The sequence below is a fragment of the Streptomyces sp. NPDC048196 genome, assembly GCF_040652715.1.
GTDB classification, from domain to species: Bacteria; Actinomycetota; Actinomycetes; order Streptomycetales; family Streptomycetaceae; genus Streptomyces; species Streptomyces siderophoricus.
On sequence record NZ_JBEZMM010000042.1, the window covers coordinates 532 to 58,202 of the forward strand.

Below are 57,671 nucleotides of genomic sequence, written 5' to 3' on the forward strand. Positions count from 1 at the left end.
GCACCGCGCCCCCGCGGCGGGACAGCCAGCCACGTACGCGGCGCCGCAAAGCGCACCGCGCCCCCGCGGCGGGACAGCCAGCCACGTACGCGGCGCCGCAAAGCGCAACGGCGAACCACACCCGCGGCGGGAGAGACAGCTACGTGGGAGGCGCCGCAAAGCGCACACCGGCAAGCCCCGCGGCGGGAAAGCCAGGTACGTGGGGGTAGCCTCAACCGCACTGCACCCGACCCCTCAAGGAGCCGTACCGTGAGCCAGCGCACCCTCGTCCTTCTCAAGCCCGATGCCGTCAAGCGCGGCCTGGTCGGCGAGATCATCGGCCGGATCGAGCGGAAGGCCGGCTGGACGATCAGCGCGCTGGAGCTGCGTACCCTCGACCGGGCGATCCTGGAGCAGCACTACGCCGAGCACGTCGGGCGGGACTTCTACGAGCCGCTGGTCGCGTTCATGTCCTCCGGCCCGGTCGTCGCGATGGTCGTCGAGGGGGAGCGGGTGATCGAGGGCGTGCGTGCGCTGGCCGGTCCGACTGACCCGATTGCCGCGCCGAGTGGGTCCATTCGTGGGGACTTCGGAACGATCACCCGGGAGAATCTGATCCATGCCTCGGATTCCGAAGAGTCCGCCGAGCGTGAGATCAAGATTTTCTTCCCCGGTATTTCCTGACGTTTCATCAGCTGTACACCCCTCGTGACCAGGGGCGACCGACAAATTCAGCGGTCGCCCTTTGGTGTATGCGACACGATCGGGGGAACGCATCACCGCGACACGACGTCACCATTGAGGGGGGCGGGTACGTGTACGGCTGACAATGGCGAAACAGCCTCCCGACGTGTTCGAGTGGGTGCACTACGAACTACGATGGAGGCTTCCGCGCCGCAGCGCGCACCACCTCCTGCCGACCTCCAGTAAGCATTCGCTCCAGTTGGGAAGGCCAGACGTATCCTCATGGGGAACAACATGTCGTTCATCGGCCGTGACATGGCTGTCGACCTCGGGACCGCCAACACGCTGGTGTACGTCAGGGGCCGCGGAATCGTCCTCAACGAACCGTCGGTCGTGGCCATCAACACCAACACCGGGGGCATCCTCGCGGTGGGCGCCGAGGCCAAGAAGATGATCGGGCGCACGCCCGGCAACATCGTTGCCGTACGGCCCCTGAAGGACGGCGTGATCGCCGACTTCGAGATCACCGAGCGGATGCTCCGCTACTTCATCCTGAAGATCCACAAGCGTCGCTACCTCGCCCGTCCGCGGGTCGTGGTGTGCGTTCCCTCCGGTATCACGGGAGTTGAGCGCCGCGCGGTCATCGAGGCGTCGACCCAGGCCGGCGCGCGCCAGGTGCACATCATCGAGGAGCCGATGGCCGCCGCCATCGGGTCCGGCCTGCCGGTCCACGAGGCCACCGGCAACATGGTCGTGGACATCGGCGGCGGTACGACCGAGGTCGCCGTCATCTCGCTCGGCGGGATCGTCACCGCCCAGTCGATCCGGGTGGCCGGCGACGAGCTCGACAACGCGATCATCCAGCACATCAAGAAGGAGTACAGCCTCCTGCTGGGCGAGCGCACCGCCGAGAGCATCAAGATCACCATCGGCTCGGCGTACGACCTGGAACAGGACGAGCACACCGAGATCCGCGGCCGCGACCTGGTCTCCGGTCTGCCCAAGACCGTGGTCATCTCGGCCGCCGAGGTCCGCAAGGCCATCGAGGAACCGGTCAACTCCATCGTCGACGCGGTCAAGACGACCCTCGACAAGTGCCCGCCGGAGCTCTCCGGTGACGTCATGGACCGCGGCATCGTGCTCACCGGCGGCGGCGCCCTGCTCCGCGGCCTCGACGAGCGGCTGCGCCGCGAGACCGGTATGCCCATCCACATCGCCGAGGACCCGCTGGACTCGGTGGCCCTCGGTTCCGGCAAGTGCGTGGAGGAGTTCGAGGCGCTGCAGCAGGTCCTCGACTCCCAGCCGCGCAGGTAACACCCCGGTTCCCGGTCCCGCCGCGGCCGTCCTGCGGCGTCCGCGGCGGTCGGGCACCATGGCGAGTGCGGTCCGTCCGTCCGGCGGGCCGCTACGTACCGGCGGTCCCGGTCGTTGATACGGATCGTTGCTGCGAATCGCTGATATACAGGCACAACATCCCGACAGACACGGTGCCCTGACGGTTCACCACCGGGCCCGTCACAGCAAGGCACAACGCTCAACTCCCGAACGAGACCGGCGGGGCCCGCAGCCGGCCGGTCCTACGAGGAAGGACACGGCCGCCGCACGTGAGGGACACACGAGAGAGCCGGCTGTTGCTGGTGCTGCTGGTCGCGATCGCGTTCGCGCTGATCACGGTCGACATCCGCGGCGGCGAACAGTCCCCGCTCGATGGCGCCCGGCAGGCCGCGGCCGCCGCCTTCGGCCCGGTCGAGGCCGGTGTCGCCCGCGTCGTCGACCCGGTCGGCAACGCCGTCAGCGCCGTACGGGACTCCGGCCGGCGGCACAGCAGGATCGCCCAGCTGCAGCACGAGAACGAGGCGCTGAAGGCCAAGCTCGGCTCCTCCGACCGCAACCGCAACCGGGCCCGGGAACTCGACAAGATCCTCAAGACCGCCGGCACCGGCCAGTACGCCATCAAGGGCGCCCAGGTGATCGCCATCGGCTCGGCCCAGGGCTTCTCCTGGACCATCACCATCGACGCCGGCAGCCGGGACGGCATCGCCCGCGACATGACCGTCCTCAACGGCGACGGTCTGGTCGGCCGGGTCACCACCGTCGGCCCCGACACCTCCACCGTCCTGCTGGCCGCCGACCCCGACTTCACGGTCGGCACCCGCATGGAGAAGACCAACGAGATCGGCTTCGCCAACGGGCAGGGCGTCCGCTCGCTGCGCGTCCAGCTGCTCAACGGCCGGGCCACCGTCAAGAAGGGTGACCGCCTGGTCACCTTCGGGTCCAGCAAGGACAAGCCCTTCGTCCCCGGCGTGCCGGTCGGCCGGGTCGTCAAGGTCGAGCCCTCCAACGGCGATCTGACCCGCACCCTCCAGGTCCGTCCGTTCGTCTCGTTCTCCCAGCTCGACATCGTCGGCGTCGTCGTGCAGCCGCCCCGCCAGGACCCGCGGGACACCGTCCTGCCGCCCGCGCCGGCCAAGCCCAAGCCGACGCCGACGGTCACCGTCACGGCCACGCCCTCCGCGAGCGCCTCCCCCAGGAGCTGACCGATGCGCATCAACCGGATCCTGCTCTCGGCCCCGCTGGTGGTCGTCGCCCTCATCATCCAGGTCAGCATCCTCGGCAGACTCCAACTGCCCGGCGCCGTACCGGACCTGCTGCTGCTCGTCGTGCTCGGCCTGGCGCTGGTCCACGGCCACGTCGCCGGCGCGCTCGTCGGCTTCTTCGCCGGGCTGCTGGCCGACCTGGCCCCGCCGTCCGACCACGCCATCGGCCGCTACGCGCTGGTCCTGTGCGTCATCGGCTACATCGCCGGGCTGACCAAGCCCGACTCCGGCCAGCACCGCTCGGCGACCCTGCCGCTGATGGTCGTCATCGGCGCCGCCATCGGCTCGACCCTGATGTACGCCGGCGTCGGCTCGCTCGTCGGCGACACCGCCGCCCGCCACGTCGGCCTGGTCGGGCTGCTGCTCAGCGCCACCCTCTACGACCTGCTGCTGGCGCCGTTCACGGTCCCGCTGGTGATGGCGCTGGCCCGCCGTACCGAGCACGACTCGGTGGTCGGCGACGGTTCCCCCAGCCCGAGCGGCACCGCCACCCGTGACTCCGCGTACGGCTGGCTCACCACCGGCACCGGACTCAAGGCCAGCCGCGGCGCCATGAAATCGGCCCGCGCCAAGGCCCACATCGGCAGCCAGCGCGGCGGACTGCTCGGCAAGTCGGCCCGCGACAAGGCCGGCCGGATCAAGGGGGTCAAGCGGCTGTGACCCATCTCCCCGAAACCCGGACCTCGCGGGTGAGCGTCCGGCTCATCGCGATCCAGATCCTGGTCTTCTCCCTGCTGCTCACCCTCGGCGGCCGGCTCTGGTACCTGCAGATCCGCAACGGCCAGGAGTACGCCACCGAGGCGCGCAACAACCACGTCCAGCAGGTCGTCGACCCCGCCACCCGCGGCTCCATCCTCGACGCGCGCGGCGTGCCGCTGGCCGACAACCAGACCCGGCTGGTCGTCTCCGCCAGCCGCACCGACCTGCTGAAGATGAAGGACGACGGCAAGGCCGTGCTCGGCCGGCTCGCCAAGGTGCTCGGCATGTCCGAGAAGGAGATCCGCAACAAGGTCCGGCTCTGCGACTCCAAGACCCCGCAGCCGTGCTGGAACGGCTCGCCGTACCAGCCGATCCCGATCACCGACGAGGCCACCACCCAGCAGGCCCTGCAGATCCGCGAGCGGTCCGAGGACTTCCCCGGCATCACCGCCGAGCCCACCGCCGTCCGCCGCTACCCGGCCCCCGTCGGCGCCAACACCGCGCAGGTGCTCGGCTACCTCTCCCCGGTCACCGACGAGGAGATCAACAAGGCCAAGAACACCCACTCGCCGCTGCTCCGCTCGGACCAGATCGGCCGCTCCGGCCTGGAGCGCACCTACGACACGTACCTGCGCGGCAAGGCCGCCGTCACCCGCTACGAGGTCGACAACCTCGGCCGGGTCATCGGCCAGGCCAAGAGCGAGAAGGGCCAGTCCGGTTCGTCGATAGTCACCAGCATCGACGCCCGGGTGCAGGCGCTGGCGGAGAAGCAGCTGGACCAGGCCATGAAGGACGCCCGTAAGGTGCACGACAAGAACACCGGCACCAACTACAAGGCGGACTCCGGTGCCGTGGTCGTCATGGAGGCGAAGACCGGCCGGGTGGTGGCGATGGCCTCCAACCCCAGCTACGACCCGAACGCCTGGGTCGGCGGCATCTCGGGCAAGGACTACGCCCGCCTCACCGGCAAGGACTCCAACTACCCGCTGCTGAACCGCGCCATCCAGGGCCAGGCCGCCCCCGGCTCGATCTTCAAGGTCATCTCGACCACCGCGGCGGTCAACGCGGGCTACGACTTCAACGGCCACTACCCCTGCACCAGCTCGTACAGCATCGGCGGCCAGGTCTTCCGGAACTTCGAGGGCGAGGGCCACGGCGACATCAGCCTGGGCCGGGCGCTGGAGGTCTCCTGCGACACCGTCTTCTACCGGCTCTCGCACGAGGAGTGGAAGAAGGACGGCGGCGACAAGCCGAAGAAGGACCCCAACGACTGGTTCTACCGGACCGCCCACCAGTTCGGGCTCGGCAAGGAGACCGGCATCGACCTCCCCAACGAGGTCAACGGCCGGGTCCCCGACCGCCGGTGGAAGCACAGCTTCTGGAAGGCCAACAAGGACGGCTGGTGCCGGCAGGCCAAGGCCTGGCCCAAGAAGAAGGACTACACCACCAAGCTCGCCCGTGAGGGCTGCCTCGAAGGCATGAAGCTGCACGCCTACGACTCGATCAACTACGCCATCGGCCAGGGCGACACCCTCGTCACCCCCATCCAGATGGCCACCATCTACGCCGCGATCAGCAACGGCGGCACGCTCTACAACCCCACCGTCGGCAAGGCCATCGTCAGCCCCGACGGCAAGCACATCCAGCAGATCGCGCCGCGCTCGCACGGCAAGCTGCCGGACAGCCCCCACACCCTCAAGCAGATCGACTCCGCACTGGCCGGCGTCGCCACCCGCGGCACCGCCGCCTGGCGCTTCCAGGGCTGGCCGCAGGACAAGATCCCGATGCACGCCAAGACCGGTACCGCCGAGGTCTACGGCAAGCAGACCACCTCGTGGTTCGCGACGTACACCAAGGACTACACGATCGTCATGACGATCTCCCAGGGTGGTACGGGATCCGGCGCCTCCGGCCCGGCCGTGCGCAACATCTACAACGCCCTGTACGGCGTCGACGAGAAGGGCGGCATCGACCCGAAGGCGGCCCTGCTGCCCAGGCCGCAGGGCAAACTGCCCAAGATCGAGAGCGACGGCACCATCGAGGCCCAGCCCATCAAGCCCTACGCCCCGCCGTCCCCGTCGCCCTCACCTTCGGGGAGCCCCCAGTGACCTCAAGCCACACCTCCCGGGCGTTCTCCGTCCGCCGCTACACCCCGGAACTCGGTACCTGGGGAAAGCTGACGGCACGTGACTCCGTGCTGCGCAAGCTGGACTGGATACTGCTGGTGTCCTGCCTGCTGCTGTCGCTCCTCGGCTCGCTGCTCGTCTTCTCCGCCACCCGCAACCGCACCGAGCTCAACAAGGGCGACGAGTACTACTTCTTCCTGCACCACCTGCTCAACCTCGGCATCGGCCTGACGCTGGCCGGCGGCACGATCTGGCTCGGCCACCGCACCCTGCGCGGCGCGATCCCGGTGCTGTACGCCCTGTCGGTGGTGCTCGCCCTGCTGGTGCTGACGCCGCTCGGCGCCACCATCAACGGCTCGCGCTCCTGGCTGGCGATCCCCGGCGGGTTCTCCCTCCAGCCCGCCGAGTTCGCGAAGATCACCATCTCGCTCGGCATGGCGATGATCCTGGCCTCCCGGGTCGACGCCGGCGACCGCCCGTACCCCGGCCACCGCACCGTCGTCCAGGCCCTCGGGCTGGCCGCCGTGCCCGTCGCCATCATCCTGCTGATGCCCGACCTCGGCTCGGTCATGGTGCTCGGCGCCGTCATCCTCGGCGTCCTGCTCGCCTCCGGCGCGTCCAACCGCTGGATCCTCGGACTGGTCAGCGCCGGTGTCGTCGGCTGCGTCGCCATCTGGCAGCTCGGGCTGCTCGACGCGTACCAGATCGCCCGCTTCGCCGCGTTCGCCAACCCGAGCCTGGACCCGGCCGGTGTCGGCTACAACACCAACCAGGCCCGGATCGCCATCGGCGGCGGCGGACTGACCGGCTCCGGGCTCTTCCACGGCAGCCAGACCACCGGCCAGTTCGTCCCCGAGCAGCAGACGGACTTCATCTTCACCGTCGCCGGCGAGGAGCTGGGCTTCCTCGGCGCGGGCCTGATCATCGTCCTGCTCGGCATCGTCCTGTGGCGCGCCTGCCGGATCGCCCGCGAGTCGACCGAGCTCTACGGCACGATCGTGGCCGCCGGCATCATCGCGTGGTTCGCCTTCCAGGCCTTCGAGAACATCGGCATGACGCTCGGCATCATGCCGGTGACCGGCCTGCCGCTGCCCTTCGTCTCCTACGGCGGCACGTCGATGTTCGCGGTCTGGATCGCCATAGGGCTGCTCCAGTCGATCCGGGTCGGCCGCCCGCTGTCCGCGTCCCGCTGACGGCGGGGCCCGGCCCGCGCCGGGTCACCGCACGGTGTACAGCTCGAACCACAGCGACGCGGACCGCGGCCCGCCGGCGTACGGCGTGGTGCCCCAGTCGTCGGCGAGCTCGCCGGTCAGCCACAGCCCGTGATCAACGTCCTTGGCCACCGGGTCGTACGGCGGCCGGGCCGGCGAGGGGACGGCCGGCGGGGGGCGGCGGACCGCGGCCCCGTCGTGCACGCTGATCCGCAGGCCGTGCCCGGCCGTCAGCAGCCGCAGCAGGATGTCCGCCGACCGCGGGGTGCGCAGATGGGAGTTGGTGACCGCCTCCGAGGTGAGCAGCACCGCGGTGTCCAGCAGCGGGGTGAGCGGGGTGCTGCGCAGTACGGCCCGGACGAAATCGCGGGCGAGCTTCGGGCTGGTGGGTTCGCTCGGCGCCGTCAGCAGAAACGGGCGGGCCCCCGCCGAGAAGCGGATGGGTGACCGGGCGACGGCTGCGCTGTGGGGATGCACGGGTGTCTCCCTCCCCGAGGGGTCGAGTGAGCGCCGATCGCCACCCTGAGTGGGCGGCTAGTGACACACCGTAAGCCACCTTCCCTGGCATGTGCCACCCGCTCTTCCGATGCCGGCACACACCACGGAGAGCGATCCTGTCCGGGTGGGTGGTCCCCGTTATGGCTGCTGGCTACATTCGAGGCATGGCGGACACCGTGCGGGAGATCGAGCGGAAATACGAGGCCGACGACGACACCCACCTGCCCGACCTGGCCGGCGTCGACCGGGTCGCCACGGTGGAGGAGCGCGGCACCGAAAGCCTGGACGCCCTCTACTACGACACCGCCGACCAGCGCCTCGCCGCGGACGGCGTCACCCTCCGGCGGCGCACCGGCGGACCGGACGCCGGCTGGCACCTGAAACTCCCGGTCGAGCCCGGTGTGCGCGAGGAGATCCGGGCACCGCTCTCGGACGCCCCGCCCCCCGAACTGGCCGCCCTGGTCCGCTCCCGGACCCGCGGCCAGGACCTGATCCCCCTGGTGCGGCTGCGGACCCGCCGGACCGTCCGGGTGCTGCGCGACGCCGCGGGCGCACCGCTGGCCGAGGTGGCGATGGACGCGGTGACTGCGCGGCGGGTGACGTTCGCGGCTGCGCACACGGCGGCGTCCGGCGGCACCGGCCCGATGGAGGCGCGCTGGCACGAGATCGAGGTCGAGCTGGCCGGCGCCGGCGACGGCGACCGTACGGGCCAGGACGGCACCGGCACGGGCGGCAACGGGGGTACCGGGCTGCTGGACGCGATCGGCCGGGCGCTGGCCGACGCCGGGGTGCGACCCGCCTCGGCGCCCTCCAAGCTGGCCCGGGCACTGACCGAGACGGGCCTGCGCACCGAAGGTCCCGACGGCGCCGACGGGCGCCCCGCGGGCACGTCGACCGCCCGCTCCGGCGGGAAGCCGCGCACCGCCGCGGACCTCGTCCTGGACTACGCCGCCACACAGGTGCGGGCGATCACCGCCCTCGATCCCGCGGTCCGCCGCGACCTGCCCGATTCCGTGCACCAGATGCGGGTCGCCACCCGCCGCCTGCGCAGCACCTTCCGCTCCTACGCCAAGGTCCTCGACCGCGCCGTCACCGACCCGATAGGCGCCGAACTCAAGTGGCTGGCAGGGGAGTTGGGGGCCGGCCGGGACCAGGAGGTGCTGGCCGAGCGGCTGCGCGCGGGGCTGGCGGAGGTGCCCCGGACGCTCCGGCTCGGCCCGGTGGCCGCCCGGCTGCGGCTGTGGTCCGAGCGCAACCGGGCCGGCGCCCGCGACCGCCTGCTCGCCGCCCTGGACGACCCCCGCTACCTGGCCCTCCTCGACCGGCTGCACGCCCTCCTGGAGGACCCGCCGCTGCGCACCGCCGCCAAGCGGCCCGCCTCCGAGGCGGCGGCCCGGGCCGTCCTCAAGGACTACCGGCGGCTGGCCGGCCGCGTGGCGGCCGCGCTGGACGCCCCCGCCGGCCGGGCCCGGGACGAGGCGCTGCACAGCGCCCGCAAGGCCGCCAAGCGGGCCCGGTACGCGGCCGAGGCGGCCCGCCCGGCGCTCGGCAAGCCGGCGAAGAAGTTCGCCAAGCGGATCAAGAAGGTGCAGCAGCTGCTCGGCGACCACCAGGACAGCGTGGTGGCCCGCGGCGCCCTCCGTGACCTGGCCACCCAGGCCCACCGCGCCGGCGAGGGCGGCTTCACCTTCGGCCTCCTCCACGGCCGCGAGGAGGCCCTGGCCGCCCAACGGGAGCGCGACCTGCCGGCCACCTGGGCGAAGGCGTCCCGTAAGGGGCTGCTGGCGCGGCTGGGGGCGTGAGACGGGGGCACCGCGCCCGCCGTGCGATTTCGGGTGCCGCCGAGCGGGTTACGCTTGAGAGTCGCCCCTTGTCAGCCCACGAAGGTTCGAGATGTCCGAGTCGGTTTTCCCGCAACTCGAAGCTCTGCTCCCACACGTGCAGAAGCCGATCCAGTACGTCGGCGGTGAGCTCAACTCCACGGTCAAGCCGTGGGAGAGCTGCGACGTCCGCTGGGCCCTCATGTACCCCGACGCGTACGAGGTCGGGCTGCCCAACCAGGGCGTCATGATCCTCTACGAGGTCCTCAACGAGCAGGAGGGCGTGCTCGCCGAGCGCACCTACAGCGTCTGGCCGGACCTCGAAGCGCTGATGCGTGAGCACGAGGTGCCGCAGTTCACGGTCGACGCGCACCGCCCCGTCGGCGCCTTCGACGTGCTCGGCGTCTCCTTCTCCACCGAGCTGGGCTACACCAACCTGCTCACCGCCCTGGACCTGGCCGGTATCCCGTTCGAGTCCAAGGACCGCACCGACGAGCACCCGCTGATCCTCGCGGGCGGCCACGCCGCCTTCAACCCCGAGCCGATCGCGGACTTCCTCGACTGCGCGGTGGTCGGCGACGGTGAGCAGGCCGTGCTGGAGATCACCGAGATCATCCGCGCCTGGAAGAACGAGGGACGCCCGGGCGGCCGCGACGAGCTGCTGTTCCGCCTCGCGAAGACCGGCAGCGTCTACGTCCCCAAGTTCTACGACGTCGAGTACCTGGCCGACGGCCGGATCTCCCGCGTCGTGCCCAACCGCTCCGGCGTCCCGTGGCGGGTCTCCAAGCACACCGTCATGGACCTCGACGAGTGGCCGTACCCCAAGCAGCCGCTGGTCCCGCTCGCCGAGACCGTCCACGAGCGGATGTCGGTGGAGATCTTCCGCGGCTGCACCCGCGGCTGCCGTTTCTGCCAGGCCGGCATGATCACGCGCCCCGTGCGGGAGCGAAGCATCACCGGCATCGGCGAGATGGTGGACAAGGGCCTGAAGGCCACCGGATTCGAGGAGGTCGGCCTCCTCTCCCTCTCCTCCGCGGACCACACCGAGATCGGTGACATCGCCAAGGGCCTCGCCGACCGGTACGAGGAAGACAAGATCGGCCTGTCGCTGCCCTCCACCCGGGTCGACGCCTTCAACATCGACCTCGCCAACGAGCTGACCCGCAACGGCCGCCGCTCGGGTCTGACCTTCGCGCCCGAGGGCGGCTCGGAGCGGATCCGCAAGGTCATCAACAAGATGGTCTCCGAAGAGGACCTGATCAGGACCGTCTCCACGGCCTACGGCAACGGCTGGCGGCAGGTGAAGCTGTACTTCATGTGCGGTCTGCCGACCGAGACCGACGAGGATGTCCTCCAGATCGGCGACATGGCGGTCAAGGTCATCGCCGAGGGCCGCAAGGTCTCCGGGCAGAACGACATCCGCTGCACGGTCTCCATCGGCGGCTTCGTCCCCAAGCCGCACACCCCCTTCCAGTGGGCCCCGCAGCTGTCCGCCGAGGAGACCGACGCCCGCCTCGAAAAGCTCCGCGACAAGATCCGCGGCGACAAGAAGTACGGCCGTTCCATCGGCTTCCGCTACCACGACGGCAAGCCCGGCATCGTCGAGGGCCTGCTCTCGCGCGGTGACCGCCGCGTGGGCTCCGTCATCCGCGCCGTCTACGAGGACGGCGGCCGCTTCGACGGCTGGCGCGAGCACTTCTCCTACGACCGCTGGATGCGCGCCGCGGAGAAGACGCTGCCGGAGTTCGGCGTGGACGTCGCCTGGTACACCACCCGCGAGCGGGAGTACGAGGAGGTCCTGCCCTGGGACCACCTGGACTCCGGCCTCGACAAGGACTGGCTCTGGGAGGACTGGCAGGACGCCCTCGACGAGACCGAGGTCGAGGACTGCCGCTGGACCCCGTGCTTCGACTGTGGGGTCTGTCCGCAGATGGACACCCAGATCCAGATCGGCCCCACGGGCAAGAAGCTGCTGCCGCTGACGGTCGTCAAGTAGCGCCTCCCGTAAAGCAGTTCGGCCCGGCCTCCGCCCTCGCGGTGGCCGGGCCGCGGTGTGCTCGGCACAATGATCCGATGCCCGCACCGCACACGCCGACGTCAGGGCGGCTGGTCGTCCCCTCCGTCGCGTTCCACGACTCGTTCCTCGCCGCGATGGACGAGTTCCGCGCCGACGGCGCCGAGCACGCTCCGCGGTCCAACCTGGCGCGCGAACTGCGCACCTGGCGCACCCGCTGGCCGACCCCCGAGGGGTTCGCCGCGTACGTCGCCGCGGTGGGCGGCACCGCGTACGACGAGCGCGCCGACGGCCGGGTGCCGGTGTCCACCCGATGGTGGGTGGTGGACGGCAGCTATCTGGGCCGCGTCACCTTCCGCCACCGGCTCACCCCCTCCCTCCGCACGTGGGGCGGTCACCTCGGGTACGCGGTACGCCCCGGGGCCCGCCGGCAGGGGCACGCCACGGCGATGCTGCGCGCCGCCCTGCCGATCGCCCGCGACGAGCTCGGCATCGATCCGGTGCTGGTCACCTGCGACGCGGACAACCTCGGATCACGCAAGGTCATCGAGGCCTGCGGCGGGATCTTCGAGGACCGGCGGGACGAGAAGCTGCGGTACTGGGTCACCGCGGCGGTGCCCGCCGGCGGCGTCGGCGGCGGGTCCGGCGGGCAGCGCCGAGGGCAGCCGGACCGCCCTTGGGGAACCGGGTGGCCGTGAGACACGTACTCTAGGTAGCAGTACGACCGCACTCACGAAGGACTGAACGACACTGGGCAAGCGACAGCCCGAAGGCCCGCCGCCCGCACCGGCGGTGCAGCGCATCCGACTGCGCTACACCAAGCGCGGCCGCCTCCGGTTCACCAGCCACCGCGACTTCCAGCGCGCTTTCGAGCGGGCGCTGCGCCGCGCCGAGGTCCCCATGGCCTATTCGGCGGGTTTCACCCCGCACCCCAAGGTGTCGTACGCGAACGCCGCCCCGACCGGCACGGGCAGTGAGGCCGAGTATCTGGAGATCCAGCTCGCCGCGCGCCGCGACCCGGACAAGCTTCGCGAACTCCTCGACGAGTCGCTGCCGGCCGGGCTCGATGTGATCGAATCGGTCGAGGCCCGCACCAGCGGCCTGGCCGACCGGTTGCAGGCGTCGGTGTGGGAGCTCCGGCTCGACGGGGTCGCCCCCGAGGTCGCCGCCCACGCCGTCGAGGCGTTCCTCGCGGCCGAAGAGGTGCTGGTCGAACGCCGTACGAAGAACGGCATGCGGACCTTCGACGCCCGGGCCGCGGTGGCGCATCTGGAAGCGGCCGGTTGCCAGGGCGATAGGCCCGACGGCAATGCCTGTGCGATACTGCGGCTGGTTGTTCGGCATGTGACACCCGCCGTTCGACCCGACGACGTCCTGTCCGGCCTCCGAGCTACGGCCGACCTGGCGCCGCCGGTCCCCGCTGCGGTGACCAGGCTGGCGCAGGGGCTGCTCGATGAGGAGACCGGCGCGGTGACCGACCCGCTTGCGCCCGACCGCGACGCTGCCACGGCCGCCCCACCCACGGCCGCCGGGCAGAGTGCCGCGAAGGCGCCGGGCGGGGCCTCCCCGGCAGCCGGGGACGGTACTGCGTAGGACCGCCGTCGTCGCGTCGCCGATCAACCAGGGCGCCACCCCGGTCCGGCAGACGCACTGACCAGGAGACTTTCGCCGGTCCCCACCCCAAAAAAGGGGGCCGGCGAGCGAGACGACAGCTCCCGTGCGGCGCCCACGCCCCGGACAGCGGGCCCGCGCTCATCACGCGGACCGCTACCGGAACCAGGCGCGGCGCCCGGGAGCGTGACGGGAGAACCGCCCGCATGCTCGAGCCCATTGAGCCCACTGAAGCCACGTCGTCCCCGGACCGCGGTCCGGACGACAACCACTCACCCAGTGACACGCTGCCGCCGCGCCGTCGGCGCCGGGCGGCGTCCCGGCCGGCCGGTCCGCCGGTCGCCGGTGACGCCTCCGCGGCCACCGTGGTGAGCACCGAGCCCGCCGCGCCGACGGCCGACCGGGCCGCCGCCGAGGAGGCCACCGCGTCCGCGGTGAGCAGCGGCGACGAGGCCAAGCCGGCCCGTACCCGCCGCCGGGCGACCCGTAAGGCCACCGCCCCCGCCGGGGCCCCGCAGCCGGCCGCCGAGGCGCCCGCGGAGGCGCCCGTGGAGGCTCCTGCCGAGGCCGAGATCGAGGCCGGTGCCGCAGCCGCCGCCGAGGCACCGCAGACCGAGGAGGCCGCCCCGCGCCGTACCCGCCGCCGGGCGACCCGCAAGGCGACCGCCCCCGCCGGTGCCCCGCAGCCCGAGGCCGCCCCGGAGCCGGTCGTCGCGGAGGCGACCCTCGACGAGCCGGCCGAGCCGGCCGAGGATGCCGAGGAGGCAGAAGAGATCACCCCCGTCGCCGAGGAGCCCGCGAAGCCGGCCCGTACGCGTCGCCGCGCGACCCGTAAGGCGACCGCTCCGGCCGGTGCCCCGCAGGCGAGCGCCGAGGAGCCCGTCGAGGCCCCGGCCGCACCGGCCGCCGCCGAGGAGGCGCCCGCCGCCGCGGAGGCCGTCGAGGAGGCCAAGCCGGCCCGTACGCGTCGCCGCGCGACCCGTAAGGCCACCGCTCCCGCGGGTGCGCCGCAGGCCGCCGAGGAGCCCGTCGAGGCGCCCCTCCCGGCCGCGGAAGCCGCGGCGGAGGCCGAGGCGCCCGCCGCCGAGGAGACCGAGGGCCCGCGCCGCCGGTCCCGCCGCCGTACCGAGCGCGCCGCGGAGCCGGTCGCCGAGGCGCCGCGGGCCGAGGAGGAGCCCGCGAAGGAGGCGCCGGTGCGCGGCCGCCGTCGTGCCCAGCGGCCGCCGACCGCGGTCTTCCAGGCGCCGGTCTTCACCGAGCCGATGTTCCAGACCCCCGAGACCGCCGCTGCCGCCCATGCCGCGGCGCGCCAGGAGGCCGTCGAGGCCGAGCCGGTCACCGAGGAGCAGCCGCCGGCCGCTGCGCGGCGCCGTCGCCGCCGGGGCGCCCCGGTCGAGGCCGAGCAGGTCGTCACCGCTCCCGCGGAGGAGCCGGAGGCCGCCGAGGAGGCCGAGGCCGAGGAGGCCGGCCACGCCGAGGACGAGTTCGCCGAGCGTCCGTCGCGCCGCCGTCGCCGTGGTGGCCGTCGCCGCCGCCGCGGGGAGAGCGCCGAGGGCACCGAGGAGCAGCAGGCCGAGGCCGCTGCCGAGGAGGGTGCCCAGGAGGCCGAGGCCGAGGAGGCCGGCCACCGGGAGGCGGAGTCCGCCGAGGAGGCGGAGGAGCACGAGGACGAGCAGTCGGGCGCCGGCTCCAGCAGCAGCCGCCGGCGCCGTCGCCGCCGCCGTCGCAGCGGGGACGCCGCCGAGGTCGAGGCCGCGCACGCCGACGATCCCGAGCGCACGGTCGTCAAGGTCCGTGAGCCCCGCAAGAAGGACGAGGGCACCGGCGCCGACGAGGTGCAGTCGATCAAGGGGTCGACGCGCCTGGAGGCCAAGAAGCAGCGCCGCCGCGAGGGGCGTGAGCAGGGCCGCCGCCGGGTGCCGATCATCACCGAGGCGGAGTTCCTCGCCCGCCGTGAGGCCGTCGAGCGGGTGATGGTCGTCCGCCAGAGCGGCGAGCGCACCCAGATCGCCGTCCTTGAGGACAACGTGCTCGTGGAGCACTTCGTCAACAAGGAGCAGGCCACCTCGTACGTCGGCAATGTGTACCTCGGCAAGGTGCAGAACGTCCTGCCGTCGATGGAGGCCGCCTTCGTCGACATCGGCAAGGGCCGCAACGCCGTGCTGTACGCCGGTGAGGTCAACTTCGAGGCGCTGGGCATGGCGAACGGCCCGCGCCGGATCGAGAGCGCGCTGAAGTCCGGCCAGTCGGTGCTGGTGCAGGTCACCAAGGACCCGATCGGCCACAAGGGCGCCCGCCTGACCAGCCAGGTCTCGCTGCCCGGCCGCTACCTGGTCTACGTGCCCGAGGGCTCGATGACCGGTATCAGCCGCAAGCTTCCGGACACCGAGCGGGCCCGGCTGAAGCAGATCCTCAAGAAGATCGTCCCCGAGGACGCGGGCGTGATCGTCCGTACCGCCGCGGAGGGCGCGAGCGAGGAGGAGCTGGCGCGCGACGTCCAGCGCCTGCAGGCCCAGTGGGAAGAGATCCAGAAGAAGGCCAAGAGCAGCAGCTCCAGTGCGCCGACGCTGCTGTACGGCGAGCCGGACATGACCGTCCGGGTCGTGCGGGACATCTTCAACGAGGACTTCTCCAAGGTCATCGTCAGCGGTGACGACGCCTGGGAGACGATCCACGGCTATGTCGCCCACGTGGCGCCGGACCTCACCGACCGGCTGCAGAAGTGGACCTCGGACGTCGACGTCTTCGCGACGTACCGGATCGACGAGCAGCTGATGAAGGCGCTGGACCGCAAGGTCTGGCTGCCCAGCGGCGGTTCGCTGGTGATCGACCGGACCGAGGCGATGGTCGTGGTCGACGTCAACACCGGCAAGTTCACCGGCCAGGGCGGCAACCTGGAGGAGACGGTCACCAGGAACAACCTGGAGGCGGCCGAGGAGATCGTGCGCCAGCTGCGGCTGCGCGACCTCGGCGGCATCATCGTGATCGACTTCATCGACATGGTGCTGGAGTCCAACCGTGACCTGGTGCTGCGGCGCCTGCTGGAGTGCCTGGGCCGGGACCGTACGAAGCACCAGGTGGCCGAGGTCACCTCGCTCGGCCTGGTCCAGATGACCCGCAAGCGGGTCGGCCAGGGCCTGCTGGAGTCGTTCTCCGAGTCGTGCGTGCACTGCAACGGCCGGGGCGTCATCGTCCACATGGATCAGCCGACGACGGTCGGCGGTGGCGGCAAGCGCAAGAAGAAGGGCAAGGCGGCGCCGGTCGAGGCCGCCGAGCCGCACGTCCACGAGGTCGAGGCCGCCGAGCCCACCCCGGACGGTGGCGCGCCCGAGTTGGAGCCGGTGGCCGTGACGGAGGCCGAGCTGCAGCCCGCGGTGGCCGGTGCCGACGAGTGGTTCAGCAGTCCGGCGGAGGCCGAGGCCGCGGCCGGACGTGGCCGGGGCCGTCGCCGGGTGAGCCGGAAGGTGTCCGCTCCGGCGGGCGCCCCCAAGGCCGCCGCCGAGGAGGCCGCCGCGATCGTGCTGCCGGCCGAGCCGGCGCCCGCGCAGGCCGCCGAGCCGGAGCCCGCCGCGGCGCCGGAGCCGGCCGCCGAGGCCGCTGCCCCGGAGCCCGCGCCGGCCCGTCCGCGTCGTCGGGCGACCCGTAAGGTGACCGCTCCGGCGGGCTCGCCCGAGGTGTCCGACGATTCCGCGGCGACCGTGGTGATCGCCACGCCGGCCGCCGAGCAGGCCGAGGCACCGGCCGCGGAGCCCGTCGAGGGTGCCGAGGCGGCCGAGCCGGAGGCGGCGCCCGCGGCGAAGAAGACCGCGAAGAAGGCGACGGCCAAGAAGGCCACCGCCAAGAAGGCGGCGGCGAAGAAGACCACGGCCAAGAAGGCGGCGGCGAAGAAGACCACCACCGCCAAGAAGGCCACGGCGAAGAAGACCACCACGAAGAAGGCGACGACGAAGAAGGCCGCGGCCAAGAAGACCGCAGCCGCCGAGCAGTCCTCGGTCGCGCAGGCAGAGGGCGCGGCGTAAGCCGCTCCGGTGGAGCCGGTGCTTGCACCGGGGCCTCTACGGAGGACTGAGCGTCACGAATCCGCCCCGGGCCGTCATGGCGGCCCGGGGCCGGTTTGACCCCCTGGTCAAGGCCCCGTAACCTTGACCGTCGGTGTCTGAGACTTCAGAACACCACCAACTTCTGAGCAACTACCTCTCGGTCCGCCGAGGGAGGCCGCTCGTCCGATCGGATTCCACGGGACGTCCCGAGCCCGTGAGAGCGGCTGGCATCAGAGGATCCGTTTCTAGCGAAAGAGAGTTCCGCGTGTACGCGATCGTGCGCACCGGCGGACGCCAGCAGAAGGTTTCTGTCGGCGACGTCATCGAGATTGACCGCATTTCCACCAGCAAGGTCGGCGACACCGTCGAGCTCTCCACGCTGCTGGTCGTCGACGGTGACGCGGTCACCAGCGACCCGTGGGTCCTGGCCGGCGTGAAGGTCCAGGGTGAGGTCGTGGACCACCACAAGGGCAACAAGATCCGGATCCAGAAGTACAAGAACAAGACCGGTTACAAGAAGCGGATCGGCCACCGCCAGCTCCACACGGCGCTGAAGATCACCGGCATCGACGCCCCGGCGAAGTAAGGGACTGAGGAGACATGGCACACAAGAAGGGCGCATCGTCCACCCGGAACGGTCGCGACTCCAATGCTCAGCGGCTCGGCGTGAAGCGCTTCGGCGGTCAGGCCGTCCTCGCCGGTGAGATCCTGGTCCGCCAGCGTGGCACCCACTTCCACCCCGGCACGGGCGTCGGCCGCGGCGGCGACGACACCCTGTTCGCCCTGCAGGCCGGTGCGGTGCAGTTCGGCACCCACCGTGGCCGCAAGGTCGTGAACATCGTCCCGGTCGCCCAGTAATACGGGCCCGGACGTCACACAGCACCACCAGGGGCGGACCGCCTTTTCCCGCGTGAGCGGGAAGGCCGGTCCGCCCTTCGCGTGTTACGACAGAGACACCCCTGACGTACGCGCCCCCGCTGCCGTACGCGCCGTGCTGCTCCGCGCAGTTCCGCGGCGCCCCGGCGGCAACCCGTAGTACGCAGTACCAGACCACCCCGCTCATCTGGAGGCACCCCACCATGACCACCTTCGTGGACCGCGTCGAGCTGCACGTCGCCGCGGGTAACGGAGGCCACGGCTGTGCCTCCGTACACCGGGAGAAGTTCAAGCCGCTCGGCGGCCCCGACGGCGGCAACGGCGGCCGCGGCGGCGATGTGGTCCTGGTCGTCGACCAGGACGTCACCACCCTCCTCGACTACCACCACCACCCGCACCGCAAGGCCACCAACGGCCAGCCGGGTGCGGGCGACAACCGCGAGGGCAAGAACGGCAAGGACCTGGTCCTGCCGGTCCCGGACGGCACGGTCGTGCTCGACAAGAACGGTGAGGTGCTCGCCGACCTGGTGGGCCAGGGCACCACCTTCGTCGCCGGCCAGGGCGGCCGCGGCGGCCTCGGCAACGCGGCGCTGGCCTCCGCCCGCCGCAAGGCGCCCGGTTTCGCGCTGCTCGGCGAGCCGGGGGAGGCCCGGGACATCGTCCTGGAGCTCAAGACCGTCGCGGACGTCGCGCTGGTCGGCTACCCGAGCGCGGGCAAGTCGTCGCTGATCTCGGTGCTCTCCGCGGCCCGGCCGAAGATCGCGGACTACCCGTTCACGACGCTGGTGCCCAACCTCGGCGTGGTCACCGCCGGCGCCACGGTCTACACCATCGCGGACGTCCCCGGGCTGATCCCGGGCGCAAGCCAGGGCAAGGGCCTGGGCCTGGAGTTCCTGCGGCACGTCGAGCGCTGCGAGGTGCTGGTGCACGTCCTGGACACCGCGACCCTGGAGTCCGACCGGGACCCGGTCTCCGACCTCGACGTCATCGAGGAGGAGCTGGCCCAGTACGGCGGCCTGGAGAACCGGCCGCGGGTGGTCGTGCTCAACAAGGTCGACATCCCGGACGGCAAGGACCTGGCCGACATGATCCGGCCGGACCTGGAGGAGCGCGGCTACCGCGTCTTCGAGGTCTCCGCCGTCGCCCACCAGGGCCTGAAGGAGCTGTCGTACGCGCTGGCCGACATCGTCGCCAAGGCGCGCGCCGCGAAGCCCGTCCAGGAGGCCACGCGGATCGTCATCCGTCCCAAGGCGGTGGACGACGCGGGCTTCACGGTCACGCAGGAGGGCGAGGGCTTCTTCCGCGTACGGGGCGAGAAGCCCGAGCGCTGGGTGCGGCAGACCGACTTCAACAACGACGAGGCGGTCGGCTATCTGGCGGACCGGCTCAACCGCCTCGGCGTCGAGGACGCGCTCCTCAAGGCGGGCGCCCGTGCCATGGACGGCGTGGCGATCGGCTCCGAGGACAACGCGGTGGTCTTCGACTGGGAGCCGACGGTGACGGCCGGCGCGGAGATGCTGGGCCGGCGCGGCGAGGACCACCGCTTCGAGGCGCCCCGCCCGGCCGCCCAGCGCCGCCGCGACCGCGACGCGGAACGCGACGAGGCCGCCCAGGAGTACGACGGCTTCCGGCCGTTCTAGGGGTTCCCCAAGCGCCGTTCCAGGGGGTTCCCCAAGAGCCTTTCCAGGGGTTCCCGAAGCGGGAAACCCGCGCACATGTACCCGCCCACCCCCCGAAGGGGGGTGGGCGGCGGGGAAAAAACCAAGCGGCAGCCGCCGACCAGGGCAGCCCGCGGCAGCCCCCGACCAGGGCAGCCGCCCGACCAGGGCAGCCCCCCACCAGGGCAGCCCCTCACCACGGCAGCCCCCACCCCCACAAACCCAAAGCGCAGGCCCCGGGAAGATCTCTTCCCGGGGCCTGCGCTGGTGCTCAGGGCCGTCCGCGGAGGCCGCAGACGGCGTTCTGCGGGCTAGACGCCGGCCGTTGCGTCCGAGGTGCCGGTGGCCTCGTGTTCGGCCGTCTCCGGGCCGTCCACGCCCTCCTGCGAGCGCTGGCCTGGGATGCCGGAGAGCCGGTTCTCCATCCGGATGCGGCGCTCGTCGGCCTTGGTGCACAGATCCATCGCCGCCCGGTTGAAGCGGACCGACGACGGCGGGTCGGACGGGCCCAGCAGGTGCTCCTTGAGCTCGGCCCGCGCCGCGACGAGGGTGTCCTTCTCCGGGTCGCGGACCGCGTCGAGCAGACCGGCCACCCCGGCCGCGTCCGGCGTGAGGATCGTCGCGGCCCGGACGGTCGGGAAGTTCGCCCGGAAGTCCTCCTCGGTCATGCCCGACGTGTTGGCGACCGCGTACGGCTTCTCGCTGGTCAGGTAGTCGGAAACCACGCTGGAGACGTCGCTGATCAGTACGTCGGCCTGGTTGAAGCAGCTGAAGATGCCGGGGCGGGCGGTGGTGATGATCTGGTGCTCCCAGTCGGGGAAGGAGTTCCAGTACGCCTCCTCCCAGGCGGTGACCGCGTCCGCGACGGCGGCCGCGCGGCCCTCGTCGGGGGTTCCCTGCAGCCGCATCCGCTCCAGCTCGTCCGCGCTCTTGCGGAACGCGGAGGTGGTCAGGGCGTCCAGCTCCTGGGCGCGGCGGACCAGCTCGGCGGCGGCCTCCGGGCCGGGGCGGGTACCGCTGCGCCGGCCGTTGGCCTCCGCGATCATCGCCTGGATACGGGTGTTGGCGGCGCCCGCCCGCGGGTCGACGGAACCGGTCATCGGGTGCGGCTTGTACAGCAGCCGCACGTTCTCGTCGGCGAGCAGCTCGCGGACGATGTTCTCGCCGGCCAGGATCACCGAGGTGTTGCCCGGGTTGCCGTCCCAGCCCTCCCAGGTCGGGGCGTACAGCACGGTGGTCGGCCGGCCGGCCGGGGCGCTGCCGAGGGGCTGGATCGGGCGGATCGGGGACAGCTGCGGACGGCCGACCTCGACGACGTCCTTGTCCTCCACGCCGATGTCGGCGAGCTGGTAGCGGTCGCGGGCCGCCGGACCCGCCACCCAGACCTCGTCGTACGCCTTGGCGTACGGGTTGCAGGAGGAGAGCTTGTCGCTCTCGCCGTGGTTGATGAACGCGTGCTTGATCGACGGGATCCGCAGGATCTGCGAGGTCTTGCCGGAGTTCGCCGGGTGCAGCAGGACCTTCAGCGTGGAGTGCTCCAGGCGCATCAGGTTGGCGACCTTGGGGATGCAGACGATCGGGATGTCCGTGGCCTCGATCTTCTGCACCATGAAGCGCTCACGGAGCACGATGATCGGGTTGCCGTCCAGGGAGGCGAGCGTGCTGAGCCACATGTTGGCCTGGTAGGCCGAGGAGGCGCCGCCGGAGAAGTACATGCCGACCGTCGGCCGGTACGCGGCCAGCCAGTTGTCCAGCCACTCCAGCGCCTGCTGTTCGGCGACCACACGCTTCTTGGGCAGCAGCCAGGTGCCCAGGTAGAGGGTGCCGCCGGCCGACAGGGCCAGGGAGACGGTCAGTCCGATGCCGCCCCAGTAGGCGTCGGTCGTGATCGCGGTCACCATCATGCCGATCGTGGTCGGCACCGAGAAGCGCAGCAGCCGCCGGCCGGTCTGGCGGGACAGGATCCGCGGCGGCGCGTCGCACAGCCGCAGCTCGCCGGCGTCGATGTTGCGCGTCACGAACGGCAGGCTGCGGGTCCGGCGGACCAGCACCGCGACCGCCTGGCACACGAAGTGGGTGCCGTAGAAGAGGAGCAGCGTGATGGTGAGCGGCGCCTGCTCCTCCAGCGGGTTGATGCCGTCGATGTGCAGCAGGCCGACCAGTATCAGCATGTCGCGCAGCAGCTGGCGCACCGTGACGTCGAACCGGATCCGGCCCAGCACGGCGAGCAGGCCGGGCTGCTTGTGCTGCAGGACCAGGTCGAGACCCAGGTTGACCACGGAGGCGGCGATGAACAGCGGGATGACGGGCAGCAGCGCACCGACGAGCTGGGCGGTGAACGCGAGCATCATCGCGACGAGTGCCGTGAGCTGTACGGCTCGGCGGGGAACGATTCCGGCGGAAGGCACGGGGGAGGGCTCCTGGCAGCAAAGAAGGTCAGGGGGGAGGCCGAAGTGGGGCGGCCGGGTCCCGCGCTGCGACGCCGCCGGAGCGGCGAAACGGGACCGATGGACACCCGACCGTATGACCTTGTTGGCCTTGGTGACAATCTGCTGTGGCTCTCATCACCGCGAAAGCGGACCAATCGAACGCAACCTCTTGGCCGTTCCGCCCGTCTTAAGGAATTCCGGGTGGGTGGCGGTAAATGCAGTACATACGGCCGCGGGAAGAAGCCTTCGGCCGTATACGGCGGGCGGACCGGAGGGCGTTCCTCCGTATTGTTCCAGCCATTTGACGGGGGTTTCACCAGCCGGGTCGTCCCCGCCACTTCCCGGTGGCGTTCGCCACTCCGGCCGGCCGGTCGCCGTCCCACCGGGCGTCCGCCAGGCGATATCGGCACGCGCCGGCGGGCCGCACTGCCGTAGATTGCGCCCGTAGGGACGTGTACGGGACGGTCGGGGGACCACCCGTACGGCGGCCGGGAAACAGGCGAGCAGTACAGGGGTACAGCAGGTGGCAGGCGCAAGGCAGGACGTCGCTCACGCCCGGCGGATCGTGGTGAAGGTGGGCTCGTCCTCACTGACCACGGCCGCCGGCGGACTGGACGCGGACCGGGTCGACGCGCTGGTGGACGTGCTGGCCAAGCACCAGGACAAGGAGATCGTGCTGGTCTCCTCCGGTGCCATCGCGGCCGGTCTGGCCCCCCTCGGCCTGGACCGGCGGCCGCGCGACCTGGCCCGCCAGCAGGCCGCCGCCAGCGTCGGCCAGGGCCTGCTGGTCGCCCGCTACACCGCCTCCTTCGCCCGCTACGGCCGGCGCGTCGGCCAGGTCCTGCTGACCTCCGACGACACCAGCCGCCGGGCCCACTACCGCAACGCCTACCGGACCCTGGACCAGCTGCTGGCCATGGGCGCCGTGCCGATCGTCAACGAGAACGACACGGTCGCCACCGACGAGATCCGCTTCGGCGACAACGACCGGCTGGCCGCGCTGGTCGCCCACCTCGTCCGCGCCGACCTGCTGATTCTGCTGTCCGACGTGGACGGCCTCTACGACGGCGACCCGGCCACCCCGGGGACCTCGCGGATAGCCGAGGTCCGTGGTCCCAAGGACCTCGAAGGCGTCTCCATCGGGAGCGCGGGCAAGGCCGGCGTGGGCACCGGCGGCATGGTCACCAAGGTCGAGGCGGCCCGGATCGCCGCCGCGGCGGGCATCCCGGTCATCCTGACCTCCGCCGTGCACGCCGCGGACGCGCTGGCCGGCGGGCCCACGGGCACGCACTTCCTGCGGACCGGGCGCCGCTCCGCCGACCGGCTGCTGTGGCTTGCGCACGCCTCCACCCCGCGCGGCGCGCTCGTCCTGGACGACGGGGCGGTCCAGGCCGTCGTGGAGCGGCACTCCTCGCTGCTGCCCGCCGGTATCGCGGCGGTGGAGGGCGAGTTCTCGGCCGGCGACCCGGTCGAGCTGCGGGACGGCGGGGGCCGGGCGGTCGCCCGCGGGCTGGTCAATTTCGACGCCCGGGAAATCCCCCGATTGATTGGCCGTTCGACCCGCGATCTCGCCCGTGAGCTGGGCCCCGCCTACGAGCGGGAGGTCGTGCACCGCGACGATCTGGTGCTGCTGCACCACTGACGCCGCCGGACCCCCCCGGGCGCCCGTCACGGCACCGGCACCCCGCCCCGCCCGCGGTGCACCGGCCGGTCTTTTCCCGCGAGAGCTTCGCAAAAACGCCCCCGCGACGGCCCGCGGGCTGGTCAACTTTGTTGCGGGGCGCCACAGGGGAGGGGCGCCCACCGCGCGCAAGCGCACCCGTCGACGTACCACCCAGTCGGCCCCGCAACCGCCCGGGGCCAGCAATTCGCACCACAGGAGGCCGCCGGTGAGACGAGGGCGCCCAGGGGCACCGCCCCGAGGGACGGCGGAGCGCACACTGACCAGCGTCGGACCCGGGCCGGCCGCCGGCCGGCCCGAGGACGAGGACCTGGGGGAGCGCAGCGGGACCACGCGGCCCACCACGGAGAGCGACCGCGGAGAAGCGTCCCGGCTCTGGCACATCACCCTCAGCGTCTCCGGGGCCGAGGCCCCGCTGCGGGAGGTCCGGCGGGCGCTGGAGCAGCTCGCGCACGACCACCCCTTCCTGCTGACCAGCCGCTACGCCAACGACCACGCCGAGATCCGCTACTGGGAGGAGGCCCGCGACCTGCACGACGCCGCGGCGGTCGCCCTGCGGCTCTGGGGCGAGCACCGCTCGACGGCCAAGCTGCCCCCGTGGGAGATCGTCGGCCTGGAGGTCATCGACCGTGAGACGTACCACCAGCGCATCGCCGAGGGTTACGGGCCGCCACCGGCCGCACCCGTAGGCGTGCACCCCTTCTGACTGGCGGCCCGATCCGTTCCGCGCTGTGAGATGCCCCCTGGCCGCGGCCTGCCCGCCCGATAGGCTGCGGCCATGACCAGCAGCGCATCGCAGACCTCGCCCGTCCTCGACACCGCCCGCCGTGCGCGGGAGGCGGCCGCCGTCCTGGCGCCACTGCCGCGGACGGCCCGCGACGCCGCGCTGCTCGCCATCGCCGACGCCCTGGTCGAGCGGACCGAGGAGATCGTCGCCGCCAACGCCCAGGACGTCGCCAAGGCCCGGGAGGCCGGCACCGCCGAGTCGATCGTGGACCGGCTCACCCTCACCCCCGAGCGGATCGCGGCGATCGCCGCGGACGTCCGCCAGGTCGTGGCGCTGCCCGACCCGGTCGGCGAGGTGGTCCGCGGCTCGACCCTGCCCAACGGCCTCGACCTGCGCCAGGTCCGGGTCCCGCTCGGCGTGATCGGCATCATCTACGAAGCCCGGCCCAATGTGACGGTGGACGCCGCCGCCCTCTGCCTGAAGTCCGGCAACGCCGTGCTGCTGCGCGGCTCGTCCTCCGCCTACGCCTCCAACAGCGCCCTGGTGGACGTGCTGCGCGACGCCGTCCGGAGCGCCGGGCTGCCCGCCGACGCCGTCCAGCTGGTGCCCGGCGAGAGCCGCGACTCGGTGCGCGAGCTGATGCGCGCCCGCGGCCTGGTCGACGTGCTGATCCCGCGCGGCGGCGCCTCGCTGATCCGTACGGTCGTCGAGGAGTCCACCGTCCCGGTGATCGAGACCGGCACCGGCAACTGCCACGTCTACGTCGACGAGGCCGCCGACCTCGACATGGCGATCGACATCCTGATCAACTCCAAGGCCCAGCGGCCCAGCGTCTGCAACGCCGCCGAGACCGTGCTGGTGCACGCCGGGATCGCCGAGAAGTTCCTGCCGCGCGCCCTGGAGGCGCTCACCCAGGCCGGGGTGGTCGTGCACGGCGACGCCGCCTGGCAGCAGGCCGGACCCGGGCTGGTCGCCCCCGCCACCGACGAGGACTGGGCCACGGAGTACCTCTCGTACGACATCGCGGCCGCCGTGGTGCCCGACCTGGAGGCGGCGGTCGCGCACATCCGGCGCTGGACCTCCGGGCACACCGAGGCGATCGTCACCACCTCGCAGGCCGCGGCCCGCCGGTTCACCCAGTTGGTGGATTCCACCACCGTCGCGGTCAACGCCTCGACCCGCTTCACGGACGGCGGCCAGTTCGGTTTCGGCGCCGAGATCGGCATCTCCACCCAGAAGCTGCACGCCCGCGGCCCCATGGGCCTGCCGGAACTGACCTCCACCAAATACATCGTCACCGGCGACGGCCACACCCGCTGACGCCGACCCCGGATTTCCCGTCCCCGCCGCCCCGTTCCCTGTGCTTTCTCCCTGCCCAAAATGGCCCCCCGGGGCTAACCTGGACGGGTGCCGGACGACGTGGGGGGCACGCCGTTCCCGGACGGCGAAGAGCCCGACGAGCACCACCACGGGAGCCACGGAAAAGCGGATGAGGAATTCGCTTCCGTGGTCTTCGACGAGGAATTCGTCCGGTCCGCGCGGATCCACGAGCCCTCGGCGGTCGAGCGGATGCTGGCCGCCGCCGAGGCGCGCGCCGAGGCCGAAGCGGCCCGCTCGACCGCCGGTTTCGGTCCCGACGGCGACGGCCCGGACGACCCCGACGCGTACGGCGACCCGCGGCACCACGGTGCGTACGGCGGGTACGCGGACGACGAGTACGACGACCGGCCGCACGGCCCGTACGGCCCCTACGGCGGCTCGCTGCGGCCCTACCGCGGCAGCATCCGCTGGCACCGGCCGGTGGCCTGGGTGCTGGCCGTGGTCATGGGTATCGGGCTGGTCGCGCTGGCCTTCAGCGCCGTCTTCCGCGGTGCGTCCGGGCGCAACCAGAGCCCGGCGCCGGCCCCGACGTCCAGCGGTGTCGACGCCCCGGCCACCGGCGGCGCGGACAGCGTCCGTACGGCCCGCCCCGGCCTGCCGTCGCTGCCGTCCGCCGAGACCGCGCGCCCGTCGTTTTCCGCCGGCACCCGGGCACAATGACGCCGTCGCGCGCTGCCCGCATCCGGGGCGCCCGAAACGGAACGGTGCGCTGAAGTTGCCCGCCGCCCCGGCGTTTACGTTCGCCCCGGCCGACCTACTCTTGTTGTATGACCGGGCCTGGTGACCCTCCCGAAGGGACGCCCAACGGCGCCCCGGGAGGCGGTGAGGACGAGTACCGATCCGTCGTCTTCGACGAATCGTTCGTGCGCGCTGCGCGGCTGCAGGAATTCTCCGCCGACGAACGGCTCGGCGAGCACCATGCACCCGCGGTGAAGACCCGCCGCGCCTGGATGCGGCTGGGGGGCTCCCGGCAGGCGATCCTCCTGGTGCTGCTGATCGTGCTGGCCTTCGGCACCGCCGTCTACATGGGCATCCGGCACCCCTACAAGACCCCGGAACCGCCCCGGGTGCAGCCGTTGCGGTCGGCCGTCGTGCCGCTCGCGCCGAGCGGGGAGGTGCCCGGGGGGACGCCCGAGGACCTCTTCGCGCACAGCCCCGCGGCGGATTACCGGATCGGCGCCGCGGGCGTGAACCTGCCCACGGTCTCCCGCACCGACCACTTCTCCGACGGCCAGATCGTCTCCGCGCTGACCATCGCCAAGGACTACCTCGTCCGCTCCTCGCTGGACCCGAACGCCCTCACCGGCGGTTCCGTACGGCCGCTGCGGCTGCTGCTCGACACCGGCCAACTCGACCAGTTCGACCGCAGCTTGGCGCACCCGGACGACAACGGCCGGAACGCCGCCACCGGCTGGCTGGTCCGCTTCGACCCGAAGCAGACCCGGCTCGCCGACCGGAACGTACGGGTCAACGGCACGCTGTCCGCCGCGGAGTTGAGCCCGGACGCGCTGGAGGTCACCGCGGACTACACCTTCGTCTACGCCGTCCGGCCCGCCCCCGGCGCGCAGCGGGCCGCGGCCGGCCAGGACGTCGGCAAGGCCACCCCGGGCGCCGCCTCGCTGGTCACCGTGCGGCGCGAGATGCACTTCCGGCTGGGCCGCGACGACCTGACCGACCACCGCCTGGAGGTGCTGCAGAGCAGCCTGCAGGCCGGGCCGCTGGCCTGCTCCTCGCAGTCGGCCGACGCGCTGCACCCGCTCTTCGCGGGACAGCACGCCGGCAGCGACCGCCCGGCCGGCACCGACCCGTACGCCAGGGACCGGGCCAACCCCTCGCTGTGCGGTCAGCTGGCGCCGTCCGCCGAGCCGAAGCCGGTCCACCCGATCCGCTAGGCGTCGAAGGGCCCGCCGGGCGTGCGAGCCGCTCCGCCGGGCGTCGTGCGCGTCGTTCCGTCAGGCTTCCGAGCCGTTGGTCCGGTCCGTGCCGTTGGCGCCGCCCTGGCCGCCGCGCGAGCCGCCGCCGAAGACCGTGTCCCGCAGCTTGCCGCCCAAGTCGCCCGCACCGCCCGCGATATCGCGGACCAGGCCCATCAGCGGGTCCTTGCTGTTGCGGACCGACTCGGCGTAATGCGCCGCCGAGTCCCGGAACGAGTCGGACACCGAGGCGTCCTTGTCCTCGTCGCGGCGGGGGTAGTGGCCGTCCATGATCCGCTGGTAGTCGCGGCTGGCCGCCCACTTCTTCAGCTCGGCCGCCCGGACGGTGGTGAACGGGTGGCTGCGCGGCAGGAGGTTGAGGATCTTCAGCACGGAGTCGCGCAGATCGCCGCCCGACTCGTACTCGTCGGCCTGCTTGAGGAAGGCGTCGACGTTCATCTCGTGCAGATGATTGCCGCCGGCCAGCTTCATCAGGCCGCGCATCGAGGCCTTGAGGTCCTGGCCGACCAGCAGCCCGGCGCGGTCCGCCGACAGCTCGGACTTGCGGAACCACTCGCGCAGCGCCGTCACGATCGCCATGATCGCGACGTTCCCCAGCGGGATCCAGGCGACCTTCATGGCGAGGTTCGTCAGGAACAGCAGGATCGTGCGGTAGACAGCGTGCCCGGAGAGGGCGTGGCCGACCTCGTGGCCGACGACCGCCCGCATCTCCTCCTCGTCGAGCAGCTCGACGAGACCGGTCGTCACCACGATGATCGGCTCGTCCAGGCCGATGCACATGGCGTTGGGCTGCGGGTCCTGATTGACGTACATCGGCGGGACCTTCTCCAGGTCCAGGATGTAGCAGGCGTCGCGCAGCATGTCGTTCAGGTGCGAGAACTGCTGGTCGCTGACGCGCACCGAGTCCGACAGGAACAGCAGCCGGAGGCTGCGCTCCGGCAACAGGCCGCTGAGCGTTTTGAAGACGGTGTCGAACCCGCTGAGCTTGCGCAGGGCGACCAGCGCCGAGCGGTCCGCGGGGTGTTCGTACGACCGCGAGGAGATTCCGGGGAATCGCCGCCGGTCCCGGCTCGGTACACGCGCGCTGCCGTCTGGGCTCTCCGTCATTGGGGCCTCCCCCTCTTCGACTGCGTGAGTTTCAGACTAGAGGACGCCACTGACAGGCGAATGGATGCTCGGGCGTACGCTGGCGATCGCACCAATGACCGCACAGGCCCGTACAAAAGACCCGCCGGGCCGGTACCCGAGGAGCGCCGCCATGCCGCATCCGAGCCTGCTGCTCGCCGCAGCCGAGGAGACCGCCAGGGACGGCGGCCCCGGATGGATCCTGCGCACCGTGATCATCGTGGGCGTGCTCGGCGCCGCCCTTCTGGCGTGGTTCCTGCTGCGCGGCTACGGCCAGGACTGACCGGCCGGGAGCGCGCCCCGTCAGGCGTGCGGACGCCGCCGGGCGCATCCGGGTGGAGTCGCCGTGAGCCCGTAGTGGGCCGACGCATACGATGTGGTGGAAGTCTCTGCCCGCACCGAGCCCGGATTGGTCCTGCTGACGATGAGCCTGCACACCACCGCACAGTCCCTGGTTTCCCTCGCCGCCGAACCCGGCCACGAGGGCGGTCACGCCAGCCTCAGCCCCTTCCTGACCGGCGGCGGTGCCCTGTTTGTCCTGCTCCTCCTGCTGTGGGTCACGACCCGCTTCAACCGGGACCGCTGAGCCCCGGCACCCGGCCCCCGGCATCGCGCGTCGCCCAGTAGGGTCTGCACGCATGGGAGAGCACACAGGGCCCGTGAAGCGGCGACTCGGAGTGATGGGCGGGACGTTCGACCCGATCCACCACGGACACCTGGTCGCCGCCAGCGAGGTGGCCAGCCAGTTCCACCTCGACGAGGTCATTTTCGTGCCGACCGGACAGCCGTGGCAGAAGAGCCACAAGAAGGTGTCCCCGGCCGAGGACCGGTATCTGATGACGGTCATCGCGACCGCGTCGAACCCGCAGTTCTCCGTCAGCCGCATCGACATCGACCGCGGCGGCAAGACGTACACGATAGACACGCTGCGTGATCTGCGCGCGGAGCACCGTGACGCGGATCTGTTCTTCATCACCGGCGCCGACGCGCTCAGTCAGATCCTGACCTGGCACGATGCCGCGGAGCTGGTGTCGCTCGCCCACTTCATCGGGGTGACCAGGCCCGGCCACGTCCTCGCGGACCCCGGGCTGCCCGAGGGGGCGGTGTCCCTGGTCGAGGTGCCCGCGCTGGCCATCTCCTCGACCGACTGCCGGGCGCGCGTCGCCCAGGGGGATCCGGTCTGGTACCTGGTGCCGGACGGTGTGGTGCGCTACATCGACAAAAAGCAGCTGTACCGCAACGACCGCTGACGGGGCTGACGGAAAGGGGCACCGGTGAGCGACCGACACGATCCGTACGGGCCGCAGGACCCGTATGCCCGCGACCCTTACGCCCAGGAGCAACAAGGGCAGCAGGGACAGCCGGGCTACACCTACGACGCCTACGGGCAGCCGGTCTACCACGACGCCGCCCGGCCGCCGTACGAACAGCAACACGACCCGTACGGCGGCCACTCCGCCCCGCCCGCCTACGAGGGCTACGACCCGTACGGCACGGCGCAGGGCCACCAGGCGCAGCAGGCCTACCAAGGTCACCAGGGGCACCAGACCGGCGGCGACTACGGCTACGACCCGTACGGCCGCGGCCAGGTCCAGGCCGAACCCGGCCACCCGCAGCAGTACGACCCGTACGGCCGGCCGCAGCAGGCAGCCCCCCAGCAGGCACCCCCGCAGCAGGTCCCCCCGCAGGAGTGGATCCCTCAGCAGTCCCAGCAGTCGCCGTACGAGCAGCTCTCCTACGAGGAGCAGCGCCACGGCGGACCGGCACCCGGTGGCCGCGACGACACCCGGCAGCCGGGCGGCGGCGGGCGCCGCGCCCCCTCGGACGGTCCGGCGGCGGAGACGGCGAACGGCCCGGCCGACCGGGCCGGCGGTGCCCCTTCCGGCGACCCGGAGTACCGCACCGAACAGTTCTCCTTCATCGAGGAGCCCGACGAGGACTCCGAAGACGTCATCGACTGGCTGAAGTTCACCGAGAGCCGCACCGAGCGGCGCGAGGAGGCCAAGCGGCGCGGCCGCAGCCGGATGATCGCGCTGTCGGTCGTCCTGGTCCTCCTGGTGGCCGGTGGTGCCGGCTACCTGTGGTGGGCGGGCAAGCTGCCCGGACTGGCCGGGCCGGGCAGCGGCCAGGCCGCCGCGGCCGGCGGCCAGAAGCGCGACGTCCTCGTCGTGCACCTGCGGGACACCAAGACGGGCAACAGCTCGACCGCGCTCCTGGTGGACAACGAGACCACCCACAAGGGCACCACCGTCCTGCTGCCCAACAGCCTCGTGGTCCCCAAGGACGACGGCAGCGCCACCACGCTCGGCAGGTCCGTGAAGGCCGACGGCGCCGAGCCCACCCGGGACGCCCTCAACAGCCTCCTGGGTGCCGACCTGAAGGCCACCTGGCGGCTGGACACCCCCTACCTGGAGAACCTCGTCGAGACGGTCGGCGGGATCACCCTCGACACCGACGCCACCGTGCCCGGCGCCAAGAAGGGCGCCTCCCCGGTGGTCAAGCAGGGCCGCGCCCAGGACCTGGGCGGCCAGGCGGCCGTCGCCTACGCCACCTACCAGGCGCCCGGCGAGCCGCAGACCCGGCAGCTCCAACGCTTCGGCCAGGTCATGCAGGCGACGCTGAAGAAGGTCTCCAGCGATTCGGACGGCGCCACCGCCACCGTCAAGGCCCTCCTCCAGGTCCTCGACCCGCCGCTCACCGAGGCCCAGCTGGGCAGCTCGCTGGCGCAGCGCGCAGAACTGGCGAAGACCGGGGCCTACCGCACGACCCTGCTGCCCGTACAGGCCGACGGCACGCTCAGCCAGACCACCGCGGCCGGCGTCGTCAAGGACGTGCTCGGCGGCACGGTCAAGAAGACCGCCCCGGACAGCACCGCCCGGGTGGCCGTCCGCAACGCCACCGGCAACAAGGCGGCGACCGGAAAGGCGCAGGTCACCCTGCTCAACGGCGGCTACACCTTCGTCGACGACGGCACGGCGGGCGCGGCCCGGGCCGCCTCCCAGGTCACGTACGCGGATGCCGCCGACAAGGCGAAGGCGGCCGAGGTCGCCAAGACGCTGGGCCTGCCGGCGGGCGCGGTCCGGCAGGGCAAGGGCGCCGGGAACGCCGACATCACGGTGGTCCTCGGCCAGGACTACAAGGGCTGACGGGAGGGGCGGGCGGTCCGCCGCAGGACCGGCCCGCCCCGACCCGTCACCGGTGGGCCGGAGCCGCCGCCACCGCTCTGACCAGCCCGGATGCGTGATCTGACCCGCTGGTTCGAAAACCCTGCCGGGAGTGTCGGTGGTCCGTGAGACCCTTGAGGGGTACCTGACCGCCGATCCGGTTGCCCACGGGGACCGCGGCGCGCGCCGCGGCGGGGCCGAGCCCCCCGCCCCGTGACCGGCCGGAGAAGCAGCCCTCGACCCGGAAAGCCGCTTGTGACCGCCACGGACCGCTCCATCGAGCTCATCAACGCCGCAGCCCAGGCCGCGGCCGACAAGCTCGCGCACGACATCATCGCGTACGACGTCAGTGACGTCCTCTCGATCACCGATGCCTTCCTGCTGGCCTCGGCCCCCAGCGACCGCCAGGTGAAGGCGATCGTCGACGAGATCGAGGAACGCCTCTCCAAGGACCTCGGCGCCAAGCCGGTCCGCCGCGAGGGCGACCGCGAGGCCCGCTGGGTGCTGCTCGACTACGTCGACATCGTCGTGCACATCCAGCACAGCGAGGAGCGCGTGTTCTACGCGCTCGAGCGGCTGTGGAAGGACTGCCCGGAGATCGGTCTCCCCGAGGACGCCAAGGCCACCCGTGGCAAGGCCGCCGCGCACGCCGAGGCCGCCGCGGGCCGGCAGGACGGAGAGCTGCTCTGAACGGCACGAAGCGGGTGCCGGGCCGCCGCATCGTCCTGTGGCGGCACGGCCAGACGGCCTGGAATCTGGAGCGCCGCTTCCAGGGCTCCACGGACATCGAGCTGACGGACGCGGGGCTGGCCCAGGCCCGGCGCTCGGCCCGGCTGCTCGCCGCCCTGCGGCCGGACGCGATCATCGCATCCGACCTCAGCCGCGCGGCCGCCACGGCGAACGAGCTCGCCGCGCTCACCCGCCTCGACGTGACCCAGGACGCGGCCCTGCGCGAGACGTACGCGGGTTCCTGGCAGGGGCTCACCCACGAGGAGATCCTCGCGCGCTACGGCGAGGAGTACACCGCCTGGAAGCGCGGTGAGCCGGTGCGGCGCGGCGGCGGCGAGCTGGAGACCGAGGTGGCCGACCGGGCCGCCCCCGTGGTGCTCAACCACGCCGACAAGCTGCCCGAGAACGGCACCCTGGTCGTCGTCAGCCACGGCGGCACGATCCGCACCACCATCGGGCGGCTGCTCGGCCTGGAGGCCCACCACTGGGAGGGCCTGGGCGGTCTGTCGAACTGCTGCTGGTCCGTGCTCGGCGAGGGCGCGCGCGGCTGGCGCCTGTTGGAGCACAACGCCGGCACCCTGCCGGAGCCGGTGCTCGGCGACGACGTCTGACCCCCGCCGGTGGCCCCGGCGGACCCGGATTTCACATCTGGGCAGGTCGCAGGCTAAAGTTCATCTTGTTCGCGGCGCCGCCGGGGAAAACCCGGAGGAGCGGAACAAGACCCGGGGCTATAGCTCAGTTGGTAGAGCGCCTGCATGGCATGCAGGAGGTCAGGAGTTCAATTCTCCTTAGCTCCACAACCCGGATGATCCCGCCTCCAGATGGAGGCGGGATCATTGCGTATGTGCGGACCCGCGCAGGGCCCGGCCCGCTGTGAAGACGGACCTGACCTGGTGGGCCGTCCGTGGCAGAATCGGACGGCGCCGCCAGGGGAGGAGAAACAGCGATGCCCACGAGCATCCTCGGGGAGGTCGACGGCCTGCCCGGCGTCGCTGCGGCGGGCGCCTGCCACGGCTCTGCCCTGCAGTGCCCCTCGTGCGGGTCGTCGCACGTCGCACAGGTGCTGGGTGACAACGGCGGCATCTCCTTCGTTTGTACGGCCTGCGGCCACAGTTGGAGCTGATGGATGGGCGCCCACAGCAGGAAATGTGACTGGTGCGGCAGCGGAACGCCGATCGTGCGCGACATGGAACCGGTCAACACCGACTACCAGTACTGGTGCGAGGAATGCGCCCGCGCCCTGGTCATAAAGGGCGACCCGATCGAGACCTACCGGGAGCTCGACGGGGAGCCGATCTACGGGCGGCTGCTCGACGAGCACTGCACGCTCAAGCGCTTCTACTCGTTCGCCACGGCCTGACCGGCGTCGGCCGCCAACTGGCGCGCGTTCCGAACACCTTGGGACGGATCAGCGCGCCGTTCCGACCCCCTCCCGGGCATCTCCGGAGCCTTCCGGGCACTTCCGTACGGTTCCGGTCGGTTCCGGTCGGGCGGAACTGCCGTGGGTCCGCCCGCCGTTGGACCGGTCGACGGCGTACCGACCGGCGCCCCGGCAGCTCCCCGACGGGCCGCCCGCCACGTCAATCGCGGGTGGCGGGGGAGTGGTTGGCCCGCCACAGCCGGGACCCGGCCAGCGCCAGCACGGCCAGTCCGGCGAGCGGATAGACGTCGGAGAGCAGCATCTGGAGGCCGTTCTGGTGCAGTTCCTGGTGCTGGTGCCAGCGGTGCGGCACCCACCACAGCGCGAAGGAGCAGAAGAGGAGGCCGAGCGTGACGGTGGTCACCCGCCAGCGGCGTGCGCCGGTGCCGGTCCGGTCGAGCGCCTCGGATCCGAGCAGGACCAGCATCGGCACGCACCACACCCAGTGGTGGGACCAGGAGACCGGGCTGATGAGGAGGGCGGTCGCGGCGCAGGCGACGGCCGCCCAGGCGCGCCCGCCGTCGGCCGGGGAGGCCGGTGACCCGCGCAGCAGTGCCCCGGCGGCCAGGGCCAGGCCCGCGAGCGCGGTCAGCCCGGCCAGTACGGCCCAGGAGGCGCCGGGGTCATGGGTGTGCAGCAGCCGGGCGAGTGCGCCGCGCAGCGACTGGTTCGCGGTGATCTCCACCTCACCGACCCGGTCGGCGGCGAACACGATCCGGGTCCAGAAGCGGTGCGAGTCGCGGGGCAGCGCGAGGGCGGAGAGGAGGGCGGTGGCGAGGAAGGTCACGACCGCGACGGCGGCCTGCCGCAGCCAGGGGTTCCAGGCGGCGCGCGGACCGGCGCCGGAGCGCAGGCGCTGCCCGGCCCGTACGGCGCCGGCCACGGCCAGGAAGACGGCGAACAGTGCCGGTGTGAGCTTGATGCCGGCCGCGATACCGATGCCGATACCCGCGAACCGGTGGGTGTCCTTGCGGGTCAGGTCCCACAGCACGAGCGCGGCGAGCAGCAGGTTGATCTGGCCGTAGCGCAGCGTCGTCCACACCGGCTCGCACCACACGAGCAGCGCCGAGACCGCCAGGGTGGCGGCCGGCCGGGGCAGCCGGCGGGGCCGGTCCGCCAGGCGCAGCGAGAGGCCGACGACCGCGACGAGCAGCAGCAGGTTCCCGGCGGTGGCCAGGGTGCGCATCGCCGGGACGCCGAGCAGGGTGAGCGGGGTGAAGAGCAGTGCCGCGAAGGGCGGGTAGGTGTTGGGCAGGTGGGCCGAGGTGGCCACCATGTCGTACAGGGACTCGCCGTTGCGGACGGTCAGCCCTTCGGCCCGGTAGACCATGAGGTCGATCATCGTGACGTGCGCGAGCCGCTGGGCGATCCAGAAGGCGGTGAAGGAGACCAGGCAGGCCAGCGCCGCCGCGGCCGTCGGGTGGCGGCGCAGGACGCCCGTGCCGGGGCGCGGGCCGCCGGGGTCGGTGGACTGTTCCAGCTCCAGCGCGGTCACGGCGTACGGCTCCCCCAGGACGAATCGGGCACGGCCTGCCGACAGTACCGCGCGCCCCGTCCGCGGGCCCCCGGGAGAACGATTTGGCAGAAGGCGGGGAGGTCCGTGTAATGTAGGCGATGCCGCAGCGGGGAACCGGGCGGAAAACAAAATCTGGGGCTATAGCTCAGTTGGTAGAGCGCCTGCATGGCATGCAGGAGGTCAGGAGTTCAATTCTCCTTAGCTCCACAAGAACAAAGCAGGCCGTCCATTGCGGACGGCCTGCTTTGCTGTGTGCGCCCGGCTCCCGGGTGGGGCGAGTGCTCGGCATGCGGAGTGACGGCCGGTCAAGTCCCTGTCCGCTATGGCGGATTCAGTGTTCGCCGGATGGTCATTCCTGACCAGTCCTTGTCATTCCTTGGCCTCTTCTTGGTGATCACATTCCCCTGACATGAACAGTTCACCGAAAGAGTGGCGAATCGCGTGAGCGTCACATCCACCGCATGCACCGCTCGTGAGGTGCCGCGCATCGGCGCACCGGCGCACCGCGTCACCCCGCAGCGCAGCGCATCGCCACAGCAGGGGGTTACATGAGATCAAGCCACACCGGATCACCGCGCGTCCGCGCCGGTCTGGCCTGGGCAGCCGCGCTGCCCCTGGTCGCCGGCGCGCTCGCACTCGGCGCGCCCGCCGCCGACGCCGCGGGCCACGACGGTGGCCGGCACGCACTGCTGGGCACGAAGCCCCTCTGGGCCACCCAGAAGGCCGACCAGGGCGCCACCGCGGACTCCGCGGCCGTCACCGCCCGGGTCTATCTCGCCGGCCGCGACGCCAAGGGCCTGGCCGCCTACGCCCGGGCCGTGTCCGACCCGCACTCGGCCGCGTACGGGAAGTACCTGAGCCCCGCCCAGACGCGGGCGCGCTTCGGTGCCACCCGTGACCAGATAGCCAAGGTGACCGACTGGCTGACGAAGTCCGGCCTGAAGGTCACCGGCTCCACCCACCGCTACCTCACGGTCCAGGGCGACGCGGCCGCCGCCGAGCAGGCCTTCGCCACCGACCTGCACAACTACCGCAAGGGTGGGCACACTTACCACGCCCCGTCGACCACCGCCTCCGCGCCCGCCACGCTGGCCGACGCGGTGCTGACGGTCACCGGCCTGGACAACGCGCCGAAGCTCGCCAAGCACCACTCCGGCGAACTGCCGCCCCCGGAGGACGTCTTCCGGAACTCCGGCCCGTTCTCCTCGTACTACGGCTCGCGCACCAACAAGAGCCTGCCGTCCGCCTACGGGAGCAAGGCGCCGTACGCGGTCAAGGGCTACACCGGCAAGCAGCTGCGGGCCGCCTACGGGGCGAAGAAGTGGACCGGCAAGGGCGTCACCGTCGCGATCACCGACGCCTTCGCCTCGCCGACGATCTCCAAGGACGCCGCCACGTACGCCGCCCGCAACGGCGACGCCGCGTACCGCCGCGGCCAGCTCTCCCAGGTGCTGCCCGACAAATACACGCACATCAAGGAGTGCGGCGCGGCCGGCTGGTACGGCGAGGAGACCCTCGACGTCGAGGCCGTCCACGCGGTCGCCCCGGCCTCCGACGTCGTCTACGTCGGCGCCTCCTCCTGCATGGACGACGACCTGATCGACTCGCTCGGCAAGATCGTCGACGGGCACCTCGCCGACATCGTCTCCAACTCCTGGGGCGACATCGAGGCGAACGAGACCCCGGACGTGGCCGCCGCCTACGACCAGCTCTTCCAGCAGGGCGCGGTCCAGGGCATCGGCTTCTACTTCTCCTCCGGCGACAACGGTGACGAGGTCGCCAACACCGGCGCCAAGCAGGTCGACACCCCGGCGAACTCCGCCTGGGTGACCGCCGTCGGCGGCACCTCCCTGGCCGTCGGCAAGCACGACAAGTACCAGTGGGAGACCGGCTGGGGCACCCAGAAGGCGCTGCTCTCCAAGGACGGCAACAGCTGGGCCGGCTTCCCCGGCGCCTTCAACGGCGGGGCCGGCGGTGGCGTCAGCAAGACCGTCGCGCAGCCCTTCTACCAGCGCGGCGTCGTCCCGGACTCGCTGTCCAACACCCTCCTGAAGGGCCGGATGCGCACCGTTCCGGACATCTCCGCGGTCGCCGACCCCAACACCGGCTTCCTGGTGGGCCAGACCCAGACCCTGCCCGGCGGCAAGCTCGGCTACGACGAGTACCGCATCGGCGGCACCTCCCTGGCCGCCCCGGTCATCGCCGGCGTCCAGGCGCTCGCCCAGCAGGCCCGGCACGGTGTGGCCATCGGCTTCGCCAACCCCGGCATCTACCAGCGCTACGGCACGTCCGCCTACCACGACGTCACCGACCACCCGCTGGGCGCCGGACGTGACCTCGCCGTCGTCCGCGTGGACTACGTCAACGGCACCGACGACAGCGCGGGCACCACGACCTCGCTGCGCAGCCTCGGCAAGGACAGCTCCCTGCACGCCGTCGTCGGCTACGACGACGTCACCGGCGTGGGCAGCCCCAGCGCCGGCTACGTGAGCTCCTACCGTCCCTGACGGACCGCGCGGCCCGCGCCGGGGGAATCCTCGGCGCGGGCCCCGCACGCCCTGCGGTACCCTGGCGCCATGCGTGCCGTACGCCTTCTGCTTAGCGGGCCGCGCTGATCAGTGCCGACGGATGACAGACCCGTCGGAATCGGCGCGGCGTCCCCTCCTGTGCGAGGGGTCTTTTTGTTTCCGGAGTTCCGGGGACAGGTTCCGGGACACGTTCCGGAACAAGGCGCGTTTCCGCAGGCAGAGACGATCGATGGAGCTTTGAGGACGATGAGCGAGACGACCACCGCTGCCGAGGTGGCAGCGCCGCACCGCTATACGGCCGCGCTGGCCGCCGACATCGAGGCACGCTGGCAGGACTTCTGGGAGAAGGACGGGACCTACGAGGCCCCGAACGCGAGCGGGGAGCTGGCCGGCGCCCCGGAGCTGGTGGCCCGCCCCAAGAAGTTCATCATGGACATGTTCCCCTACCCGTCGGGCGCCGGCCTGCACGTCGGCCACCCCCTGGGGTTCATCGCCACCGACGTCTACGCCCGCCACCAGCGCATGACGGGCCACAACGTCCTGCACACCCTGGGCTTCGACGCCTTCGGCCTGCCCGCCGAGCAGTACGCCGTCCAGACCGGCACCCACCCGCGGGTCTCCACCGAGGCCAACATCGTCAACATGCGCCGCCAGCTGCGCCGGCTGGGCCTGGGCCACGACCCGCGCCGCTCGGTCGAGACGATCGACCCGGCGTACTACAAGTGGACCCAGTGGATCTTCCTGCAGATCTTCAACTCCTGGTACGACCCGGAGGCGGACGCCGCCCGCCCGATCGACACCCTGGTCGCCCAGTTCGAGGCCGGCACCCGCCCGACCCCCGACGGCCGCCCCTGGGCCGAACTGGGCGTCACCGAGCGCGCCGACATCCTGGGCGAGTACCGCCTGGCGTACGCCTCGGACGCGCCGGTCAACTGGTGCCCCGGCCTGGGCACCGTACTGGCCAACGAGGAGGTCACCGCCGAGGGCCGTTCCGAGCGCGGCAACTACCCGGTCTTCAAGGCCAAGCTGCGCCAGTGGAACATGCGCATCACCGCGTACGCCGACCGGCTGCTGCGCGACCTGGACGCGCTGGACTGGCCGGAGGCCATCAAGCTGCAGCAGCGCAACTGGATCGGCCGCTCCGAGGGCGCCCGGGTCGACTTCCCGGTGGGCGACGACAAGATCACCGTCTTCACCACCCGTCAGGACACCCTGTTCGGCGCCACGTACATGGTGCTGGCCCCCGAGCACCCGCTGATCGCCGGCTCCGAGAACGGCGACAACACCGGCACCATCGTCCCCGGCGCCTGGCCCGAGGGCACCCACGACGTGTGGACCGGCGGCCACGCCACCCCGCGCGAGGCCGTCGCCGCCTACCGCAAGCAGGCCGCCGCCAAGTCCGACCTGGAGCGGCAGGCCGAGGCCAAGGACAAGACCGGCGTCTTCACCGGTGCCTTCGCCGCCAACCCGGTCAGCGGCGAGCAGGTCCCGGTCTTCATCGCCGACTACGTCCTGATGGGCTACGGCACCGGCGCGATCATGGCCGTGCCCGCGCACGACACCCGTGACTTCGCCTTCGCCCGCGCCTTCGAGCTGCCCATGCGCTGCGTCGTCGAGCCGACGGACGGCCGCGGCACCGACCCCGCCACCTGGGACGACGCCTTCGCCTCGTACGACGCCAAGATCGTCAACTCGTCCGGCGACAGCATCTCCCTGGACGGCCTGGGCGTCACCGAGGCCAAGGCGAAGATCACCGACTGGCTGGCCGAGCGCGGCATCGGCGAGGGCACCGTCAACTTCCGGCTGCGCGACTGGCTGTTCAGCCGCCAGCGCTACTGGGGCGAGCCGTTCCCGATCGTCTACGACGAGGACGGCGTGGCGCACGCGCTGCCCGAGTCGATGCTGCCGCTGGAACTGCCCGAGGTCGAGGACTACTCCCCGCGCACCTTCGACCCGGACGACGCCGACACCCAGCCCGAGACCCCGCTGTCCCGCAACGAGGACTGGGTCAACGTCGAGCTGGACCTGGGCGACGGCCGGGGCGTGCGGCGCTACCGCCGCGAGACCAACACCATGCCCAACTGGGCCGGTTCCTGCTGGTACGAGCTGCGCTACCTGGACCCCCGCAACGACGACGCGCTGGTCGACCCGGCCGTCGAGCAGTACTGGATGGGACCGCGCGACGGACAGCCGGCCGGCGGTGTCGACCTGTACGTGGGCGGCGCCGAACACGCCGTGCTGCACCTGCTGTACGCCCGTTTCTGGTCCAAGGTCCTGCACGACCTGGGGCACGTCTCGTCCTCCGAGCCGTTCCACAAGCTGTACAACCAGGGCATGATCCAGGCCTTCGTCTACCGGGACAGCCGCGGTATCGCCGTCCCGGCCGCCGAGGTCGAGGAGCGGGACGGCGCCTACTACTACCAGGGCGACAAGGTCAGCCGCCTGCTGGGCAAGATGGGCAAGTCCCTGAAGAACGCCGTCACCCCCGACGAGATCTGCGCCGAATACGGTGCGGACACCCTGCGCCTGTACGAGATGGCGATGGGCCCGCTGGACGTGTCGCGGCCGTGGGACACCCGGGCGGTCGTCGGCCAGTACCGCCTGCTGCAGCGCCTGTGGCGCAACGTCGTCGACGAGGCGACCGGTGAGGTCACCGTCGCGGACGTGCCCGAGTCGGACATCGACGTGGACACCCTGCGCGCCCTGCACAAGGCCATCGACGGGGTCGGCCAGGACCTGGCGAACCTGCGCTTCAACACCGCCATCGCCAAGGTCACCGAGCTGAACAACCACCTGACCAAGACGGGCGGCCCGGTCCCGCGCACGGTCGCGGAGCGGCTGGTCCTGCTGATCGCCCCGCTGGCCCCGCACATCGCCGAGGAGCTGTGGCGCAAGCTGGGCCACACCGACTCGGTGGTCCACGCGGACTTCCCGGTCGCGGACCCGGCGTACGTCGTGAACGAGACCGTGACCTGCGTCGTCCAGATCAAGGGCAAGGTCAAGGCCCGCCTGGAGGTCGCCCCGTCGATCTCCGACGCCGACCTGGAGGCGACCGCACTGGCCGAGCCGGCGGTGGTCGCGGCGCTGAACGGCGCGGACATCCGCAAGGTCATCGTCCGCGCCCCGAAGCTGGTGAACATCGTCCCGGCGTGAGCCATCGGCGGTGCGTGGATGCCGGTCCGTGAGGGCGTGAGCTGTCGGCGGTGCGTGCCTGCCGGTCCGGGGATGCGAGTCATCCGCGGTGCGTGCCGGTACGTGTGGACGGACCGGAGTCATCGACGGCGTCTGCCGGTCCGTGAGGACGTGAGCTATCGACGGCGCCTGCCGGTCCGTAAGGGACGGAGTGGCGGGCGCCGGCCGGGGCGGGCAGCAGGCCGGCTGAACGCGGTATAGGGGGTTTCCCCTACGGGCAGGTTGGGGGTTCTTCCGGACCCCGCAACCTGCCCTTTCCGTTTACGGTGGAAGGACAGGGCGCGGGCGACAGTCCGGCGCCACCGACACGCTTGGGGGAGATCCCATGGAAGCCGCCGCCGCCATCATCGGACTGCTCTTCGTGCTGTTCGTCCTGGCCGGCGTGCTCCTGACGGTCAAGGCCGTGAAGGCGACCAAGCGCGGCGTGGACCGTACGGTCGCCCAGGCGCGCCGGACGGTCGAGGACACCACCCTCCGGGCCCGGCAGCTCGCCCAGCCCGGCGTGGTCGGCGAGCTGGCCCAGCTGCGGCTGTCGCTCAGAACGTCGATGCGGGCCACCCAGGACGTGCTGTACGGGGGCCCGCCGGACGATGCCTCCCTGAGTGAGGCGATCGGCCTGTTCGAGCGGCTGAGCGCCCATGGCCACGAGCTGGACGCCGACCTCAAACGGCTGGAACGCGAGCCCGACCGGGCCACCATCGCCGCCCGCCTCCCGGAGCTGAGGGAGCGCATGGAGCGGATCACGCACTCCGCCGAGTCGCTCCGCTGGGCCGCCCGCGACCGGGCACGCAAGTTCGCCGACGACGACCTCGCGGCACTGACCGACCAGATCGACGTCGAGGCCGGCGCCTTGCGCCACTGGACCCAGGCCCCTGACGAGCCGGGGAGAGACAGGGACGGCCAGGGTGGGGGCTGGGGTCGCTCCGGGGGCGTTCCGGGAGCGGGGCAGGGGGCGTCGTCCGACGGTCACCGCCCGGGGGCGACGGAGCATGAGGATGAGCACCAGCGGGCGATCACCGCGCGCGACGGCCGCAGCCGGCCGACGTACCCGTGGGAGAAGACCCCGCGGGCGGAAGGCATGGCGACTCCACGGCCGGAGGGCAGGGGCGGGAGCGGGGGTCCGGGAGCGGGCACTGGTACCGGTACGACCAAGACTTGAGTGATGCGAGGTGGAGGAGGCGGGTGGGGGGCGGGGCGGGGCGGGGCCCCGGGGAAGGCTCATCCCGCCCACGGCCATAGGGGAGGCCCACGGGAGCCCGTCACCAGGGGTCGCCAACCGGAAGAGCCCGCCGCCCGGCCGCGCCCACCGGTGTGCCCGGGCGACCGTGGCCGTCGTGGGGGCCTCACGGGGGCCGTCGCGAGGGCGTCGCGGAGGTGATGCTTCCGTTGCCCGCTGGGCACTTGGCAGAGCCTTGGGGAAACCTGGAAGATCTTGGGGACGGACCCGCACTGTGCGACGTCCCGATCCCCGGATAATCTCCCATTCATGTCCCGCCATGTCGCGATCGTCACCGATTCCACGGCCTACTTGCCGCGGACGGCCGTCGAGCGCCACCGCATCACGGCCGTTCCGCTGACCGTCGTCCTGGGGGACCAGGCCCTCGAAGAGGGCACCGAGATCTCCGCGAGATCCGTAGCCCAGGCCCTGCAGAAGCGGCGCAGCGTGACGACGTCCCGGCCCAGCCCGGCCACGTTCGCGGACACCTACCGCAAGGTGGCGGCGGCCGGCGCGACCGGCATCGTCTCCCTCCACCTCTCCTCGGAATTCTCCGGCACCTACGATGCGGCGGTGATGGCCGCCAAGGACGCCCCGGTTCCGGTACACGTCGTGGACACCGGGATGGTCGCCATGGCCCTCGGGTTCTGTGCTCTCGCCGCCGCGGAGACCGCGGAAGCCGGCGGAGACGTGGACGAAGCGGTCGCCGCGGCGGAGAAGCGGGCCGCGGGGACCTCCGCCTACTTCTACGTCGACACCCTGGACTATCTCCGCCGCGGCGGCCGGATCGGCGCGGCCCAGGCCCTGCTCGGCTCGGCGCTGGCCGTCAAACCGCTTCTCCAGCTGGCGGACGGACGGATCGAGCTGCTGGAGAAGGTCCGTACGGCGTCCAAGGCCATCGCACGGCTTGAGGAGATCGCAGCGGAACGGGCGGGCGAGGGCCAGATCGACATCGCGGTGCACCACCTCGCCGCCGCGGAACGCGCGGACGCGCTCGCCCAGCGGCTCCGTGAGCGGATCACGGGGCTGAACGAGCTCCATGTGAGCGAGGTCGGCGCGGTGATCGGCGCACACACGGGGCCGGGACTGCTGGGGGTTGTGGTGTCGCCGCGCTGAGCGAGGCGAGAGGGGCACGACAGGGCACGTGTGGGTGACGGAGTTATCCACAACTGCGGGGTTGTCCACGGGATTTGACGCCGCTCAGCAGGTTCTGCATCGGTCACTTAGCGTCAGGAGTTATGAACTCCTCGCAGACTGCTCGACTCGACTCGTCCGTATCCGTTTCCGCGTGGGCCGCGCCGGCAGACGGCCTCTCCTCGGCCCCGGAAGCCTCTGCCGAACTCTCCGGCTGGCCATGGGCGTCCGACGCAACAGACCCGTATGAGCAAAACGTACCGCCTGATACTTCATTTGCTCCTGACACGTCACCTCATCCTGACACTCCCTCTCCTTCTGGCCTGTCATCTCTTTCTGGCTCATCACTCTCCCCGGAATCGGTGGGCGCACCTCTGGCGCCCTCGCCAGACCTGCTGGGCGAAGCCGTGCCGTCCTCGCCGGAACCTGTGCGCGAACCCGTGGCCCCTTCCCGTGCGCGAGCGCGGGAGGAACGGGAGCGTGAGCGGGTACGGGCCCGGGTGGCGGCGATCTTCGGCGATACGGAGCCGGCGGCCGCGACGACCGGGCCCCCGCCGCCCGGACACGATCCCCCGCCTCGGCCCCAGCCTCACGCCCAGCCCCCGCCCCCGCGGCCGCGCCGTGCGGAGCGGGCGTGGCTGGCGGTGCGCGAACGCCTCCCGCTGTGGCTGCAGTCACGGTGCGGTACCGACCCCAGGGCACTGGCCGCCCTGGCCTTGGTGCTGATCGTGGCGGTGGCGTTCGCGGTGCACCACTTCTGGACCGGGCGCCCGGAACCGGTACGCGCCCCGGCCGTCGAACGGTCCGCCACGGGTCCGGATGACCAGCACCACGGGCCCGGCGCGGCCGCCGACCGGCACTCGTCCGCCCACCCGTCACCCGCATCCTCGTCGGCCTCGTCGACGGGCGCGACTGGTTCGGCGGGTGACTCCTCGGGCGGTGGTGGGCGCCAGTTGGTCGTCGATGTCACGGGCAAGGTCCGGCATCCCGGCATTCACCGGATGCCGCCGGGCTCACGAGTGATCGACGCGCTGCGGGCCGCGGGCGGTGTGCTGCACGGGGCGGATGTCAGCGGGCTCAATCGGGCGCGGCTGCTGACCGACGGCGAACAGATCGCGGTCGGCGTGCCGGGCGCCGCGGCCGGGAGCGGCGCCGGCACCGGTGGTGCCGGGGCCGGTGGTACGGGCAGTGGGACGGCCGGCGGCGGACCCGGCCCGAGCGGGCCGGTGAGCCTCAGCACGGCGACGGAGCAGCAGCTCGACGCCTTGCCGGGGGTCGGCCCCGTACTGGCGCGCCACATCATCGAATTCCGTACCCAGCACGGCGGCTTCACCTCGGTGGAGCAGCTTCGTCAGGTGACCGGTATCGGCGATCGGCGCTTCGCCGATCTGCGGCCCTTGGTGGAGCCATGACCACCGCTCGGCCCTCGGTGCACGCCACGGCCCCCTCGCCGCGCGGCGCTTCGGACCCGCGGCAGGAAGGGCCGCCCGATTTGCGCCTGGCTGGACCGGCACTGGCGGCCTGGGCCGCCGCGGCGATCGGGTTGGGCGCATCCGGCGGCGGCGTGGCGGTGGCCTGCGCCGTGGGGGTGGTGCTCGCGGCACTCGCGCTACGGGTGGCTGTCCTACGGCGTCGGGCGGAACGTGCGGGAGGCGGGGAGTACGAGGGAACGGAGGAGCACGAGAAGCACGAGAAGCACGAGAAGCACGAGGAGGACGAGGAGGATGAGCAGTACGAGGAGGACAAGGAAGGCGGGCAGACCAGGGCAGGTACGGGTGGTGGGGCGGCGGGCGGGACAGGGGGCGCTCGGGGCGGCGGCGCGGGTCGCAGGCGCCGGTCCGGCTTCGCCCGTCGATGGTCCTCCGGGGCGTGGGTGGCGCTGGCCGCCGTGCTGCTGGGTGCGGTCGCAGGGGCGGCGTCCGCGGCGTTGCATGCGGCGGACGTCCGGCGTGGTCCGCTGCCTGACCTGGCGGACCGCTATGCCCGGGTGACGGTGGAGCTGGAGGTGACGGATGATCCTCGGCTGACCCGACCCCGGGTGCGCGGCTCCCAACGGACGCCTGCGGCCGTGATGTTCAACGCCGATGCCGTGCGGGTGACCGCTCAGGACGGTGCGGTCACCGCCGTGCGTACCCCGACTCTGGTCCTCGTACGGCAGGGCGGAAGGGACGAAGGCGCGCCGTCCGGCGGCAGCGGAGGCGAGGGGAAGGGCAGCGGTGCCGGGGCCGACGGTACCGACGGCGAGGGCTCTGACCGTGAGGGGCCTGACCGTGAGGGCCCTGGCGGTGAGGCACCCGACGGCAAGGGACCCGGAGGTGAGGCGCCCGACGGCAAGGGCTCCGCAGGCGAGGGCTCCGCGGGTGAGCGGGGCCGACGGGGTGGGCGCTCGGCGTCAGCGGCCTCGTCGTTGTCGGAGGCTTGGCGCGGGCTGTTGCCGTCGACGCGGATCCGGGTCGTGGCGCGGGCCGTACCGCCGCTCATGCCGGATGATCAGGTCGCCGCGGTGCTGCGGGTCGACGCCGACGCGCCCCCGGTCAAGGTCGGTGGCCCGTCCGTGTTGCAGCGGGTGGCCGGACGCGTGCGGGCCGGGCTGCGGGAGGCCACGGACGGGCTCCGGCCCGACGCCCGTGCGCTGCTGCCCGGTCTGGTCGTAGGGGATACCTCGCGCGTGCCGCCGGATCTGGACGAAGCCTTCCGGACCACCGATCTGACGCACCTGCTCGCCGTCTCCGGCAGCAATCTCACGATCGTGCTCGCCCTGCTGATCGGCCCGCCGCACCTCGCCACGCGTGCCGAGCGGCGTGGGCTGGCGCCCCGCCTGAGGCTGTCGTTGCGCGGCACCGCCGTCCTCGGGGGCGTGCTCGCGCTGGCCTTCGTGGTCGTGTGCCGCCCGGACCCGAGCGTGCTGCGGGCCGCCGCCTGCGGCTTGATCACCCTGTTGGCGATCGGCACCGGCCGCCGCCGTTCGCTGCTCCCCGCGCTGGCCGCCGCGGTGCTGCTCCTGGTGCTCTACGACCCTTGGCTCGCGCGACGGTACGGCTTCCTGCTCTCCGTACTGGCCACCGGCGCACTGTTGTTGCTCGCACCGCGCTGGAGCGCCGCTCTCCAGCGGCGCCGGGTGCCGCCCCGGCTCGCCGAAGTGCTCGCCGCCGCTGCCGCCGCACAGGCGGTCTGTGCGCCCGTCATCGTGGTGCTCGCCGCCCGCGTGGGCCTGGTGGCGGTGCCGTGCAATCTGCTGGCCGAGCTCGCGGTGGGCCCGGCCACGGTCCTCGGCTTCGCCGCACTCGTCACCGCCCCGTTCGTCCTGCCCCTCGCCAAGGCGCTGGCGTGGTGTGGCGGCTGGCCCACCGAGTGGATCGCCGGCGTCGCCCGTACGGGCGCGGCGTTGCCCGGAGCCGAGATCGGCTGGCCCGGCGGCTGGGTGGGCGCGTTGGTGCTGGCGGTCGTCATGGTGGCGCTGGTGCCGGTCGGCCGACGCGTGATGCGCCGTCCCTGGCTTTGCGTCCTGTGTGCGGGCGCCGTGTTGCTGGCGGTGTGCCGTCCCGCTCCGTTCACCCGGGTCATCACCGGCTGGCCGCCGCCCGGGTGGCGTGCCGTGGTCTGCGACGTGGGGCAGGGAGACGGCCTGGTGCTGGCCGCCGGCGACGGCACGGCTCTGGTGGTGGACACCGGCCCCGAGCCGCGCGCCATCGACCGCTGCCTCACGGAGCTGGGTATCCGCCGGATCCCGCTGCTCGTCCTCACCCACTTCCATGCCGACCACGTGGACGGACTTCCCGGCGTGCTCCGTGACCGGTCGGTCGGCGCGATCGAGACCACAACCCTCCAAGACCCGCCGGGCCAGGCCCAGTTCGTACGGGAGACGGCCGCCCGGGCCCGGATTCCGCTCGTACGCGCCGTTCCGGGGGAGCGACGGCGCCTCGGCCCGCTCAGCTGGGAAGTGCTCTGGCCTCCGGCCGTGCCGTTCGCCCCGCTGCTCGACGGGCCCAACGACGCCAGCGTCACCCTGCTCGTACGGACCGGCGGACTGACGTTCCTGCTCCTCGGTGATCTCGAACCGCCCGCGCAGCAGGCGCTGCTGGCGGCGCATCCGGAGCTGGCCGGGGTCGACGTCCTGAAGGTGGCGCACCACGGTTCCGCACACCAGGACCCCCCGCTGATGCACCGGTTGGCGCCGCGCCTTGCGCTGATCTCGTGCGGCACCGGAAACCCGTACGGCCATCCGGCGCCGCGGACGATCGCCGCGCTGCGGGCTCAGGGCGCCCGGGTGCTGCGTACCGACACCGATGGTGCGATCGCGATCCTCGGCACTCCGGGCAGACTCGCCGCCACCGTGACCGGCCGTCGGACGGGGGCCGGGCTGCCGGGCGGCCGAGGCGGTGGGCGCGGCCGGGGGAGACGGCGCGGCCGGCGAATACGCAGCCGCGGGCCGGCCGGCAGGGGCCGGTCCGCCGGCCTGCGGATCACGGCCTGCGGATCACGGCCCGCGGGTCACGGCCGGCAGATGGTGTCCGGCAGGCTCTGGCGATCGGCGCAGGGCACGTGCTTGTACCTCCGCATGATGTTCTTCGCCGTCGGCGAGGAAGCCGGGCCCTTCGACGGGGCTGGCTTGCCCTCCCGGTTGAGGTTGCCGAGGCCGGAGAGGCTGCCGGACGCCGAAACGGTGATCTCGGCGCCCGCACACCGGGCCCGGTACTGCCGGGCGATCTCCCGCATCGGCGGGGCGAACGCCGTGGACCCGTCGATGGTCAGCCACTCGGTGGCGCATTCACCGGCCGGGGCCGTCCGGGCGCTGAGGAGCAGTCCGCCGAGCAGTCCCAGCAGCACGATGAAGGTGCCAACCAGCGCGAGACTGAGCTTGCGCGGCCCCCAACGCTGGGCGTTGCGCCGGATCCGTCCGCCGCTGATGAAGCCGCTGACGGTCACGGCCCCGGCCGCGCTGCCGTCGCGACCGCTGTTGCCGGTGTTGCCGCTGGTGCCGGCGTTGCCCGGGGCCCCAGGAGTGCCGCTTCCGGAACCGGCGTCCGTACCCGCGTCGCTGCCCGCGCCCGCACCCGCACCCGTACCTGCGTCCGTGTCCGTGCTGGAGAGGAGGACCAGCAGCTTGAAGTGATTCCGTTTGTTAAGCGGCACTATCGGGATGACAGGGATGATCGGGATGAGCAGCCGACCGCCGTCGTGGCGCAGTCCGCCACCGTTGTCCGCCGATCCCTCGATCCCTCGATCCCCCGGTTCCTCTCGGGCCCTTCAGTTGCCCGCGGGCGGTTCCACGGTTTCACGGTTTGCGCTCGTCGCGACCTCGTCAGCCTCCTTGCCCTCCCGTTCGGCCGGTGCTGGCTCTGTAGGCTCCGGAACGAGGCTCCGGGAGGAGGCTTCCAGCGGTGGGGACGGCGGCGCTGCGTGCCGGTCGGTGGAGAGATACGGGACGAGCGGAGGCGGGGTAGATGGACGAGGCGGCGGCCGATGCCTATCTGGAGCGCATCGGGGCGGTGCGGCCCGGGGCCCCTGATGCGGGGGCGTTGGCTGCGCTGCACCTCAGGCATCTGCGGGCGGTGCCGTTCGAGAATCTCGCCATCCACCTCGGTGAGGAGATCGTGCTGGCGGAGCAGCCGTTGCTGGACAAGATCGTCGGTGCCCGGCGCGGTGGGTTCTGTTACGAACTCAACGGCGCCTTCGCCGGGCTGCTGCGGGCTCTCGGGTACGACGTTGAGTTGTTGTCGGCGCGTGTGTTCGGTGTCGAGGGGCGCCTCGGCATCCCGTACGACCACCTTGCGCTGCGGGTGCACACGCCGAGCGGGCCGTGGCTGGCGGATGTCGGCTTCGGTCGGCACAGCCACCTTCCGCTGCGCTGGGACAGCCGCGAGGAGCAGGCCGATCCCGGTGGGACGTTCCGGCTGGAGGAGACGGCGGAGGGGGACGTGGACGTACTGAGGGACGGCTCGCCGCAGTACCGGCTCGAACAACGTCCGCGTGCGCTGGCGGACTTCGAGGTCGGCTGCTGGTGGAACCGCACGTCGCCCACCTCCCACTTCACCCGGTCCCTGGTGTGCTCACGGCTGACCGAAACCGGCCGGATCACGCTCTCCGGCCGCACGCTCGTGATCACCGGGACGGGCGGTGCGCGGGAGGAGCGTGAGCTGGCGGCGGGAGAGGTACTGGCCGCCTATCGGGAGCACTTCGGCATGGTGCTGGACCGGGAGCCGGTGGTGGGGGCGGCGGCCGGGTGAGCCCCGTCGGCCGCCTCGGCCCCCGTCGGCCGCCTCGGCTGTCTGGCGGTAGGCGGAGCGGGCCCGTAGGAGCGGGTCGGCCGGAGCAGTGAGCAAACCGGTGTCAGGCGGGGCGGCGGGAGCAGGTGGCAGACCACGGTGTCGAGCGGGCCGGCCGGTGGCAGTCTGGCCGGCCGCGGGGCAGGCCAGTGGCCGCCGGTCGGTCTTACTCGGCCTCGCGCCAGCCCTCGAACTCCGCCGCGAGGTCGTCCAACCGTGCCGGGTCGTGGCGGGCGTCCGGATCTTCGACCACCACCAGCCACTGGGCGTCCTCGGCGTCGTCCTCGCCGGCCAGGGCGTCTCGTACGAGCTGGGGCTCCTCGGTGACGCCGAAGCGTTCGACGAGGGCCTCGGCGACCTCCTCCGCGGCGTCGCGGTCGGGCAGGACCAGGACGTGGCGCACCTGCCCGGGGGAGGGTGCCGGGGCGGAGAGAGAGGCGTGGTGCTCGTGGTGAGAGTGGTGCTCGGGGTGAGCGCGATGCCGGGGCGCGGCGGCGTGGTCGTTCATCAGGCCATTGTCCCCGTTCGGGAGCCCGGCACTCGGTGCGCGGGTCCGTACGTCACGCCGAGACCCCGACGTCAGGCCGTAGTGACGTCTGGGTCGTAGTGACGCCTGGGTCGTCGTGACGTCAGGGGCGTAGCGACGTGGAGACCGCGGTGACGTCAGGGTCGTAGCGACGTCGAGGCGTTAGCGACGTCGGGGCCGTGGCGGAGTGGGTCGGGGGCGGGCCGGGCGGCGTTGTCGGTGGGGCGTGGGATGCTGGATCGCGATGGCCAGGAAGACAGCTAACGACGATCCGCTTGCCCCCGTGACGATCGCGGTGGGGCAGGAAGACCTGCTGCTGGAGCGTGCGATGCAGCAGGTGGTGGCGGCTGCCCGCGCGGCCGATGCGGACACCGATGTGCGCGACCTCACCCCCGACCAGCTCCAGCCCGGCACCCTCGCGGAGCTGACCAGTCCCTCGCTGTTCGCCGAGCGCAAGGTCGTGGTGGTGCGCTCGGCCCATGACCTGTCCGCGGACACGATCAAGGACGTCAAGGCGTATCTCGGTTCGCCCGCGGAGGAGATCACGCTCGTGCTGCTGCATGCCGGCGGCGCCAAGGGCAAGGGGCTGCTCGACGCCGCCCGTAAGGCCGGGGCGCGGGAAGTGGCCTGTCCCAAGATGACCAAGCCGGCCGACCGGCTGGCGTTCGTGCGGGGGGAGTTCCGTACGGTCGGGCGGTCGGCGACGCCGGAGGCGTGCCAGTCGCTGGTCGATGCGATCGGCAGCGATCTGCGGGAGTTGGCCTCGGCATGTGCGCAGCTCGCCGCCGACATCGAGGGCACGATCGACGAGGCGATCGTCGGGCGGTACTACACGGGTCGGGCCGAGGCGTCGAGCTTCACCGTCGCGGACCGTGCCGTCGAGGGCCGGGCCGCCGAGGCCCTGGAGGCGCTGCGCTGGGCGATCGCCACCGGCGTCGCGCCCGTCATGATCACCAGCGCGCTCGCCCAAGGCGTCCGGGCCATCGGCAAGCTGGCCTCCGCGCCACGCGGCGCCCGCCCCGGCGACCTCGCCCGCGAACTGGGCATGCCGCCGTGGAAGATCGACCGGGTGCGGCAGCAGATGCGGGGCTGGTCGGCGGACGGTGTGGCGACGGCGCTGCGCGCGGTGGCGGCGGCCGATGCGGGGGTCAAGGGCGGCGGGGACGATCCCGAGTACGCCCTGGAGAAGGCGGTCGTGACGATCGCCCGGGCGGCGCGGTCCCGCTGAGGCGAGTACGGCTGCGGCAGGGCCTGCTCAGCCGTGCTCCCGCTGAGAGGTGATCTCGCTGAGGCGTGATCCCGGTGAGAGGTGATCCCGCTGCGGCGTGGTCCCGATGAGGCGCGGGCCCAATGATGCGCGGTCCCGCGGAAGCCCGGAGCTTGGGATCGCCCGGGGAATTCCGTTTGTCTCCCGTCAGCCCGAGCCGAGCCGAGGCGAGCCGATCCCAGCCCGGCCCAGCCAGCCACGCCGATCCCAGCCCGGCCCAGCCCCGCCCCGCCGAGCCCCACTCCGCCACGCCGAGTCCCACTCCGCCCCGCCCGGTTTGGCCCCGCCGAGTTCGGCTCAGCGCGCGTTCTGCAGGCGTTTGAGGGTCTCCGGTCAGCCGAGCCGGGACGATCCCAGCCCAGCTCGGCACAGCCCCGCCGAGCCCAGCCACGCCGAGCCCAACTCCGCCCGGCACAGCCACGCCGAGCCGAGCCCAGCCCCGCCGAGCCCAACTCCGCCCAGCTCCGGCCGGTTCGGCCACGCCGAGCCCAGCTCCGCCCAGCCCGCGCCCAACTCCGCCGCGCCCCGCCCGGTTCGGCCACGCCGAGCTCGGCTCAGCGTGCGTTCTGCAGGCGCTTGAGGGTCTCCGTCGCGCTGGTTTTGAGCATCGTGGCGACCTCGTCGGAGGTGGGCTGCTTGCCGGAGCTGCTGCCGGAGGCGTAGCTCGACCACGTCGACTGGAAGGTCATCCAGCCCTCCCGCACTCCGAGGATCACGTAGGAACCGCTGTCGCTGCCCATGTCGTTGCGCGTCACCAGGTAGGCCTCGTCGCCGATGCCCGGAACGGACTCGACCTTGTAGCCGACGGAGGTCTCCTGCTTCTCGTACGCGCGGTAGTTGTCGGCGAATTCCGGTGCCGGGTCGGCCTTCCGGTGCAAAGTGGCGCTGTTGTAGAGCCAGGTCGAGGAGTAGGTGGCGGAGCTCGCGTTCTCCTGCTCCAGTGAAACGTTGCACCACATGGTGTCCATCGACTTCAGCCGGGCCCCGCTGTGCTGGGGGTTGGGGTCCTTCGAGGAGGAGCCGGTGTTCGACTTGGTCTTGTAGTGGGCGTTCTCGAAGGGCGTCATCGAGGTGGCCGCACACAGGTCATCGGTGTAGGCGTAGCCCGCCAGGTCCGGGCTGGGCTCGGAGGAGAATCCACCGGTGGCGAACAGCAGCGAACCCCAGATCGCGGAGGCGGCGACCGCGCCACCGATCGCCCACAGCCAGCCGGAGGCACCGCGGCCACCGCCGCCGCCACTGCCGCTGGGGCTGCCGCCGGGAGCACCGCCCGTCCCGGCGGGTGCACCGGGCGCACCCAGGCCCGCCGGCGGGTAGCCGTAGTGGCCGACGGGTGGCTGCGACGGCGGCTGCATCGGTGCCTGCGGCCCGGGGGCCGGACCCGGTGGGCCGGGCACGGCATTCTGCTGGGCGTAAGGATTCTGCTGCGCGGGCACCGGATTCTGCGGTGGTGCGGGGACCTGGCCGTAAGGGTTGGGCTGCGGCAGGCCGTACGGCTGAGAGGGCTCCCCCGGGGTGGACATGGCCGCAGAGTAGCGGGCCGGCCGCACCCGGGCCCCGGCCGGCGGTCGCCCCTACGACGAATAACCCCACGACAGCGGAGGTGCGTCTGCACACGTCGCTACGACGAGGTGGCTCCCGCTCCTCTACGTGGCTTCCGATCTTCGACGGTGGCTTCCGCTCTTCGACGAGAATCCCGCTCCTGGGGCTCCCGCTCTTCGACGGTGGCTTCCGCTCTTCGACGGGACTCCCGGCTCTTCGACGGGTCGTTCCCGGCCCTACGACGGGGTGGCCCCACCGCGGATCCCCGCCGGGCACCCACGCCCGGCCACCTTGGCCCCTCGGCTCCCACGCCCGGCCACCCCCGGGTCCCACCCCGGAGTCCCACCCCCGGTTCCCCCCCCACCCGCCGCACCAGCCCCCACCCCGCGAGGCCTCCCTCCACACCCACCCCTCCCACCCCTCCACACCCCCCACGACAAAGTCGCCCCCACGACAAAGGCGCCCCCACGACAAAGGCGCCCCCACGACAAAGGCGCCCCCACGACAAAGGCGCCCCCACGACAGAGGCACCCCCCGACAAAAGCGCCCCCCGACAAAGCCCCCCGGACCGAGGCCCCCACGACAAAGGCCCCCCGCCCCAGCGAATGGGGCGAAGGGCCTCGTCTTGGAAAGTCGGGCTCGGTCGGCGGCGGAGGCCGCCGGTGAGCCGGGTGCGCCGCACCCGCGTGGCGAACGCAGGCCGCGTGCGGCGCGGTGGTGCACCGGTCAGGGAGCGGTGAGAGGGGCCGCTGGATCCCTGTCGGCAGGGTCGTTCCATGGTGGTGCAAGTGCAGAGGCAGCGGAGCTGCGTACTGCGGGGTGCGGGTGAAGATCCCCGCGAAGGTCGGGTCAGCCCTTGAGGGTCGCGACCTTCTTCGCCAGCGCCGACTTCTTGTTGGCGGCGGCGTTCTTGTGGATGACACCCTTGCTGACGGCCTTGTCGAGCTTCTTGGCCGCCTCGGCCTGGGCAACGGTGGCCTTCTGCAGGTCGCCGGCCTCGATGGCCTCACGGGTGCGACGGATCGAGGTCTTCAGAGCCGACTTGACAGCCTTGTTGCGCTGACGAGCCTTCTCGTTGGTCTTGATCCGCTTCATCTGGGACTTGATGTTCGCCACGAAAGAGCCTTTTCAGGTTCGTTGGAGTTTCGAGTTGCGCCGCGCACGAGAGAGGGCACGAAGCGCAGTGGACCAGGCTACCAGCAGGGTCTACGGCCTCCCAAACCGGACCGGAGCCCTCACCCCGACGCCCCGCCGGGAGGTCCCCTCCCCACGAGCTTCTCCGCGAGCTTCCCCACGGCCTTCCCCGCGAGCTTCCCACGGGGCACACCCGCCCGAACCGGACCGTGGCCGTCGCTCATGGGACGATGGGGGGAGACGTCACATACCCGAGTCCCGCCTACCCGCGTTCACTGAATGGACCCTGCGTGCCCGCGACCCCTACGAACGTGCCGGAGCCGAGCCGTACCGATCCGGCCCTCCTCCGTAACTTCTGCATCATCGCGCACATCGACCACGGCAAGTCGACGCTCGCCGACCGGATGCTCCAGCTCACCGGTGTCGTCGACCAGCGGCAGATGCGCGCGCAGTACCTCGACCGCATGGACATCGAGCGCGAGCGCGGCATCACGATCAAGTCCCAGGCGGTCCGGCTGCCCTGGGCCCCCTCCGAGGGCGAAGAGGGAAGTGGCACGACCCACATCCTCAACATGATCGACACCCCGGGCCACGTCGACTTCACGTACGAGGTGTCGCGCTCCCTCGCCGCGTGCGAGGGGTGCATCCTCCTCGTCGACGCCGCCCAGGGCATCGAGGCGCAGACCCTCGCCAACCTCTACCTGGCGATGGAGCACGACCTCACGATCATCCCGGTCCTCAACAAGATCGACCTGCCGGCCGCGCAGCCCGAGAAGTTCGCCGCCGAGCTGGCCAATCTGGTCGGCTGCGAGCCCGAGGACGTGCTGAAGGTCTCCGCCAAGACCGGCGTCGGCGTGCCCGAGCTGCTGGACAAGGTCGTCCGTGAGGTGCCGGCCCCGGTCGGCGTCAAGGACGCCCCCGCCCGCGCGATGATCTTCGACTCCGTCTATGACGCCTACCGGGGCGTGGTGACGTACGTGAAGGTCGTCGACGGCACGCTGGGCAAGCGCGAGCGCATCAAGATGATGTCCACCGGCGCCGCCCACGAGCTGCTGGAGATCGGGACGAACTCCCCGGAGATGAAGCCGGCCGACGGCCTTTCGGTCGGTGAGGTGGGCTACCTCATCACCGGTGTGAAGGACGTCCGGCAGTCCAAGGTGGGTGACACGATCACCCAGCTCGCCAAGGGGGCGGAGGAGCCGCTCGGCGGCTACAAGGACCCCAAGCCGATGGTGTTCTCGGGGCTGTACCCGCTCGACGGTTCGGACTACCCCGAGCTGCGCGACGCCCTCGACAAGCTCCAGCTCAACGACGCGGCGCTGGTCTACGAGCCGGAGACCTCCGCGGCGCTCGGCTTCGGTTTCCGCGTCGGCTTCCTCGGCCTGCTGCACCTGGAGGTGATCCGGGAGCGGCTGGAGCGCGAGTTCGGGCTGGACCTGATCGCCACCGCGCCCAACGTGGTCTACCGCGTGGACATGGAGGACGGCGCCGAGCACGAGGTCACCAACCCGAGCGAGTTCCCGACGGGCAAGATCGACAAGGTGCACGAACCGGTCGTCCGGGCCACGATCCTGGCGCCCAGCGAGTTCATCGGCGCGATCATGGAGCTGTGCCAGAACCGCCGCGGTGCGCTGCTGGGCATGGACTACCTCTCCGAGGACCGCGTCGAGATCCGCTACACCCTCCCGCTCGCGGAGGTCGTCTTCGACTTCTTCGACCAGCTCAAGTCCAAGACCCGTGGCTACGCCTCGCTGGACTACGAGCCCACCGGCGAGCAGGCCGCCGACCTGGTGAAGGTCGACATCCTGCTGCACGGCGACAAGGTCGACGCGTTCTCCGCGATCACGCACAAGGACAAGGCGTACGCCTACGGTGTGCGGCTGGTCGCCAAGCTGCGCGAGCTGATCCCGCGGCAGAGCTTCGAGGTGCCGATCCAGGCCGCCATCGGCAGCCGGGTCATCGCCCGTGAGACGGTCCGCGCCATCCGCAAGGACGTCCTCGCCAAGTGCTACGGCGGTGACATCTCGCGTAAGCGGAAGCTGCTGGAGAAGCAGAAGGAAGGCAAGAAGCGGATGAAGATGGTCGGCAGCGTGGAGGTCCCGCAGGAGGCCTTCATCGCGGTGCTGTCCTCGGACTCCGACGGCGACTCCAAGGCGAAGAAGTGACCGCCGGGCAGTAGCCGTAGCGGCGGAGGACGAAGAAGACGAAGCGGAGAGGGGCGCCGGGTCCGGTACGGGACCCGGCGCCCCTCTCCGTCTGCTTTCCGGCCGCCGGCCCCTCACCAGCCGTGGAGCCCTCATCGGGATGAATGCGGAGCGTGGCGTTCCGCGAGGGCGGAGGCCGGGGGTGCCGGGTGTGGTCTGGTGGGGGGTGATCGGCGCGGCTCGCAATCGGGCGATGCGCGTGCTACGTACACCTATCGCACTGGTCACATCGTGAACCAGTCGGTCGTAGCCCCTTACGCGTCGGCGCAACGCGCTCTAGTCTGATCTCTGCTCAAAGGTTACTCGCGAGTCACCAGCAATGAAGCGGGCCCCGGAGGACGCCGTGACGGACACCCACACGCTGATCGAAAACCGGCCGCCTTCGGTGGCTCACCTCTTCCTGGAGCGGGTCGCGGCCACTCCCGACATCGAGGCCTATCGCCATCCCGTCCCCCCTGCCTCGGGCCAGGGCCCGGACGACTGGAAGGCGATCAGCTGGGCCGAGGCCGCCGACCGGGTCTACGCCGTGGCCGCCGGCCTGATCGCCCTGGGCGTACGGCCCGAGGAGCGGGTCGCGCTGGCCGCCAACACCCGCGTGGAGTGGATCCTCGCCGACCTCGGTGTGCTGTGCTCCGGCGCCGCCACCACCACGGTCTACCCCAGCACCAACGCCGAGGAGACCGCCTACATCCTGGCCGACTCCGACAGCCGGGTGCTGATCGCCGAGGACGCCGGCCAGCTCGC

General features: G+C 72.0%; 43 protein-coding genes, 2 tRNA genes and 1 pseudogene (1 of these 46 running past the window's edge). 39 read left to right on the plus strand and 7 right to left on the minus strand.

The window, feature by feature from the left end; translation table 11 throughout:
• The first annotated feature begins 249 nt into the window (after positions 1 to 249).
• The 6 genes from ndk (at position 250) to rodA (ending at position 7,278) form a co-directional block, all read left to right on the plus strand.
• Positions 250 to 663, plus strand: coding sequence for a nucleoside-diphosphate kinase (ndk, locus tag AB0E02_RS29985; protein ID WP_362144848.1), 414 nt, complete (start codon positions 250 to 252; stop codon positions 661 to 663).
• 294 nt (positions 664 to 957) lie between these two features.
• Positions 958 to 1,977, plus strand: coding sequence for a rod shape-determining protein (locus AB0E02_RS29990; RefSeq protein WP_003985182.1), 1,020 nt, complete (start codon positions 958 to 960; stop codon positions 1,975 to 1,977).
• Between the two features lie 290 nt (positions 1,978 to 2,267).
• A complete protein-coding gene (mreC, locus tag AB0E02_RS29995; RefSeq protein ID WP_030413819.1) occupies positions 2,268 to 3,200 on the plus strand; it encodes a rod shape-determining protein MreC in 933 nt (310 codons plus the stop codon).
• A gap of 3 nt (positions 3,201 to 3,203) precedes the next feature.
• Positions 3,204 to 3,920 (plus strand): rod shape-determining protein MreD, encoded by a 717-nt coding sequence (gene mreD, locus AB0E02_RS30000; RefSeq protein ID WP_362144851.1) that lies wholly within the window; start codon positions 3,204 to 3,206, stop codon positions 3,918 to 3,920.
• Entirely contained in the window at positions 3,917 to 6,067 is a 2,151-nt protein-coding gene (gene mrdA, locus AB0E02_RS30005) for a penicillin-binding protein 2 (protein ID WP_362144854.1), read from the plus strand. Before mreD ends, mrdA begins: the two co-directional genes overlap by 4 nt.
• Positions 6,064 to 7,278, plus strand: a complete 1,215-nt coding sequence (gene rodA / locus AB0E02_RS30010) for a rod shape-determining protein RodA (RefSeq protein ID WP_362144857.1) — start codon at positions 6,064 to 6,066, stop codon at positions 7,276 to 7,278. The genes mrdA and rodA overlap by 4 nt, the downstream gene beginning before the upstream one ends.
• A gap of 24 nt (positions 7,279 to 7,302) precedes the next feature.
• Here the strand turns inward: rodA and AB0E02_RS30015 are convergent, their stop codons facing one another.
• Entirely contained in the window at positions 7,303 to 7,773 is a 471-nt protein-coding gene (locus AB0E02_RS30015; RefSeq protein WP_362144860.1) for an ATP-binding protein, read from the minus strand.
• A 185-nt stretch (positions 7,774 to 7,958) separates the two neighbouring features.
• Between AB0E02_RS30015 and AB0E02_RS30020 the strand changes: the two genes are divergently transcribed.
• The 8 genes from AB0E02_RS30020 to obgE all read left to right on the plus strand — a co-directional run bounded on the left by AB0E02_RS30020 (position 7,959) and on the right by obgE (position 19,795).
• A complete protein-coding gene (locus AB0E02_RS30020; RefSeq protein WP_362144862.1) occupies positions 7,959 to 9,596 on the plus strand; it encodes a CYTH and CHAD domain-containing protein in 1,638 nt (545 codons plus the stop codon).
• A gap of 91 nt (positions 9,597 to 9,687) precedes the next feature.
• Entirely contained in the window at positions 9,688 to 11,610 is a 1,923-nt protein-coding gene (locus AB0E02_RS30025) for a TIGR03960 family B12-binding radical SAM protein (protein WP_362144864.1), read from the plus strand.
• A 77-nt stretch (positions 11,611 to 11,687) separates the two neighbouring features.
• Entirely contained in the window at positions 11,688 to 12,326 is a 639-nt protein-coding gene (locus AB0E02_RS30030) for a GNAT family N-acetyltransferase (protein WP_362144866.1), read from the plus strand.
• A 94-nt stretch (positions 12,327 to 12,420) separates the two neighbouring features.
• Positions 12,421 to 13,221, plus strand: coding sequence for a TIGR03936 family radical SAM-associated protein (locus AB0E02_RS30035; protein ID WP_362144868.1), 801 nt, complete (start codon positions 12,421 to 12,423; stop codon positions 13,219 to 13,221).
• A gap of 224 nt (positions 13,222 to 13,445) precedes the next feature.
• On the plus strand, positions 13,446 to 17,258 hold the full coding sequence (locus AB0E02_RS30040; protein WP_362144871.1) for an Rne/Rng family ribonuclease: 3,813 nt from the start codon (positions 13,446 to 13,448) through the stop codon (positions 17,256 to 17,258).
• 286 nt (positions 17,259 to 17,544) lie between these two features.
• Positions 17,545 to 17,865 (plus strand): 50S ribosomal protein L21, encoded by a 321-nt coding sequence (rplU, locus tag AB0E02_RS30045; protein WP_030413828.1) that lies wholly within the window; start codon positions 17,545 to 17,547, stop codon positions 17,863 to 17,865.
• A 14-nt stretch (positions 17,866 to 17,879) separates the two neighbouring features.
• A complete protein-coding gene (gene rpmA / locus AB0E02_RS30050) occupies positions 17,880 to 18,137 on the plus strand; it encodes a 50S ribosomal protein L27 (protein ID WP_030413829.1) in 258 nt (85 codons plus the stop codon).
• A 221-nt stretch (positions 18,138 to 18,358) separates the two neighbouring features.
• On the plus strand, positions 18,359 to 19,795 hold the full coding sequence (gene obgE / locus AB0E02_RS30055; protein ID WP_362144875.1) for a GTPase ObgE: 1,437 nt from the start codon (positions 18,359 to 18,361) through the stop codon (positions 19,793 to 19,795).
• A gap of 329 nt (positions 19,796 to 20,124) precedes the next feature.
• Here the strand turns inward: obgE and AB0E02_RS30060 are convergent, their stop codons facing one another.
• A complete protein-coding gene (locus AB0E02_RS30060; protein ID WP_362144878.1) occupies positions 20,125 to 22,221 on the minus strand; it encodes a hypothetical protein in 2,097 nt (698 codons plus the stop codon).
• Between the two features lie 544 nt (positions 22,222 to 22,765).
• Here AB0E02_RS30060 and proB point away from each other — a divergent pair.
• The 5 genes from proB (at position 22,766) to AB0E02_RS30085 (ending at position 27,922) form a co-directional block, all read left to right on the plus strand.
• A complete protein-coding gene (gene proB, locus AB0E02_RS30065; RefSeq protein WP_362144880.1) occupies positions 22,766 to 23,884 on the plus strand; it encodes a glutamate 5-kinase in 1,119 nt (372 codons plus the stop codon).
• A gap of 247 nt (positions 23,885 to 24,131) precedes the next feature.
• Positions 24,132 to 24,629 carry a hypothetical protein gene (locus AB0E02_RS30070; RefSeq protein ID WP_362144883.1) on the plus strand — a complete coding sequence of 166 codons (498 nt, stop codon included), beginning with the start codon at positions 24,132 to 24,134 and terminating at the stop codon, positions 24,627 to 24,629.
• 72 nt (positions 24,630 to 24,701) lie between these two features.
• Positions 24,702 to 25,970 (plus strand): glutamate-5-semialdehyde dehydrogenase, encoded by a 1,269-nt coding sequence (locus AB0E02_RS30075; RefSeq protein ID WP_362144886.1) that lies wholly within the window; start codon positions 24,702 to 24,704, stop codon positions 25,968 to 25,970.
• Positions 25,971 to 26,057: 87 nt separating this feature from the next.
• A complete protein-coding gene (locus AB0E02_RS30080; RefSeq protein ID WP_362144889.1) occupies positions 26,058 to 26,690 on the plus strand; it encodes a hypothetical protein in 633 nt (210 codons plus the stop codon).
• Positions 26,691 to 26,797: 107 nt separating this feature from the next.
• Positions 26,798 to 27,922, plus strand: coding sequence for a hypothetical protein (locus tag AB0E02_RS30085; protein WP_362144891.1), 1,125 nt, complete (start codon positions 26,798 to 26,800; stop codon positions 27,920 to 27,922).
• A 60-nt stretch (positions 27,923 to 27,982) separates the two neighbouring features.
• Here AB0E02_RS30085 and AB0E02_RS30090 read toward each other — a convergent pair whose 3' ends face one another.
• Positions 27,983 to 29,071: a M48 family metallopeptidase gene (locus AB0E02_RS30090; protein WP_362144894.1), complete on the minus strand. Its 1,089-nt coding sequence runs from the start codon at positions 29,069 to 29,071 to the stop codon at positions 27,983 to 27,985.
• Between the two features lie 151 nt (positions 29,072 to 29,222).
• Between AB0E02_RS30090 and AB0E02_RS30095 the strand changes: the two genes are divergently transcribed.
• The 9 genes from AB0E02_RS30095 to AB0E02_RS30135 all read left to right on the plus strand — a co-directional run bounded on the left by AB0E02_RS30095 (position 29,223) and on the right by AB0E02_RS30135 (position 34,342).
• Positions 29,223 to 29,372 carry a hypothetical protein gene (locus AB0E02_RS30095; RefSeq protein ID WP_199812542.1) on the plus strand — a complete coding sequence of 50 codons (150 nt, stop codon included), beginning with the start codon at positions 29,223 to 29,225 and terminating at the stop codon, positions 29,370 to 29,372.
• A gap of 96 nt (positions 29,373 to 29,468) precedes the next feature.
• Complete coding sequence (locus AB0E02_RS30100; RefSeq protein ID WP_158745061.1) at positions 29,469 to 29,675, plus strand: hypothetical protein; 207 nt, start codon at positions 29,469 to 29,471, stop codon at positions 29,673 to 29,675.
• A gap of 52 nt (positions 29,676 to 29,727) precedes the next feature.
• The gene (nadD, locus tag AB0E02_RS30105) at positions 29,728 to 30,339 is read left to right on the plus strand and encodes a nicotinate-nucleotide adenylyltransferase (RefSeq protein WP_051798734.1); all 612 of its coding nucleotides are present in this window, start codon (positions 29,728 to 29,730) and stop codon (positions 30,337 to 30,339) included.
• Positions 30,340 to 30,363: 24 nt separating this feature from the next.
• Positions 30,364 to 32,235: a LytR C-terminal domain-containing protein gene (locus AB0E02_RS30110; protein WP_362144898.1), complete on the plus strand. Its 1,872-nt coding sequence runs from the start codon at positions 30,364 to 30,366 to the stop codon at positions 32,233 to 32,235.
• A 273-nt stretch (positions 32,236 to 32,508) separates the two neighbouring features.
• Positions 32,509 to 32,943 carry a ribosome silencing factor gene (rsfS, locus tag AB0E02_RS30115; RefSeq protein ID WP_362144901.1) on the plus strand — a complete coding sequence of 145 codons (435 nt, stop codon included), beginning with the start codon at positions 32,509 to 32,511 and terminating at the stop codon, positions 32,941 to 32,943.
• Between the two features lie 14 nt (positions 32,944 to 32,957).
• Positions 32,958 to 33,593 carry a histidine phosphatase family protein gene (locus tag AB0E02_RS30120; protein WP_362144904.1) on the plus strand — a complete coding sequence of 212 codons (636 nt, stop codon included), beginning with the start codon at positions 32,958 to 32,960 and terminating at the stop codon, positions 33,591 to 33,593.
• Positions 33,594 to 33,706: 113 nt separating this feature from the next.
• Positions 33,707 to 33,779: transfer RNA gene (locus AB0E02_RS30125), tRNA-Ala, on the plus strand.
• Between the two features lie 149 nt (positions 33,780 to 33,928).
• A complete protein-coding gene (locus tag AB0E02_RS30130; RefSeq protein WP_362144907.1) occupies positions 33,929 to 34,105 on the plus strand; it encodes a hypothetical protein in 177 nt (58 codons plus the stop codon).
• A 3-nt stretch (positions 34,106 to 34,108) separates the two neighbouring features.
• Entirely contained in the window at positions 34,109 to 34,342 is a 234-nt protein-coding gene (locus tag AB0E02_RS30135; protein WP_030413843.1) for a hypothetical protein, read from the plus strand.
• A 220-nt stretch (positions 34,343 to 34,562) separates the two neighbouring features.
• Here the strand turns inward: AB0E02_RS30135 and AB0E02_RS30140 are convergent, their stop codons facing one another.
• Positions 34,563 to 35,897 (minus strand): glycosyltransferase 87 family protein, encoded by a 1,335-nt coding sequence (locus AB0E02_RS30140; protein WP_362144911.1) that lies wholly within the window; start codon positions 35,895 to 35,897, stop codon positions 34,563 to 34,565.
• Positions 35,898 to 36,052: 155 nt separating this feature from the next.
• Between AB0E02_RS30140 and AB0E02_RS30145 the strand changes: the two genes are divergently transcribed.
• The 8 genes and pseudogenes from AB0E02_RS30145 (at position 36,053) to AB0E02_RS30180 (ending at position 50,215) form a co-directional block, all read left to right on the plus strand.
• Positions 36,053 to 36,125, plus strand: a tRNA-Ala gene (locus AB0E02_RS30145).
• 341 nt (positions 36,126 to 36,466) lie between these two features.
• The gene (locus tag AB0E02_RS30150) at positions 36,467 to 38,425 is read left to right on the plus strand and encodes a S53 family peptidase (protein ID WP_362144914.1); all 1,959 of its coding nucleotides are present in this window, start codon (positions 36,467 to 36,469) and stop codon (positions 38,423 to 38,425) included.
• A gap of 267 nt (positions 38,426 to 38,692) precedes the next feature.
• Complete coding sequence (locus AB0E02_RS30155; RefSeq protein WP_362144917.1) at positions 38,693 to 41,599, plus strand: class I tRNA ligase family protein; 2,907 nt, start codon at positions 38,693 to 38,695, stop codon at positions 41,597 to 41,599.
• A 364-nt stretch (positions 41,600 to 41,963) separates the two neighbouring features.
• The gene (locus AB0E02_RS30160; RefSeq protein ID WP_362144920.1) at positions 41,964 to 42,797 is read left to right on the plus strand and encodes a hypothetical protein; all 834 of its coding nucleotides are present in this window, start codon (positions 41,964 to 41,966) and stop codon (positions 42,795 to 42,797) included.
• A 327-nt stretch (positions 42,798 to 43,124) separates the two neighbouring features.
• Complete coding sequence (locus tag AB0E02_RS30165; protein ID WP_362144923.1) at positions 43,125 to 43,970, plus strand: DegV family protein; 846 nt, start codon at positions 43,125 to 43,127, stop codon at positions 43,968 to 43,970.
• A 662-nt stretch (positions 43,971 to 44,632) separates the two neighbouring features.
• Entirely contained in the window at positions 44,633 to 45,400 is a 768-nt protein-coding gene (locus AB0E02_RS30170; RefSeq protein WP_362144926.1) for a ComEA family DNA-binding protein, read from the plus strand.
• Positions 45,401 to 45,861: 461 nt separating this feature from the next.
• Positions 45,862 to 48,297 (plus strand): annotated as a pseudogene (locus AB0E02_RS30175) (ComEC/Rec2 family competence protein); the annotation flags it as partial.
• A gap of 1,135 nt (positions 48,298 to 49,432) precedes the next feature.
• Entirely contained in the window at positions 49,433 to 50,215 is a 783-nt protein-coding gene (locus tag AB0E02_RS30180) for an arylamine N-acetyltransferase (RefSeq protein WP_362144928.1), read from the plus strand.
• A 205-nt stretch (positions 50,216 to 50,420) separates the two neighbouring features.
• Here AB0E02_RS30180 and AB0E02_RS30185 read toward each other — a convergent pair whose 3' ends face one another.
• Entirely contained in the window at positions 50,421 to 50,657 is a 237-nt protein-coding gene (locus tag AB0E02_RS30185; protein ID WP_201809669.1) for a hypothetical protein, read from the minus strand.
• Positions 50,658 to 51,024: 367 nt separating this feature from the next.
• Between AB0E02_RS30185 and holA the strand changes: the two genes are divergently transcribed.
• A complete protein-coding gene (gene holA / locus AB0E02_RS30190; RefSeq protein ID WP_261951522.1) occupies positions 51,025 to 52,008 on the plus strand; it encodes a DNA polymerase III subunit delta in 984 nt (327 codons plus the stop codon).
• 593 nt (positions 52,009 to 52,601) lie between these two features.
• Here the strand turns inward: holA and AB0E02_RS30195 are convergent.
• Together AB0E02_RS30195 and rpsT are read right to left on the minus strand one after the other, a co-directional pair.
• Positions 52,602 to 53,570: a hypothetical protein gene (locus AB0E02_RS30195; protein WP_362144932.1), complete on the minus strand. Its 969-nt coding sequence runs from the start codon at positions 53,568 to 53,570 to the stop codon at positions 52,602 to 52,604.
• Between the two features lie 868 nt (positions 53,571 to 54,438).
• Complete coding sequence (gene rpsT, locus AB0E02_RS30200; protein WP_030415161.1) at positions 54,439 to 54,705, minus strand: 30S ribosomal protein S20; 267 nt, start codon at positions 54,703 to 54,705, stop codon at positions 54,439 to 54,441.
• 308 nt (positions 54,706 to 55,013) lie between these two features.
• On the opposite strand from rpsT, the gene lepA reads away from it, so the two are divergent.
• Positions 55,014 to 56,888 carry a translation elongation factor 4 gene (lepA, locus tag AB0E02_RS30205; protein ID WP_362144936.1) on the plus strand — a complete coding sequence of 625 codons (1,875 nt, stop codon included), beginning with the start codon at positions 55,014 to 55,016 and terminating at the stop codon, positions 56,886 to 56,888.
• A 382-nt stretch (positions 56,889 to 57,270) separates the two neighbouring features.
• A protein-coding gene (locus AB0E02_RS30210; RefSeq protein WP_362144938.1) for an AMP-dependent synthetase/ligase crosses the window boundary here: on the plus strand, positions 57,271 to 57,671 show its start. 1,489 nt of this gene lie beyond the right edge of the window; 401 of the gene's 1,890 nt are visible here — the first part of the coding sequence; it begins with the start codon at positions 57,271 to 57,273; the stop codon falls past the right edge of the window.

Excerpts from the sequence above, each read along its gene's own strand:
- AB0E02_RS29990 (WP_003985182.1), top strand. The coding sequence starts at position 958 with ATGTCGTTCATCGGCCGTGACATGGCTGTCGACCTCGGGACCGCCAAC.
- mreD (WP_362144851.1), top strand. The coding sequence starts at position 3,204 with ATGCGCATCAACCGGATCCTGCTCTCGGCCCCGCTGGTGGTCGTCGCC.
- AB0E02_RS30020 (WP_362144862.1), top strand. The coding sequence starts at position 7,959 with ATGGCGGACACCGTGCGGGAGATCGAGCGGAAATACGAGGCCGACGAC.
- AB0E02_RS30025 (WP_362144864.1), top strand. The coding sequence starts at position 9,688 with ATGTCCGAGTCGGTTTTCCCGCAACTCGAAGCTCTGCTCCCACACGTG.
- AB0E02_RS30030 (WP_362144866.1), top strand. The coding sequence starts at position 11,688 with ATGCCCGCACCGCACACGCCGACGTCAGGGCGGCTGGTCGTCCCCTCC.
- AB0E02_RS30040 (WP_362144871.1), top strand. The coding sequence starts at position 13,446 with ATGCTCGAGCCCATTGAGCCCACTGAAGCCACGTCGTCCCCGGACCGC.
- rpmA (WP_030413829.1), top strand. The coding sequence starts at position 17,880 with ATGGCACACAAGAAGGGCGCATCGTCCACCCGGAACGGTCGCGACTCC.
- obgE (WP_362144875.1), top strand. The coding sequence starts at position 18,359 with ATGACCACCTTCGTGGACCGCGTCGAGCTGCACGTCGCCGCGGGTAAC.
- AB0E02_RS30075 (WP_362144886.1), top strand. The coding sequence starts at position 24,702 with ATGACCAGCAGCGCATCGCAGACCTCGCCCGTCCTCGACACCGCCCGC.
- AB0E02_RS30085 (WP_362144891.1), top strand. The coding sequence starts at position 26,798 with ATGACCGGGCCTGGTGACCCTCCCGAAGGGACGCCCAACGGCGCCCCG.
- AB0E02_RS30090 (WP_362144894.1), bottom strand. The coding sequence starts at position 29,071 with ATGACGGAGAGCCCAGACGGCAGCGCGCGTGTACCGAGCCGGGACCGG.
- AB0E02_RS30095 (WP_199812542.1), top strand. The coding sequence starts at position 29,223 with ATGCCGCATCCGAGCCTGCTGCTCGCCGCAGCCGAGGAGACCGCCAGG.
- nadD (WP_051798734.1), top strand. The coding sequence starts at position 29,728 with ATGGGAGAGCACACAGGGCCCGTGAAGCGGCGACTCGGAGTGATGGGC.
- AB0E02_RS30130 (WP_362144907.1), top strand. The coding sequence starts at position 33,929 with ATGCCCACGAGCATCCTCGGGGAGGTCGACGGCCTGCCCGGCGTCGCT.
- AB0E02_RS30135 (WP_030413843.1), top strand. The coding sequence starts at position 34,109 with ATGGGCGCCCACAGCAGGAAATGTGACTGGTGCGGCAGCGGAACGCCG.
- AB0E02_RS30150 (WP_362144914.1), top strand. The coding sequence starts at position 36,467 with ATGAGATCAAGCCACACCGGATCACCGCGCGTCCGCGCCGGTCTGGCC.
- AB0E02_RS30155 (WP_362144917.1), top strand. The coding sequence starts at position 38,693 with ATGAGCGAGACGACCACCGCTGCCGAGGTGGCAGCGCCGCACCGCTAT.
- AB0E02_RS30160 (WP_362144920.1), top strand. The coding sequence starts at position 41,964 with ATGGAAGCCGCCGCCGCCATCATCGGACTGCTCTTCGTGCTGTTCGTC.
- AB0E02_RS30165 (WP_362144923.1), top strand. The coding sequence starts at position 43,125 with ATGTCCCGCCATGTCGCGATCGTCACCGATTCCACGGCCTACTTGCCG.
- AB0E02_RS30180 (WP_362144928.1), top strand. The coding sequence starts at position 49,433 with ATGGACGAGGCGGCGGCCGATGCCTATCTGGAGCGCATCGGGGCGGTG.
- holA (WP_261951522.1), top strand. The coding sequence starts at position 51,025 with ATGGCCAGGAAGACAGCTAACGACGATCCGCTTGCCCCCGTGACGATC.
- AB0E02_RS30195 (WP_362144932.1), bottom strand. The coding sequence starts at position 53,570 with ATGTCCACCCCGGGGGAGCCCTCTCAGCCGTACGGCCTGCCGCAGCCC.